This is a genomic window from Streptomyces sp. NPDC032198 (assembly GCF_040636975.1).
Classification (GTDB): Bacteria; Actinomycetota; Actinomycetes; order Streptomycetales; family Streptomycetaceae; genus Streptomyces.
This window is the reverse complement of record NZ_JBEZVL010000003.1, coordinates 401,715-459,385: the sequence shown is the minus strand read 5'-3', so window position 1 is coordinate 459,385 and position 57,671 is coordinate 401,715. Positions and strand designations below refer to the sequence as shown.

Here is a 57,671-nt window from a genome sequence, read left to right as displayed (position 1 = left end):
GCGGCTGATCGTGTGGGTGCGGTGCCCGAGATCGGTGCCGTCCTGCTCGCGTCCGCTGACGTAGACCGCTCCGTCGGGGCGCTCCGTGATGGTCATCTCCGACGGTTTCTGCCGGAACGTTCCGTCCTGCGCTATCGGGTACGAATCCTCGGCGCCGATCCGCCAGTTGTCGCCACCGTCGTCGCTGACGATCAGGGCCGCGTGGTTCGCGGTGACCCTACTGCCGTTCCACGTCTCGGTGTTGACGGTGAAGACGAGCCGCCCCGCGTGCCGGCCGCGGGTCAGCTGAAGGCCGTGCACGGGCCCGGTCGCGTACCAGGAGTTCCAGTCGGCGGGCAGGATCTGGTCGCTCAGGTCGCGGGGCGCCGACCAGCTGCGGCCGTCGTCGTCGCTGTACTGGAGGTGCGGGGTGCGGTCGCAGGGGACGGCGCAGTTCCCGCCGTCCGTGCGGCCCGTGTTGTACGTCTCCGCCAGGAGGATGCGGCCGGTCCTGCGGTCCACGATCGGCGCGGGGTTGCCGTGCGTGTCGCCCGCGCCTTCGTTGACGACCTGGAGCGGGCTCCAGGTGCGTCCGCCGTCGTCCGACCGCTTGACGACGATGTCTATGTCGCCCGCGTCACTGCAGTCGTTCGTCCGCCCCTCGGCGAAGGCGAGGAGAGTGCCCTTCACCGTCTTCACCACGGCGGGGATGCGGTAGCAGGCATATCCCGGGTCCTGCGAGGCCTTGAAGAGCACCTGCTGCTCGAACCCCGCCGCGCGGGCGTCCGGCGCCGCCTGCGCCGTGGGCCCGGGGAGCAGCGCCCCGACGGCGACGATGGTCAAGGCGGCCGTGGCGGTGCGGAGGGATCTGAGGCGTACACGGAGAGCTGATGGCATGGCGCGGTCCACCCTTCAAGGTGACTGGACATCCTGACATCCCACGTCCAACGTTCGCGCCTCAGACGCTACTTGTGCGGCTCGACACCCCACAAGAAGCGTGCGTGGCACGAATGGGTGCGGCCTGGTCAGGGTCAGGGAATCAGTACGACTTTCCCGAGGTTGCTCCGCGCCTCGATCACCGCATGGGCCTTCGCCGCGTCCTCCAGTGCGAACCGCGCGTGCACGGCGGGACGCAGATCGCCCGCCTGGAAGAGCCGCCACAGCTCGCGCCGCCACGTCTCGTACACCTCGGGCCTGCCGCGCGCGATGAGCGCCATCTGGAAGCCGATGACCGACCTGGCGCCCACCAGCAGGTCGTACGCCTCGACGGTGCCGCCCCCCGAGCTGTACGCGACCAGCCGCCCGTACGGCGCGAGTGCCCGCACGGCGGGCGTGAGCAGCTCGCCGCCGACCGCGTCGAGGACGTAGTCGACGGGCTCGCCCCACTTCTCCTCGTCGTACGTGATCACCTCGTCGGCGCCGAGCGAGCGCAGGAAATCGGCCTTGCCGGAATCCGCGCCGCCCGTCGACACGGCTCCCACGACCCGCGAGGCACCCCTGAGTCCGGCCAGTTGCAGGGCGAGATGGCCCACTCCGCTGGCCGCCGCCGTGACCAGCGCGGACTCGCCCGGCGCGGGGCGGGCGGCATCGAGCGCGCCGTACGCGACGAGCCCGCTGCGGACGAGCGCGACCGCGTCGACGGCACTCGCCCCGTCCGGCACGGGTGACGCCATCGCGGTGTTGAGGAGCGCGAACTCGGCGTAGCCGTGACCGAAACAGAGCCCCGTGACGCGGTCGCCCGGCGCGTACCCGCTCACGCCGTCGCCGGTGGACACCACCTCTCCGGCGATCTCCCCGCCGAGCGGGATCGGCTCGCGGGGCTCACGGACCTTGCGTACGACGGGCAGCGTGACCCCGGCCGCCGCGACGCGCACCAGGAGCTCACCGGGGCCGGGTGCGGGGACCGGCACGTCCTCGGCGAAGAGGACCTCCGGGCCGCCACTGTGTTCGTACCGAACGCGACGCATGAGCGACTCCAGACACAGGGGACCGTTGGGAGTTCCAACGGTACCCGTAGTTTCATTGGGAAGTCCAATGATTCTCGGATAGGCTCGTCCCATGCCCACCACCCCGCCCGCACCCAGTGGTATCCGCACCCTGCCCAGCTGGCTCCTCGGCCGCGCGGCGGCCCGTGGCCGCGGCCTCGTCGCCGAAGCCCTGGCGGGCGAGGACATGAAGATGTGGCACCACGTGGTGCTCTCCGCCGTCGCGGACCAGGCCCCCGTCGCGCAGGCCGCGCTCGGCCGCAGCATCTCGCTGGACCCCAAGGACCTGGTCGGCGTCATCAACGATCTTCAGGACGCGGGTCTTGTCCTGCGCTCGCCCGACCCCGCCGACCGCCGCAAGAACGCGATCACGATCACGGAGAACGGCGAGCGCACCCTCGACCGCTGTGCCGAGGTCGCGTGGCGCGCCAACAACGAACTCCTGGCGCCGCTCTCGGCCGCCGAACGCAAGCAGTTCCTGGCACTGCTCACCCGGATCTCGGGCACCGGGGCGTAGGGCCTCCCGCCCTGATCAGGGCGGGGGCGGGACCGGGACCCCGCCGGCGCAGGGGGCGCTCCCCGCCGGCCGGGGTCCCGCCGCCGTGCAGCGGGGAGCGGCCGGTCAGCCCTGGGAGGCCGCGGCCCGCACGGCGATCCGGTGCTCGCCCGCGTACACGTTCATGGAGGAGCCGCGCAGGAAGCCGACCAGCGTCAGACCGGTCTCGGCGGCCAGATCGACGGCCAGGGACGAGGGCGCGGAGACGGCGGCGAGCACCGGAATGCCCGCCATCACCGCCTTCTGCGCCAGCTCGAACGAGGCACGCCCCGACACCAGGAGCACCGCACGCGACAGCGGAAGGCGGCCGTCCTGAAGAGCGCGCCCGACGAGCTTGTCGACCGCGTTGTGCCGGCCCACGTCCTCCCGGATGTCGAGGAGTTCGCCGTCCTCGGAGAAGAGCGCCGCCGCGTGCAGGCCCCCGGTCCGGTCGAAGACCCGCTGCGCCGCGCGCAGCCGGTCGGGGAGGCCCGCGAGCAGCTCGGTCCCCAGCCGGACCGGGGGAGTGTCACCGCCGTCCGTGTCGTCGATGGCCCAGCGGGCCGTCGTACGGACGGCGTCCAGGCTCGCTTTGCCGCACAGGCCGCAGGACGAGGTGGTGTAGACGTTGCGTTCGAGATTGATGTCGGGCAGGACGAGCCCAGGAGCGGTCTTCACGTCCACCACGTTGTACGTGTTGGACCCGTCCGCCGTCGCGCCGGCGCAGTAGACGATCGACTGGAGATCGTCCGCGGAGCCGAGCACCCCCTCGCTCACGAGGAAGCCCGCCGCGAGCGCGAAGTCGTCGCCCGGCGTGCGCATGGTGATCGCGAGCGCCTTGCCGTTGAGCCGTATCTCCAGCGGCTCCTCGGCGACCAGGGTGTCGGGCCGCTCGCTGACGACACCGTCCCGGATGCGGAGGACGCGGCGGCGCTCCGTGACTCGTCCCATGTCGATCAGTCCCGGTTCTGTACGTGCTGGTAGCCGAAGCGGCCCTTGATGCAGAGGTTGCCGTGGGTCACCGGATTGTCGTGCGGTGAGGTGACCTTCACGATGTCATTGTCCTGCACGTGCAGGGTCAGATTGCAGCCGACTCCGCAGTAGGCGCACACCGTGGTCGTCGCGGTCTGCTTGTCCTCGTCCCAGGTCCCCGCCGCCCGCATGTCGAACTCGGACTTGAAGCTGAGGGCGCCGGTCGGACAGACCTCGATGCAGTTCCCGCAGTACACGCACGCGGAGTCGGTCAGCGGTCCGTCGTGCTCGACGGCGATCCGGGCGTCGAAGCCGCGGCCCGTCACGGAGATGGCGAAGGTGTTCTGCCACTGGTCGCCGCACGCGTCGACGCACTTGTAGCAGAGGATGCACTTGTCGTAGTCGCGCACGTAGAGGTCGTTGTCGACCTTTGGCTCCTCGTTCAGCCGGGCGGCGTCCGGACCGAAGCGGTCGGGCTTGGCGTCGTACTCCTTGAGCCAGCCCGCGACCTTCGGGGTGGTCGACATGTCGACGGACGAGGCGAGGAGTTCGAGCACCACCTTGCGGCTGTGCCGGGTGCGCTCGGTGTCGGTGAGCACGGTCATGCCGGGCTCCGCCTTGCGCGAGCAGGCCGGGGCGAGCGTGCGGGCCCCCTCGACCTCGACGACACACACCCGGCAGGCGTTCTTCGGGGTGAGGGTGTCGCCCTCACAGAGGGTCGGGACGTCCTTGCCCGCGGCCCGGCAGGCGTCCAGGAGGGTCGAGTCCTCGGGCACTCTGGCGCTCTGCCCGTCCAGCGTGAACTCGACGAGGCGGCGCGGGATTCCCAGCGGTACGGCGGTCACTTGTACGCCCCCAGGCGGTCGATGGCGGATTCCACGGCGTTCCACGCGGTCTGGCCGAGCCCGCAGATGGAGGCGTCCCGCATGGTCCGCCCCACCTCGCGCAACAGCGCGATGTCACCGGCTGCCTCGGCCCCGGTCCGCTCGACGATGCGGTGCAGGGCCTCCTCCTGCCGGACGGTGCCGACCCGGCAGGGCACGCACTGGCCGCAGGACTCGTCGCGGAAGAACTCGGCGATGCGCAGCAGGACGCGGGGGAGCGGCACGGTGTCGTCCAGGGCGAGCACGACGCCCGAGCCGAGCGTGGTGCCCGCCTCCCGCGTCCCCTCGAAGGTGAGCGGAATGTCCAGCTCATCGGGGCGTACGAAGCCTCCGGCCGCGCCGCCCAGGAGGACCGCGCGGAGATTGTCCGGCATCCCGGAGAGGGCGAGGAGCTCGCGGAGGGTGGCGCCGAAGGGGAGCTCGTAGATGCCGGGGCGTTCGACACTGCCCGAGACGCAGAAGAGCTTGGGCCCGGTGGACCTCTCCGTGCCGATGGCGGCGTAGGCCGGTGCGCCCATGGTGAGGATGGGGAGCACGTTGACGAGGGTCTCGACGTTGTTCTCGGCGGTGGGCTTCCCGAAGAGCCCCTTCTCCACGGGGAAGGGCGGCTTGGAGCGGGGCTCCCCCCTGTACCCCTCGATGGAGTTGAAGAGGGCGGTCTCCTCACCGCAGATGTAGGCGCCCGCGCCGCGCCGGATCTCGATGTCGAAGGCGTACCCCTGGCCGAGGATGTCGTCGCCGAGGAAGCCGCGTGCGCGTGCCTGCGTGATGGCGTGCTCAAGTCTTTGGAGCGCGCGTGGATACTCGCCGCGGAGATAGAGGTAGCCGAGGTGGGCGCCGGTCGCGTACCCCGCGATGGTCATGGCCTCGATGAGCGCGTACGGGTCGCCCTCCATGATCACCCGGTCCTTGAAGGTGCCGGGCTCGGATTCGTCGGCGTTGCAGACGAGGTAGTGGGGATGGTCCGGCTGCGAGGCGGTGGCCTGCCACTTCCTTCCCGTGGGGAAGGCGGCACCTCCCCTTCCCACCAGGCCCGAGTCGGTCACTTCGCGGATGACGGCGGCGGGGCCGATGGCGAAGGCGGTGCGGAGGGCTGTGTAGCCGCCGTGTACGCGGTAGTCGTCGAGGGAGGTGGGGTCGACGGTGCCGATCCTGCTGAGGAGCAGGAGGCCGTCCTGTCCTGCCTGGGGGACGGCGAGGGCCGCGGGGGGTTCTGCGGGGGCTTCCTCTGGGGCCAGGGCGGCTTGGGCGAGGGTGTCGGGGGCGGCGGGGGCGACGGTTGCGGTGACGTAGGTTCTCTCCCCGCTCCCGCCCCTACCCGGATCCCCCGGCTCCGCCGCCTGCAGTTGCCGTTGATCACCGGCTCCGCCGAGTTCGTCCTCAAACGCCGGACGGGCTGGAACTCCCGCCCGCACCACCAACGCCGCCGGCGCCCGCTCGCACAGCCCCAGGCAAGGGCTCTCCTCCACGGCCACCCCGGACGTGGGGCCGAGCCGCGCTTTGACCTCCCCGCACAGCTCCGCCCCACCCCCACAAGCCAGATCCGTACAAACCCGCACCACCGTCGCGGCACGTGGCCGCACCGCGAACATGGAGTAGAACGTGGCCACCCCGTACCCCTCCGCCGGCGGCACCATCAGCCGGCGGCAGAGGTAGTCGAGGCCCCCCTCGCTCACCCACCCCACGCGGTCGTTGAGCGCGTGCAACCCCGGCAACAGTTCGTGCCGCCGCTCCCGCGCCGCCCTGCCTCCCCGCGCCCAGCGCAGATCCGCGTCGCTGCGGTCGTCGGCGCCCTCCCACGCGGACTCGGGCGGCCCGAGCAGCGCGTCGACGGCCGCCCGCTCCTCGTCCGTCGGCTTGCTGTCACCGAAGTGCAGATCCATACGTCACCTCACCTCACGGGCGAACTGGCTCGGCCAGCTTGTCGATACGTATCGCCGACGCCTTGAACTCCGCCGTGCCCGCGATCGGGCAATTGGCCTCGATCGTGAGCTGGTTGGTGTCGACCTCGTCGGGAAAGTGCATGGTCATGAAGGCGAGACCGGGGCGCAGCCCCGTGTCCACCCAGACGGGCGCCGTCACCGTGCCGCGCCGCGAGGAGACACGGACCTCCTCACCGACCACGACCCCGTACCGCTCCGCGTCCTCCGGACACAGCTCGACGTACTCGCCGCGCCGCAGCGGGGATGCGTAACTCCCGCTCTGCACACCGGTGTTGTAGGAGTCGAGCCGCCGCCCGGTCGTCAGACGGATCGGGTACGTGTCGTCCGTCAGGTCCACCGGCGGGTCGTGCGCGACGAGCCCGAAGGGCGCCGGCGTGCCGCGCCGTTCGGGCTCGGCCTCCCACAACCGGCCGTGCAGGTACGTCGGTTCGACCCGGTCCTCCGAAGGGCAGGGCCACTGGATGCCCTGCAGGGACTCCAGGCGGTCGTACGTCATGCCCCAGTGGTCCGGCGACACCGACCGCAGCTCGTCCCAGACCGCCTGCGCGTCCGCGTACTTCCAGTCGTGGCCGAGCCGTTCGGCGAGGTCGCAGAGGATGTCGATGTCCTCGCGCGCTTCACCGGGCGGCTGTACGGCCTTGCGCACCCGCTGCACGCGCCGCTCGCTGTTGGTCGTCGTGCCTTCGGTCTCCGCCCAGCCCGCGGTCGCGGGCAGCACCACATCGGCCAGCTCGGCGGTCTTCGTGAGGAAGATGTCCTGGACGACGAAGAAGTCCAGGGCCCGCATCCGCCGCGTCGCCTGCTCGCTGTCCGCCTCCGACTGGGCGGGGTTCTCGCCGATGCAGTAGACAGCCTTGAGTTCGCCCTCCTCCATCGCCTCGAACATCTCCGTCAGATTCAGTCCGTAGCGCGGTTCGATGGCCGTGTCCCAGGCCGTTTCGAACTTCAGGCGTGTGTCCGGGTCGAGGAGGTCCTGGAAGCCGGGCAGTCGGTTGGGGATCGCGCCCATGTCGCCGCCGCCCTGCACGTTGTTCTGGCCGCGCAGAGGCTGGAGACCCGAGCCGTAGCGGCCCACGTGGCCGGTCAGGAGCGAGAGGTTGATCAGCGCGCGGACGTTGTCCGTGCCGTTGTGGTGCTCGGTGATGCCGAGCGTCCAGCACAGCTGGGCCCGCTCGGCACGGGCGTAGACGTGCGCCAGCTCCTTGATGGCGGCGGCCGGTACGCCCGTCACCTTCTCGGCGAGCGTGAGCGTCCACGGCTCGACCAGGGCCGCGTAATCCTCGAAGCCGGACGTGGCCCGCTCGATGAACGCCCGGTTGGCCAGACCCGCGTGGATGATCTCGCGGCCGATCGCGTGCGCCATCGGGATGTCCGTGCCGACGTTCAGGCCCAGCCAGCTCTCCGCCCACTCGGCGGTCTTGGTGCGGCGCGGGTCGACGGCGTACATGCGGGCGCCGTTCCTGATCCCCTTCAGGACGTGCTGGAAGAAGATCGGGTGCGCGAAGCGGGCGTTGGAACCCCACATCACGATCAGGTCGGTGTGTTCGACCTCTTCATAAGAAGACGTGCCGCCGCCCGAGCCGAAGGCCGCGGAGAGGCCCGCGACGCTCGGTGCGTGGCAGGTGCGGTTGCAGGAGTCGACGTTGTTCGTGCCCATCACCACACGGGCGAACTTCTGTGCCACGTAGTTCATTTCGTTGGTCGCGCGGGCGCAGGAGAACATCCCGAACGCGCCGCGCGCCGCCTGGAGTCCCGCCGCGGTCCTGGACAGTGCCTCGTCCCAGGTGGCCCGGCGGAACGGCTCGTCGCGCGAGTCGCGTACGAGGGGGTGGGTGAGCCGGGTGTACGTCGTGGGCACCCGGTCCCGTTTCCTGCTCATGCCGCGCTCCTGTCGTTCTCGCTCATGCCGCGCTCCTCATGCGGTCGGCCAGCAGGTCCGAGATGGCGTGGACCGTGCGGAGCGTCGGCACCGGGACCCCGGTGATCTCCGCGAGTTCCACGACGGCCGCGAGCAGCACGTCGAGTTCCAGCGGTTTGCCGCGCTCCAGGTCCTGGAGGGTGGAGGTGCGGTGGTCGCCGACGCGTTCGGCGCCCGCCAGGCGCCGCTCGACGGAGATGTCGGGGCGGCAGCCGAGTGCCGCCGCGACGGCGAGCGTCTCGGTCATCATGATCTCGATGACGCGGCGTGTGCCGCCGTGCAGGCACATCTCGCGCATGGTGGCGCGGGAGAGCGCGCTGATCGGGTTGAAGGAGATGTTGCCGAGCAGCTTGATCCAGATGTCGCCGCGCAGATCCGGTTCGACGGGACACTTCAGGCCGCCCGCCTGCATGGCCTCGCTGAAGGCGAGACAGCGCTCGGAGCGCGAGCGGTCGGGCTCCCCGACGGAGAACCGGGTGCCTTCCAAGTGCCGTACGATTCCCGGCCCTTCGAGCTCGGTCGCCGCGTACACCACGCATCCGATGGCCCGTTCGGGCGCGATCACCGCGCTGACCGCGCCGTCCGGGTCCACGCTGCTGACACGGTGGCCGTCGTGCGGGCCGCCGTGCCGGTGGAAGTACCACCAGGGGATGCCGTTCTGGGCGGCTATCACCGCCGTCTTGTCATGCAGGAGCGGCTCGATCAGCGGCCCGCACGCCGCGTACGAGTTCGCCTTCAGGCCCAGGAAGACGTAGTCGACGGGGCCGATGTCGGCCGGGTCGTCGGTGGCGTGGGCCCGCGCGGTGAAGTCGCCGCGCGGGCTGTGGACACGTACTCCGTGCTGCCTCATGGCCGCGAGATGCGGTCCACGGGCCACGAGATGGACGTCGGCACCGGCGCGGTGCAGCGCGGCTCCGACATAGGCGCCGATCGCACCGGCGCCGAGGACTGCGACTTTCACGGTGGCGCGCTCCGTTCGGTCGAGGGATCCGAAGAAGGCTCAGGGTCGACATCGCATTCCATGACTGTCGATGGAATATTGTCTACAGTATGGAAGTTGGCCCAGCAAGGGGTCGCGCGCCACATTGCATACCGTCGACGGAATCGGCTCCGCCTCTTCCCAACTCCCCTCCCGGCTTCCTACTGTTCGGGATCATGAGGCCCCCCGTAGCACCCCCGGGATGGAGCCGCTGGCTCGTACCGCCCGCCGCGCTGTCCGTCCATCTCTCCATCGGCCAGGCCTATGCCTGGAGCGTCTTCAAGCCCCCGCTGGAATCAGCGCTCCACCTCAGCGGCACGCAGAGCGCGCTCCCCTTCCAGCTCGGCATCGTCATGCTGGGCCTGTCGGCCGCCTTCGGCGGCACGCTCGTGGAGCGCAACGGTCCGCGCTGGGCGATGACGGTCGCCCTCGTCTGCTTCTCGTCCGGCTTCCTGATCGCGGCCCTCGGCGCGGCGATCAGCCAGTACTGGCTGATCGTCTTCGGCTACGGCTTCGTCGGCGGCATCGGTCTCGGCATCGGCTACATCTCGCCCGTGTCGACGCTGATCAAGTGGTTCCCGGACCGTCCGGGCATGGCGACCGGCATCGCGATCATGGGCTTCGGCGGCGGCGCCCTCATCGCGTCGCCGTGGTCCGCGCAGATGCTGGAGTCCTTCGGCTCGGACTCCGACGGCATCGCCCTCGCCTTCCTCGTGCACGGCCTGACGTACGCCGCCTTCATGTCGCTCGGCGTGTTCCTGGTGCGGGTGCCGCGCACGGAGGGGGCGCGCACGCCCGGCGCCCCCGGAACGCTCGACGGGCCGCAGGTGTCCGCGCGGGCCGCCGTGCGGACCCCCCAGTTCTGGTGCCTGTGGATCGTGCTCTGCATGAACGTGACCGCGGGCATCGGCATCCTGGAGAAGGCGGCGCCGATGATCACCGACTTCTTCTCCGACACCTCGACACCGGTCTCGGCCGCCGCCGCGGCGGGCTTCGTCGCCCTGCTCTCCGCCGCGAACATGGCCGGACGCATCGGCTGGTCGTCGGCGTCCGACCTGATCGGCCGCAAGAACGTCTACCGCGTCTACCTGGGCGTCGGCGCACTGATGTATCTGCTGATCGCCCAGTTCGGGGACGCCTCGAAGCCGCTCTTCGTCGTCTGCGCGCTGGTGATCCTCTCCTTCTACGGAGGCGGCTTCGCCACGATCCCCGCATACCTGAAGGACCTCTTCGGGGCCTACCAGGTCGGCGCGATCCACGGCCGGCTCCTCACCGCCTGGTCCACGGCGGGCGTGCTCGGCCCGCTGATCGTCAACTGGGTCGCCGACCGCCAGGAAGAGGCGGGCATGAGCGGGGCGGGGCTCTACGGCCTCTCCCTCACGATCATGATCGGACTGCTGATCGTCGGCTTCGTGGCGAACGAGTTCGTCCGGCCCGTCCACGCCCGCCACCACATCCCCGCCCCGAGGGAGGCCGCCCATGACGGCACCGACCAGCACGCCGCCCAGTAGTCCGCCCCGCCGCAGGGCGCTGATCGTCGGCGCCTGGCTCTGGGTGGGGGTTCCGCTCACATATGGGCTGTATGAACTCGTACACAAGGCCACCCAGCTCTTCACCGGGTGACACGATGATGAGAAGTGACCAAACCCGACGCCCGATTCCTGTTGCTTTACGCGTCCTGTTACCGGTGAGTCGCTGAGCAGACTGGACGGTCCCGCATCTCCGGCAACAAGGGGGACCCGTTCATGCACGGCTCACGCATCGCCGCCGTCGGCCACTACCAGCCCGCCCAGATCCTCACGAACGAGGACCTGGCGGGCATGGTCGACACCAGCGACGAGTGGATCCGCTCCCGCGTGGGCATCCGCACCCGCCACATCGCCGGACCCGACGAGCCGGTCGACGAGCTCGCCGCGCACGCGGGGGCCAAGGCCGTCGCGGCGGCGGGCCTGTCGCCCGACGCCATCGACCTCGTCCTGGTCGCCACCTCCACCGCGATCGACCGCTCGCCGAACATGGCGGCCCGGGTGGCGGCCCGCCTCGGCATCCCCTCGCCGGCCGCCATGGACATCAACGTGGTGTGCGCGGGCTTCACGCACGCGCTCGCCACCGCCGACCACGCCGTACGGGCCGGGGGTGCCACCCGTGCCCTGGTGATCGGCGCGGACAAGATGTCCGAGGTGGCCGACTGGACGGACCGCACCACCTGCGTCCTGGTCGGGGACGGCGCGGGCGCCGCGGTCGTCGAGGCGTGCGGTCCCGGGGAGGCGCCCGGCATCGGTCCCGTGCTCTGGGGCTCGGTGCCCGAGATGGGCAACGCCGTCCGTATCGAGGGCACGCCCCCGCGGTTCGCGCAGGAGGGCCAGAGCGTCTACCGCTGGGCGACGACGCAGCTGCCGCCGCTCGCCCGCAAGGCCTGTGAGCGGGCCGGGCTCACCCCGGAGGACCTGGCGGCGGTCGTCCTGCACCAGGCCAACCTGCGCATCATCGAGCCGCTCGCCGGGCGGATCGGCGCGGTCAACGCGGTCGTCGCGCGCGATGTCGTGCACTCCGGCAACACCTCGGCGGGCAGTATCCCGCTCGCCCTGTCCAAGCTGGTGGAGCGCGGCGAGATCGTCCACGGGGACCCGGTGCTGCTCTTCGGCTTCGGCGGGAACCTCTCGTACGCAGGTCAGGTCATCCGCTGTCCTTGACCGCGGGATCGCGCCCGCGAGCCGTGTGACCGGCTCAACTCCCCCTGGTGCTGGCCATTGTGCTCGGTAGACTGTAGACAAAAGGCAATCGTCGACGAGGGGACCGCGATGTTGTCCACAGGACTGCCGCAGGGGGCGGTGCCCAAGCTGGAACGCCCAGGTCCGCTCCGTGAGCGGGTCTACGAAGCGCTGCTCGAACTCATCACGACCCGTGCGCTCCAGCCGGGCCAACACCTCGTGGAGAGTGAACTCGCCGGGCACCTGGGGGTGTCGCGGCAGCCCGTGCGCGAGGCGCTGCAGCGGCTCAACACCGAGGGCTGGGTCGATCTGCGGCCCGCGCAGGGCGCGTTCGTGCACGAGCCCACCGAAGAGGAGGCGGACCAGCTGCTCACGGTCCGCACGCTCCTGGAGGCGGAGGCCGCCCGGCTCGCCGCGGCCAACACGGGCACCGCCGGGATCACCGCCCTGGAGGAGCTGTGCGCCAAGGGTGAACAGGCCGTCGCGGACGGCGAGGTGGATCTGGTGGTGACCACGAACGCCGCCTTCCACGCCAAGGTCATGGAGCTCGCCGGCAATGTCGTCCTCGCCGAGCTCGCCGGGCAGGTGGACCGCCGGGTGCGCTGGTACTACACGCCGGTGGCCCGTCAGCGCGGCAAGCAGTCCTGGATCGAGCATCGCGCGCTGATCGCGGCGATCGCCGAGCGCGACGAGAGCCGGGCCACGGAGATCATGCGCGCGCACACGGAGCACACGCGCGAGACGTACCACCGGCGCGAGCGCGACTGAAGGACGAGCGCACCCACCGGGCAGGCCCACGCGGACCGGCCGGCGCTTCGGCGCCGGTCCGCGTGGGCCTTTCTGTGTCTGGTCTGCGTCTGGTCTGCCCGCGCCCGGCCCGGCCGTGTCCGGGGCGCCCGCATCCCCCTTTGTCCTGTGACTGGAGAAAGTCGTGGGTAATTCGTGCGCAACTTCTTCCCACTCCCGGCAGGCGCTGCTACGTTCCCCTCGAAAGCCCGACGAGAAGAACGAAAGCCGGGCGTGACGACATGAGTTGCCCGATGAGGCGGGGAGGGGCGCGTGAGACGTATGACGGCTCGACCCGCCAATGCGCACCAGGCGCGACTGCTGCGACTGCTGCGTGACGGAGGGCCCAACTCCCGTGCCCAGCTGGGCGATCAGGTCGACCTCTCGCGGTCGAAGCTGGCCGTCGAGGTGGACCGGCTCCTGGAGACCGGACTCGTGGTCGCCGACGGACTCGCCGCCTCGCGCGGCGGCCGCCGCTCCCACAACATCCGCCTGGCCCCCGCCCTCCGGTTCCTCGGTGTGGACATCGGCGCGACCTCGGTCGACGTAGCGGTGACCAACGCCGAGCTGGAGGTCCTCGGCCACATCAACCAGCCCATGGACGTGCGCGAAGGGCCCGTCGCGGTCTTCGAGCAAGTCCTCGCCATGGCGGCCAAGTTGAAGGCCTCCGGGCTTGCGGAAGGGTTCGACGGCGCCGGGATCGGCGTCCCGGGCCCCGTCCGCTTCCCCGAAGGCGTCCCGGTCGCCCCGCCGATCATGCCGGGGTGGGACGGCTTTCCCGTACGGGAGGCCATCAGCCAGGATCTGGGCTGCCCCGTCATGGTCGACAACGACGTGAATCTGATGGCGATGGGGGAGCAGCACGCGGGCGTCGCACGCTCTGTGGGCGACTTCCTCTGCGTCAAGATCGGCACGGGCATCGGCTGCGGAATCGTCGTCGGCGGTGAGGTCTACCGAGGGGTGACCGGCAGCGCGGGCGACATCGGCCACATCCAGGTCGAACCGGACGGGCGGCCCTGCGCCTGCGGCAACAAGGGCTGCCTGGAGGCGTACTTCAGCGGCGCGGCACTGGCCCGCGACGCGGAGGACGCCGTCGGCCAAGGGCTCTCCCCGGAGCTCGCGACCCGCCTGGAAGCCGCCGGAAAGCTCAGCGCGGTCGACGTCTCCGCGGCGGCTGCCGCCGGTGACGCCACCGCACTCGACCTCATCCGCGCGGGCGGCAACCGCACCGGCCAGGTCATCGCGGGCCTGGTCAGCTTCTTCAACCCCGGCCTCGTCGTGATCGGCGGCGGTGTCACCGGCCTCGGCCACACGCTGCTCGCCGCCATCCGCACCCAGGTCTACCGCCAGTCGCTCCCCCTGGCGACCGGCAACCTCCCCATCGTCCTCGGCGAACTGGGGCCGACCGCCGGAGTCATCGGCGGCGCCCGGCTCATCAGCGACCACCTGTTCTCGCCGGCCTGACCGGCACGTACGACCTGTCCGACCCGTACGCACCGAACCGCACCCCACCTCACCCAGTACAGCGCGCTGCCTCGCCCTGCTCCGAAACAGGCTCCGCCCCCGCCCGAGGGGGCCACCTCCCTACCCCGCCCTGCCCTGCAACCGGCCGCACCCGCCGACCCGCCCAAGGGAACCGTCATGGCACCAGAACCACCGCTGCTCACCATGTCCGGCATCACCAAGTCGTTCCCCGGCGTCCGCGCCCTCGACGGCGTCGACCTCCAGGTCCAGGCCGGCGAAGTGCACTGCCTCCTCGGCCAGAACGGCGCCGGGAAGTCCACCCTCATCAAGGTCCTCGCCGGGGCCCACCAGCCCGACGACGGCGAGATCACCTGGCGCGGCGAGCGCACCTTGCTCAAGTCGCCCATCGCCGCGATGCGCCTCGGCATCGCCACCATCTACCAGGAGCTCGACCTGGTGGAGGGTCTGTCCGTCGCCGAGAACGTCCACCTCGGGCATGAGCCGACCGCAGCCGGCTTCGTGGTCAAGGGGCGCGAAGCCAAGACCTCAACTGCCGCCCTGCTAAGGCGACTTGGGCACGGTGAGATCGACCCCGGGACGCTCGTCGGCGATCTCTCCGCCGCCCAGCAGCAGATCGTGTCCATGGCCCGCGCGCTCTCCCACGAAGTACGTCTCATCGTCATGGACGAGCCCTCTGCCGCGCTCGACCCGGACGAGGTCGACAACCTCTTCCGCATCGTCGGCGACCTCACGGCGGACGGCGTCGCCGTCGTCTACATCTCCCACCGCCTGGAGGAGATCCGCCGCATCGGCGACCGCGTCACCGTCCTCAAGGACGGCCGCGCGGTGGCGGGCGGGCTCCCCGCGAAGGAGACGCCGACCCGCGAGGTCGTCGCCATGATGACGGGCCGCAACGTCGAATACGTCTTCCCCGACCGGCCCACCGAATCATCCGCCACCGACGCGGTGTTGACGGTGCGAGGCCTCGCCCGCGCGGGCGAGTTCGAACCCATCGACCTGGAACTGCGCCCCGGTGAGATCGTCGGACTCGCCGGGCTCGTCGGCTCCGGACGCTCCGAGATACTGGAGACGATCTACGGCGCCCGCAAGCCGACGGCCGGTCAAGTCACCGTCTCGGGGCGGGTGCTGAAGCCCGGAAGCGTGCGCGCCGCCGTCCGCGCGGGGCTCGGTCTCGCCCCCGAGGAGCGCAAGGCACAGGCCCTGCTGATGCTGGAGTCCGTCACCAACAACGTGTCGGTCTCCTCCATGTCCCGTTTCTCGCGCGGCGGTTGGCTCGACCGGGGCGCCGAGAGGAAGGCCGCGCAGACCGCCACCCGCGAGCTGTCCCTGCGGCCCGACAACCCCACCGCACCCGTGCGCACGCTCTCCGGCGGCAACCAGCAAAAAGCCGTCCTGGCCCGCTGGCTGCTCCGCGGCTGCCGCGTCCTGCTGCTCGACGAGCCCACCCGCGGCGTGGACATCGGCGCCCGCGCCGAGCTGTACGCCGTGATCCGCAGGCTCGCCGACGACGGCCTCGCCGTCCTGCTCGTCTCCAGCGAAGTGCCCGAAGTCCTCGGCCTCGCCGACCGTGTCCTGGTCCTCCGCGAGGGCCGCGTCGTCCATACGGCGCCCGCCCGTGACCTCGACGAACACCGCGTACTCGACCTCGTACTCGAAGGGAGCCCGGCGTCATGACGCAGCCCGCATCGCCGCCACGGCCCGCCGCATCGAAGAGTGAACCGGCGGACGGCTCAAGCCCGTTGCGGACGCTCACCGCGCATGCCGACGTGCGGACGCTGTCCCTGCTCGGCGTGCTCGCCGTGCTGGTCCTGATCGGCGGCATCACCCAGCCCGACTCGTTCCTCGACACCGACAACGTCCAGCTGATCCTCACCCAGGCGTCCGTCATCGGTGTCGTCACGGTCGGCATGACGTTCGTGATCATCTCCGGCGGCATCGACCTGTCGGTCGGCGCGATCGTCGCCCTCGCCTCCGTCTGGGCCACGACCGTCGCCACCCAGGAGTACGGCTTCGCGGGCATCCTCTTCACCGCGGTGATCGTCGGCATGGCCTGCGGCCTCGTCAACGGAGTGCTCATCGCCTACGGCAGGATGGTGCCGTTCATCGCGACGCTCGCGATGCTGGCGTCGGGCCGCGGCCTCGCCCTGCAGATCACCGACGGCAAGACCCAGATGGTCACCGTCGACAGCGTGCTGAAGCTCGGCGAGCGCGACTCCTACGTCCTCGGCGTACCGCCGCTCGTGCTGGTCTTCGCGGCCGTCACCGTCATCGGCTGGCTGCTCCTGAACCGCACCACCTTCGGGCGCCGCTCGGTCGCCGTCGGCGGCAACGCGGAAGCGGCGCGCCTCGCCGGCATCGACGTACGCAGGCAGCGCCTCTATCTCTATCTGCTCTCCGGGCTCTGCTGCGGCATCGCGGCCTTCCTGCTGATCATCCTCTCCGGGTCGGGCCAGAACACGAACGGCAACCTCTACGAGCTCGACGCCATCGCCGCCGCGATCATCGGCGGCACCCTGCTCAGCGGCGGCCGGGGCACCATCACCGGCTCCGTGCTCGGCGTACTGATCTTCATGACGATCCAGAACATCTTCGCCCTGAACAACCTCCAGAGCGACGTCCAGCAGATCGCCAAGGGGGCGATCATCGTCGCCGCGGTGCTGGTCCAGCGACGTACGGCCTCAACTCCCTGACCCGAAGGGTTCACCGCCATGCCAGAGAACACGAGCCGCAGAGGACTGCTCTTCGGAGCCGCCGCCCTGTCGACCGGCGCCCTCATCACGGGCTGCACCAGCAACGAGCCCAAGGACGAGGGGTCGGACACCAAGGACCAGCCGGTCGCCGACGACAAGGCGGGCAAGCAGGTCACCATCGGCTTCGCGGGCCCGCAGGCCGACCACGGCTGGCTCAACGCGATCAACGACAACGCCAAGGAGCGGGCGAAGAAGTACTCGGACGTCACGCTGGAGTCCACCGAGGGCTCGAACGACACCGCCGCCCAGATCGGCCAGGTCGAGACGCTGATCAACAAGAAGGTCGACGTCCTGGTGATCCTGCCGGCCGACGGCAAGGCGCTCACCCAGGTCGGCCTGAAGGCCATGAAGGCGGGCATCCCCGTCGTCAACCTCGACCGCGTCTTCGCCTCCCCGCAGGCCTACCGCTGCTGGGTCGGCGGCGACAACTACGGCATGGGCCTCAGCGCCGGGCACTACATAGGCGAGAAGCTCAAGGGCAAGAAGAACGCCAAGGTTATCGAGCTCGCGGGGCTCGACAACCTGGAGCTGACGAAGCAGCGCACGAAGGGCTTCGACGACGCCCTCAAGAACTACTCCAACATCGAGAAGGTGGCCCGGCAGGCCGCCGACTTCACGGTCGAGTCCGGACAGTCGAAGATGTCCCAGCTCCTCCAGGCGCAGAAGAACTTCGACGCCCTGTGGAACCACGACGACGACCAGGGCGTGGGCGCCCTGCGCGCCATCAAGCAGGCGGGCCGTGACGACTTCCTGATGGTCGGCGGCGCGGGCGCGCTCTCCGCGATGCAGGCCATCGAGTCCGACGACAGCGTGCTCAAGGCGACGGTCCTCTACCCGCCGACGATGGCGGCGTCCGCGATCGACCTGGCGCGCGCGCTCGGCCAGGGCAAGGGCGTCAGCGGGATGGCCGAGTTCGAGATCCCGGCCTTCATCACCCTCTACTCGGCCGTGGTCGACAAGGAGAACGTCGGCAAGTACATGTCCACCGGCTTCAAGTGATGCGCGCATCCGCACCCCCTACCGAGCATTTACCAGGAGGAGTACCGCATGCGTGAGACGGAACACGAGGCTGGGACAGGGAAGCGGCCGCTGGGGGTGGGCATGGTCGGATACGCCTTCATGGGCGCCGCCCACTCCCAGGGCTGGCGCACCGTCGGGCGCGTCTTCGACCTGCCGGTACGGCCGGTCCTCTCGGCGGTCTGCGGACGCGACGGCGCCGCCGCGCGCGCCGCGGCGGACCGGCTCGGGTGGGCCGCAGCCGAGACCGACTGGCGCGCCCTCCTGGCCCGTGACGACGTCGACCTCATCGACATCTGCACCCCCGGCGACAGCCATGCGGAGATCGCGATCGCCGCGCTCGACGCGGGCAAGCACGTGCTGTGCGAGAAGCCGCTCGCCAACACGGTCGAGGAGGCGGAGGCGATGGCCGACGCCGCCGAGCGGGCCCGCGCACGGGGGCAGGTGGCGATGGTCGGCTTCAACTACCGCCGTGTTCCGGCTCTCGCGCTCGCCCGTCAGATGGTCGCCGACGGCCGGCTCGGCACGCTGCGGCACGTCCGGCTCACGTACCTCCAGGACTGGCTGGTCGACCCCGGCTTCCCGCTCACCTGGCGGCTGCGCAAGGACCGCGCGGGTTCGGGGGCGCTCGGGGACCTGGGCGCGCACATCGTGGACCTCGCGCAGTACCTGGTGGGGGAGCCGGTGGCGGGCGTCTCGGCCCTGACGGAGACGTTCGTACGGGAGCGGCCGCTGCTCGACGGCGCGTCGAGCGGGCTTACCGCGGCGGGCGGCACCGCGCTCGGCCAGGTCACCGTGGACGACGCGGCGGTCTTCACCGGACGCTTCCCGTCGGGCGCCCTCGCCTCCTTCGAGGCGACGCGCTTCGCGGCGGGCCGCAAAAACGCGCTGAAGGTCGAACTCAACGGCTCGGAGGGCTCGTTGGCCTTCGACCTGGAGCGCCTGAACGAGCTCTCCTTCCACGATCACACGGAGCCCGCCGAGTCCTCGGGGTTCCGGCGCATCCTGGTGACCGAGCCCGGCCATCCGTACCTGGAGGCCTGGTGGCCGCCGGGGCACGGACTCGGGTACGAGCACACGTTCGTGCACCAGGCCCGCGACCTGCTGCACGCCATTGCCACAGGGGAGCAGCCCGAACCGTCCTTCGCCGCGGGCCTCTCGGTGCAGCGCGTGCTCGCCGCGGTGGAGGAGAGCGCGGCGAAGAACTCGGTCTACACCCTCATAGCTTCCACCCCCGTCACGGTCTGAGGAGGCCTGTTCATGCCCCGCGACTTCACGCTCTTCACCGGCCAGTGGGCCGATCTGCCGCTGGAAGAGGTGTGCCGCCTCGCCCGCGACTTCGGCTACGACGGCCTTGAACTCGCCTGCTGGGGCGACCACTTCGAGGTCGACAAGGCGCTGAGTGACAGTTCCTACCTGGACTCGCGCCGCCAGCTCCTCGACAAGTACGGCCTCAAGTGCTGGGCCATCTCCAACCATCTGGTCGGGCAGGCCGTCTGCGACGCGATCATCGACGAGCGGCATCAGGCGATCCTGCCCGCCCGCATCTGGGGCGACGGGGAAGCGGAGGGCGTCCGGCAGCGGGCCGCCCGCGAGATCGAGGACACGGCACGCGCGGCGGCGGCCTTCGGCGTGGACACCGTGGTCGGCTTCACGGGCTCGGCGATCTGGCATCTGGTGGCGATGTTCCCGCCCGCGCCGGAGTCGATGATCGAGCGCGGCTACGACGACTTCGCCGAGCGCTGGAACCCGATCCTCGACGTCTTCGACGTCCAGGGTGTGCGCTTCGCCCATGAGGTGCATCCCTCGGAGATCGCGTACGACTACTGGACGACCAAGCGCGCGCTGGAGGCGGTCGACCACCGCGCGGCCTTCGGCCTGAACTTCGACCCCTCGCACTTCGTGTGGCAGGACCTGGACCCGGTGGGTTTCCTCTACGACTTCCGGGACCGCATCTACCACGTCGACTGCAAGGAGGCGCGGCGCCGCCTGGACGGCCGCAACGGCCGTCTGGGCTCGCACCTGCCGTGGGGTGACCCGCGCCGCGGCTGGGACTTCGTGTCCGCCGGTCACGGTGACGTCCCGTGGGAGGACGTGTTCCGGATGCTGCGCTCGATCGCGTACGAGGGTCCGGTCTCCGTGGAGTGGGAGGACGCGGGGATGGACCGCCTCCAGGGGGCGCCGGAGGCGCTCAAGCACCTGAAGGCGTTCGACTTCGAGCCGCCGACGGCGTCCTTTGACGCGGCGTTCGGCGGGAACTGAGCCGCCACGGCCGGAGATCAGGCGGAGCCACTTTGTCCTGCCCAAGGAAAAAGCTGAACTTCATTGCTGTGCAAGGGCTTTCCGTCCCGGACAAACGTGGCTACCGTCCCTGATGTGTACAGGACATGAACCTTCCGGGGTGACGGCGCACCCCGGCGCCCAGCGCCCCCGCACCACACCCGCGTACGACCGTCCCCCTTCCGGAGGAACCCCGTGCACAGGAAACGCCTCAGGCTCCTTAAGACCCGCAGACTTCGTAAGACCCTCGCGCTCTTCACCGGCACCCTGCTGGCCGGCGCCACCCTCAGCCTCACCGCCCCCACCGCGAACGCCGCCGACCCCGAGGCCGTCCGCGCCGCCCAGGCTCAGGCGGACAAGGCGGCCACCGGCAAGGCCGCCGCGGCCGAGGACTTCCAGCAAGTCACCCTCGCCAAGGGCGAGACCGAGACGGGCGAGCCCATGACACTCGCCGTCCTGCCCGACCGCTCCGTCCTGCACACCTCCCGCGACGGCACGCTCCGCCTCACGGACGCCGCGGGCAACACCAAGATCGCGGGCAAGATACCGGTCTACTCGCACGACGAAGAGGGCCTCCAAGGCGTCGGCCTCGACCCGAAGTTCAGCGAGAACCGCGCGATCTACCTCTACTACGCGCCCCCGCTCGACACCCCGGCGGGCGACGCCCCGGAGACCGGCACGGCCGAGGACTTCAAGAAGTTCGACGGCGTCAACCGCCTCTCCCGCTTCGTCCTGAAGACCGACGGCACCCTCGACAACGCCAGCGAGAAGAAGGTCCTCGACGTCCCCGCGAGCCGCGGCATCTGCTGCCACGTCGGCGGCGACATCGACTTCGACAAGGAGGGCAACCTCTACCTCTCGACGGGCGACGACTCCAACCCCTTCGCCTCCGACGGCTTCTCGCCGCTCGACGAGCGCGCGGACCGCAACCCCGCCTTCGACGCCCGCCGCAGCGCCGGCAACAGCAACGACCTGCGCGGCAAGATCCTGCGCGTCAAGGTCGCCGACGACGGCTCGTACACCGTCCCGGAGGGCAACCTCTTCGCCCCGGGCACGGACAAGACCCGCCCCGAGATCTACGCGATGGGCTTCCGCAACCCCTTCCGCATGAGCGTCGACAAGCCCACCGGCACGGTGTACGTCGGCGACTACGGACCCGACGCGGGTGCCGCCGACCCCAAGCGCGGCCCCGCGGGCCAGGTCGAGTTCGCCCGCGTGACCAAGCCGGGCAACTTCGGCTGGCCGTACTGCACCGGCAAGAACGACGCGTACATCGACTACGACTTCGCGACGCAGACCTCGGGCGCCGCCTTCGACTGCGCCGCGCCGAAGAACGATTCCGTGCGCAACACCGGCCTGACCGATCTGCCGGCCGCGCAGGAAGCCTGGATCCCCTACGACGGCGGCTCAGTGCCCGAGTTCGGCTCCGGCTCCGAGTCCCCGATGGCAGGACCCGTCTACCGCTACGACGCGGCGAACACCTCCCCGGTGAAGTTCCCGGAGGCCTACGACGGCGACTTCTTCGCCGGAGAGTTCGGACGGCGCTGGATCAAGCGCATCGAGCAGGGCGCGGACGGCACGGTCTCGAAGATCAACCCGTTCCCCTGGACGGGTACGCAGATCATGGACATGGAGTTCGGCCCCGACGGCGCGCTGTACGTCCTGGACTACGGCACCGCCTGGTTCGGCGGAGACGAGAACTCCGGACTCTTCCGCATCGAGAACGCCACGGACGGCCACTCACCGGTCGCCGAGGCGAGCGCCTCCGTGACCAGCGGCCAGGCCCCGCTCAGGACCAAGTTCACCGCGAAGGCCACCGACGCCGACGGCGGCACGCTGACCTACGCGTGGGACTTCGGCGACGGCGGCAAGTCGACCCAGCAGAACCCCTCGTACACGTACAAGAAGAACGGCGTCTACACCGCGACCGTGACCGTCAAGGACTCCACCGGGCGCACCGGTTCGGCCAGCGCGCACATCACCGTCGGCAACACCGCGCCCAAGGTGACCCTGGAACTCCCCGGTGACGGGCAGATGTTCACCTTCGGCGACAAGGTGCCCTTCAAGGTGAAGGTGACCGACAAGGAAGACGGGCCGATCGACTGCACCAAGGTCAAGGTCACGCACATCCTCGGCCATGACAGCCACGGCCACCCGGTCACCTCGGCCAACGGCTGCGAAGGCACCATCCAGACGTCGGCGGACGGCGAGCACGACCCGAACGCCAACATCTTCGGGGTCTTCGACGCCGAGTACACCGACAAGGGCGCAGGCGGCCAGCCCGCGCTGACCACCCACGACCAGAACGTCGTCCAGCCCAAGCACCGCCAGGGCGAGCACTACAACGACTCCAAGGGCGTCTCCGTGGCGAACCACACCCCGGCGCACGGCGGAAAGACGGTCGGCGACATCAACAACGGCGACTGGATCTCCTTCAAGCCCTACATCCTGGGCAACGCCACCAAGCTGACCGCGCGCGTCGCGTCGGCCGGCGCGGGCGGCACGCTCGAGGTCCGCAGCGGGTCGGCCACCGGCAGGCTCCTGGGCAAGGCCAAGGTCGCACCCACCGGCGGGTGGGAGACGTACGCCGACGTGAGCACCACCATCACCAAGGCACCCACGAAGACGACGACGCTCTTCCTGGTCTTCAAGGGAACGGGCACCGGAGCCCTCTACGACGTCGACGACTTCACCTTCACCACGAGCTGAGGAAGGGGCCACCCCACCATGCGGGCATCCGCACGCATCACCCTTGCCACCGCTACGGCCGCCCTGCTCATCGGCTGCGTATCGGGCCCCGCGGCCTCCGAACCGGAGAGCAAGCAGGCGGGTGAGAAGGTCCTGGTCTTCTCCAAGACCGCGGGCTTCAGGCACGACTCCATCCCCGAAGGCATCGCGGCCATCAAGGAGCTCGGCGCGGCCAACGGGTTCACGGTCGACGCCACCGAGGACGCCAAGGCCTTCACGGCCAAGAACCTCGCGCGGTACGACGCCGTGATCTGGCTCTCCACGACCGGTGACGTCCTCGACGGCAAACAGCAGTCGGCGTTCGAGGGCTACATCAAGAAGGGCGGCGGGTACGTGGGCGTGCACGCCGCCGCCGACACCGAGTACGACTGGCCCTTCTACGGCGGACTCGCGGGCGCGTACTTCCAGTCGCACCCCGCGATCCAGCCCGCGAAGGTGCGGGTCGAGGACCACGGGCACCCGTCCACGGCACATCTGCCGGGGATCTGGGACCGGACCGACGAGTGGTACAACTACCGCTCCAACCCCCGGGACCGCGCCCACGTCCTCGCCTCGCTCGACGAGTCGTCGTACACCGGCGGCTCGATGTCGGGCGACCATCCCATCGCCTGGTGCCAGGACTACCAGGGAGGCCGCTCCTTCTACACGGGCAGTGGCCACACCAAGGAGTCGTTCGCCGATCCCGCGTATCGCACGCATCTGCTCGGCGGGATCCGCTGGGCGACGGGTGCGGTGCAGGCCGACTGCCGCCCGGAGAAGGGCTACACACCGCTCTTCGACGGTACGGCGAAGTCCCTGGAGGCCTGGAAGCAGGCGGGCCCCGGATCCTTCGAGCTGAACGAGGGCGACGGGACCCTGAAGACCGTCGGCGGCATGGGCATGCTCTGGTACGGGGCGAAGGAGCTCGGCTCCTACTCCCTCAAGCTGGACTGGCGCATGGACGGCGACGACAACTCGGGGATCTTCGTGGGCTTCCCGCCCTCCGACGACCCCTGGTCGGCCGTGAACAACGGCTATGAGATCCAGATCGACGCCACCGACGTCCCGGAGAAGACCACGGGCTCCGTCTACGGCTTCAAGTCCGCCGACCTGAAGAAGCGCGACAAGGCGCTGAATCCGGCAGGGGAGTGGAACACGTACGAGCTCCGGGTCGAGGGCGAACGCCTTCGGGTCTATCTCAACGGAGTGAAGATCAACGACTTCACCAACACGGATCCGGCGAGGAGCCTCAAGGACGGTCACATCGGCATCCAGAACCACGGTGCCGACGACCAGGTCTCCTTCCGCGACATCCGGGTGAAGGACCTGCCGGCCGACGCCGCCACCGGCGTGGGCCGCTAGACGGCGGCGGGCGGAGGACGCCGGACCTCCGCCCGCCGTCTCATCCCGTCCGCCGTCTCTCTTCTCCCTTCCCCCGCGCGTTCGCCGCGTGTACGACAGGAGGCAGCCGTGCCCAATCCTTCTCCTACTGGTTCTTCTGACACATCGGGTGGCGGCCTCACGGGGGTGTGGCTGATCGGGGCGCGTGGTTCGGTCGCCACGACGGCTGTCGCGGGGTGCGCGGCCGTGACGGCCGGACTGCACCCGCCGACCGGCATGGTCACGGAGACCCAACCGTTCACGGACAGCGGTCTGCCAACGTTGTCGTCGCTCGTCTTCGGCGGCCACGACACGGCGGAGTGCCCGCTGCCCAAACGCGCGGAACACCTGGCCGCCGGGGGCGTGCTCCCGCACGGCCTCCCGTCGGCGGTGACGGCGGAACTCGCCGCGGCGGACGCGGAGATCCGCATGGGCGGGCCGCGCCGCGGGGACTCCGACGGCCGGACGGACGAGGAACTCATCGAGTCCTTCGCCGCCGACCTCCGCGACTTCGTACGCCGCAGGGGGCTTGCCCGTGCGGTGGTGGTGAACGTCGCGTCGACGGAACCGGTGCCGATGGACGGCGAGGACAGGCTGCCCGCGAGCTCCCTCTACGCGGCGGCCGCGCTGAGGGCCGGCTGCCCGTACGTGAACTTCACCCCGTCCGCCGGTTTGCACCACCCGGCGCTCGCTGCTTCGGCCGCCTCGTCCGGGCTCCCGTTCGCGGGCCGGGACGGCAAGACGGGCCAGACGCTCCTGCGCTCCGTCCTCGGCCCGATGTTCGCCCAGCGCGCGCTGGCCGTCCGCGCCTGGTCCGGCACGAACCTCCTGGGCGGCGGCGACGGCGCGGCCCTCGCGGACCCGGCCGCCGCGGCGGCGAAGAACGCGGGCAAGGAACGGGTGCTTGCCGACACGTTGGGATCCGCCCCGGAGGGCGAGGTCCACATCGATGACGTCCCGTCGCTCGGCGACTGGAAGACCGCGTGGGACCACATCGCGTTCGACGGTTTCCTCGGCGCGCGGATGGTCCTGCAGACGACGTGGCAGGGCTGTGACTCGGCCCTTGCGGCCCCGCTGATCCTGGACCTGGCGAGGCTGGTGGCCCGCGCTCACGAACTCGGCCTCTTTGGCCCGCTGGGCGAGCTGGGCTTCTACTTCAAGGACCCGGACGACGGCTCGTCATCGGCCTTGGCCGAGCAGTACGAGGCACTGATGGGCTTCGCTTCCCGGCTGCGGGGGGCTTCGGTATGAGGGGGGCGGCGGGGGCGAGTGGGGCTTCCGAGGCGGCTGGGTTTGCGGCTGGTGAGGGGGAGGGCTCGCGGGGTGGCCGACTGGAAGGGGTGAGTGAGGCTGAGCGGGGGCTGCGTCTTGTCGGCGGTGGTGACGCTTCGTACGGCCGTGGGAGCGAGGCGGCGGGCGTCGGCCGTGCGGTCGCTCGCGGTGGGCTCCGCCTGGGCGCTGCTCGGGACTGGGCCGAACTCCTGCGCGTCTCGGCCCTGTTCACCGTTCCCGGCGACGCTCTAGCCGGTGCGGCGGCGACAGGGCTTCGCCCCAACCGTCACACTCTGCTCGCCATAGCCGCCTCGCTCTCCCTCTACGAAGCGGGCATGGCCCTCAACGACTGGGCGGACCGGGAGGAGGACGCCATCGAACGCCCCCACCGCCCACTGCCGTCCGGCCGCATCGCCCCGCCGGTGGCCCTGGGCGCGGCAGCGGCTCTGACGGCAGGAGGCCTCGCCCTGGCTGCCGGCGCGGGCCGCCCCGCCCTGACGGTGGCGAGCGGCCTGGCAGTCACGGTGTGGGGGTACGACCTGGGCCTGAAACACACCCCGGCAGGCCCGGCGGCCATGGCCACGGCCCGCGCCTTGGACTTGCTGCTGGGGGCGGCGGCTACTTCGGCGGGGGCCGCCTCGGTGGGGGCTGCCTCGGCTTCGGCGGGGGCGCCGACTGCTGGGCATCGGCGGCGTTTGGCGGGGGAGAGGTGCTCCAGGCCGTTGGCGAGGCTTGCGGCCAGGCTTTCCGGGCGGGGTCGCGGGCGTGGGCCTGGGCGTGGGCTTGAGCCTGGGCCTGGGCCTGGGTTCGGGGCTGGTTCCGATCCTGGCCTCGGTCGTGCTTCCGGCCCTGGCCAAGGTCTCGTTCACGCCCCCGATGCGGGTCTCGTCCCTGGCCCCGGTCCCGGCCTTCGCGCGGCGGTACCTGCCGCCCTTGTCCTGGGCGCCCACACCCTCGCGGTGACCGCGGTCTCGCGCCGTGAGGCACAGGGCGGCTCCACGGCGGCGCCCCTGGCCGCCCTCGCCGCGACAGCCGCGCTCGCGCAACTGCTGGCCCGAAGGGGTGGCGCTGCGGCGCGCGTGGACGGGGGCCGCGGCGACGGCGGCGGCACACGCAAGGGCACTGGCGCGGGCTCTGACATCGAAATCGGCGCTGTTACCGGCACCGACACCAGCTCCCTCATCGGCACCGACACCAGCACCGTCACCGGCACCGGCATAGGTGCCGCATCCGACACCGGCGTTGGCGCCTCCACGGCTACCAGCACCAGTACGCGCACCAACACCCGCCCCGTTGCCCGCCCACCCCAACTCCCGGTAGCCCGCGGCGAAGCAGCCACCCGCGGTCTGCCGGGCTTCACCCCGGGGGAGCTGACAGGGGCCCGCCTGGTGGGCCGGACGGCGGGCCGGGTCCGGCGTACCGGCGGTGTGCCGGGCGGCTCCGCCTCGGGGTGGTCCGGCAGTGCGTGGCGTACCGGAGCCCGCGGTGCTGTCCAGGCCGCGCTCGCCGCCACCTACGCGGCCACCGCCGCCCGGCCCCTTTTCCACGCGGCGCTCAACCCGTCCCCCCAGCTCACCCAGCGGGCAGTCGGCGGCGGCATCCGAGCCATGATCCCGCTCCAGGCCGCACTCTCCGCCCGCACGGGCGCCCTGGGCCCCGCCCTGCTGACCGCGGCCCTGGCCCCGGCGGCCCGCAAGTTCGGCCGGAAGGTGAGCGTCACGTGACGGGCACGACGGGCACGACGGGCACGACGGGGACGACAGACGGGCCGAACACCCCACAGCCGCAAGCGCGTGCGCAAGCGCAGGCGCAGTCGACCGCACGGAGCGCAAGCCCCACCGCCCGGGGGGCTTCGTCCCCGTTCCGCTTCGGGTACGGCACCAACGGCCTGACCGACCTCCGGCTCGACGACGCCCTGGGGCTCCTCGCCGACCTCGGCTACGCGGGCGTCGGACTCACCCTCGACCACATGCACCTCGACCCCCTCGCCCCGAACCTCGCCGCCCGCACCCGGCACGTGGCCCGCAGGCTGGAGCGCCTCGGTCTGACGGTGACGATCGAGACCGGCGCCCGCTATGTGCTCGACCCGCGCCGCAAGCACGGCCCGTCGCTCCTCGACCCCGACCCGGACGCGCGCGCCGCCCGTGTCCGCCTGCTGATCAGGGCCGTCCAGGTCGCCTCCGACCTGGGCGCCCACGCCGTGCACTGCTTCAGCGGGATCACCCCCGAAGGCACCTCCGACGAAACCGCCTGGCAGCGGCTCGCCGAAGCCCTCGGCCCCGTACTGGACGCCTCGTTCGGCGCCGCCGTGCCCCTGGCCATCGAACCCGAGCCCGGCCACCTCCTCTCCACCCTCGCCGACTTCCACCGGCTCCGTCACCTACTGGGTGACCCGCAGCCCCTGGGCCTCACCCTCGACATCGGCCACTGCCAGTGCCTCGAACCGCAGTCTCCCGCCGACTGCGTACGCGATGCCGCCCCCTGGCTGCGGCACGTGCAGATCGAGGACATGCGCCGCGGCGTCCACGAACACCTCCCGTTCGGTGACGGAGAGATCGACTTCCCGCCCGTCCTCGAAGCCCTGGCCTCCACCGGCTACCAAGGCCTCACCGTCGTCGAACTGCCCCGCCACTCCCACGCGGGACCCCAACTCGCCGCCCAGTCCATCGAGTTCCTGCACAAGGCGGCGATTGAAGCAATCCCCGCACCCCCAGCCCCGGCCCCACCCTCAGCCCCCCTTCCCGCCAGAGGAGGAACCCCGTGACCGAAGCCCCCGTCATCGACGACCTCCGCACCCGCCTCGAAGCCACCCTCGGCGGGGCCGCCCGCGCCTGGCTCGACCAGGCCACCGCAGAGGCCGCCGCCCACCCCGGGCGACCGGAGCAAAAGGGCACCCCCGTCTGGGAGTTGCGCTTCGCCGAAGCCGGCCGACGCTGTGGCCAGGACAACGCCGACGCCGCCCGCGTACTCCTCCTGCACGCGGCCGAAGCGGATCCGGCCACCCTCGCCCGCGTCTACGCACAAGGCTCCGCGGCCGAGCGCCGCGCCGTCCTGCACGCCCTGCCTCACCTGGTCCAGGGCCCGCAGGCGCTGCCCCTGGTCGAGGACGCCCTGCGTACCAACGACACCCGGCTCGTCGCCGCCGCCGTCGGCCCGTACGCCGCCCGGTACCTCGCCCCGCACGACTGGCGCCACGCGGTGCTCAAGTGCCTGTTCACCGGCGTCCCCGTGGAGGCCGTCGCCGAACTGGAACGCCGTGCCGGTGCCGACGCCGAGCTCGCCCGCATGCTCGGCGACTACGCGGGCGAACGCACCGCGGCCGGGCGCCCCGTCCCCAGCGATCTGCACCGCGTCCTGGCCCTGACCGCCCCTACGGCCCCCGCGGCCGCAGAGGCGCCCTCGGCCCCCGCGACCCCTTCCACCGGCGAGGAGCAGGAGTCCTGATGCGCATTTTCGACCCCCACATCCACATGACGTCCCGTACGACCGACGACTACCAGGCCATGTACGCCGCAGGCGTCCGTGCCGTCGTCGAGCCCGCGTTCTGGCTGGGTCAGCCCCGTACCTCACCCGCCTCCTTCTTCGACTACTTCGACTCCCTCCTGGGCTGGGAGCCCTTCCGCGCTGCCCAGTACGGCATCGCCCACCACTGCACGATCGCTCTCAACCCCAAAGAGGCGAACGACCCTCGCTGCACTCCGGTCCTGGACGAGCTGCCCCGGTATCTCATGAAGGACAACGTCGTCGCCGTCGGTGAGATCGGCTACGACTCCATGACCCCGGCCGAGGACGCCGCGCTCACCGCCCAGCTCCAGCTCGCCGCCGACCATGAGCTGCCCGCGCTCGTCCACACCCCGCACCGCGACAAGCTCGCCGGCCTGCGCCGCACCATCGACGTCATCCGGGAGTCCGCGCTGCCCCTGGACCGCGTCCTCATCGACCACCTCAACGAGACCACGGTCAAGGAGGCCAAGGACAGCGGCTGCTGGCTCGGGTTCTCCGTCTATCCCGACACCAAGATGGACGAGGACCGGATGGTGGCCATCCTGCGTGACCACGGGCCCGAGCGGGTCCTGGTCAACTCGGCCGCCGACTGGGGCAAGAGCGACCCCCTGAAGACCCGCAAGGTCGCCGACGCCATGCTCAAGGACGGGTTCAGCGAGGACGACGTCGACCTGGTGCTGTGGCGCAACCCGGTCGCCTTCTACGGACTCAGCGGCCGCCTCGCCCTCGACGTCACGGACACCGAAGCCACCCACGAGGGCAACTCCATCCTCCGCGGCGGGGCGTGAGCCATGCGCTTCAGGCACCCCGACGGCAGCGTCGTCCACCTCGCGTACTGCACCAACGTCCACCCCGCCGAAACCCTCGACGGCGTCCTCGCGCAACTCCGCGACCACTGCGAACCCGTCCGCAAACGGCTTGGCAGGGACCGTCTGGGCATCGGCCTGTGGCTCGCCAAGGATGCCGCGCACGCCCTGGTCACCGACCCGGCCGCGCTGCGCGGCCTGCGCACGGAACTCGACCGGCGCGGCCTCGAGGTCGTCACCCTCAACGGCTTTCCGTACGAAGGCTTCGGCGCCGAAGAGGTCAAGTACCGCGTCTACAAGCCGGACTGGACCGACCCCGAGCGCCTCTCCCACACGACCGACCTGGCCCGGCTGCTGGCCGCCCTGCTCCCGGACGACGTCACCGAAGGCACCATCTCCACCCTTCCCCTCGCCTGGCGCACCCCCTTCGACGCCACCCGCGCCGAGGCTGCCCGCGCCGCCCTGACCGCGCTCGCCCAACGCCTGGACGCCCTCGCGGAGCTGACCGGCAAGTCGATCCGCATCGGCCTCGAACCGGAACCGGGCTGCACCGTGGAGACCACGGGCGACGCGATCGCCCCCCTCACCGCGATCGGCCACGACCGCATCGGTGTCTGCGTCGACACCTGTCATCTCGCCACCTCCTTCGAGGACCCGCAGACCGCCCTCGATGCCCTCGCCGCCGCGGGCATCCCCGTCGTCAAGTCCCAGCTCTCCGCCGCCCTGCACGCCGAACACCCCCATCTCCCCGGAGTCCGCGAGGCCCTCGCCGCCTTCGACGAACCCCGCTTCCTGCACCAGACCCGCACCCGCACCGCGGCCGGACTGCGCGGCACCGACGACCTCGGCGAATCCCTCGCCGGCGACGCCCTGCCCGAGAGCGCACCCTGGCGCGCCCACTTCCACGTCCCCCTGCACGCCGCTCCCGCGCCGCCCCTCACCTCCACCCTCCCCGTACTCAAGGACACCCTCGCCCACCTGGTCGGCGGGCCCGCACCCCGCACCCGTCACCTCGAGGTCGAGACCTACACCTGGCAGGCGCTGCCGCCCGCCCTGCGTCCCCGCTCCCGCCCCCAGCTCGCCGACGGAATCGCGGCCGAACTCACCCTCGCCCGCGATCTCCTGACGGACCTCGGCCTGAAGGAACTGCCATGACCGCACCCGAATCTGGCCCCACTCCTCTCCTCGTCCTGGACGTCGTCGGCCTCACCCCCCGTCTCCTCGACCACATGCCGCACCTCAAGTCCCTGGGTCAGTCCGGCTCCCGGGCGCCCCTGGGCACGGTCCTGCCCGCTGTCACCTGCGCGGCCCAGTCCACCTTCCTCACCGGCACCACCCCCGCCGAGCACGGCATCGTCGGCAACGGCTGGTACTTCCGCGAGCTCGGCGACGTACTCCTGTGGCGCCAGCACAACGGCCTCGTCGCCGGCGACAAGCTGTGGGACGCGGCCCGTCGCGCGCACCCCGGCTACACCGTCGCCAACATCTGCTGGTGGTACGCCATGGGCGCCGACACCGACATCACCATCACCCCCCGTCCCGTCTACTACGCCGACGGCCGCAAGGAACCCGACTGCTACACCCGGCCCCCGGACCTGCACGACGAACTCACCGAGAAGCTCGGTACGTTCCCCCTCTTCCACTTCTGGGGCCCCGGCGCCGACATCGTCTCCAGCCGCTGGATCGTGGACGCCACGCGCCACATCATCAGCACCCGCCACCCCGACCTGGCCCTGTGCTACCTCCCTCACCTCGACTACGACCTGCAGCGCTTCGGCCCCGACGACCCGCGCTCCCACCAGGCCGCCGCCGAACTCGACCAGGCCATCGCCCCCCTCCTCGACGAGGCGAAGGCCGAGGGCCGCACCGTCGTCGCCCTGTCCGAGTACGGCATCACCCGCGTCGACCGCCCCATCGACATCAACCGCGCCCTGCGCCGCGCGGGCCTGCTCGAAGTGCACACCCAGGACGGCATGGAGTACCTCGACCCGATGACGTCGCGCGCCTTCGCCGTCGCGGACCACCAGATCGCCCACATCTACGTGCGCAGGCCCGAGGACCTCGAAGTCACCCGCCAGGCGCTCGCCGACGTGCCCGGCATCGAGCAACTCCTCGACGACGAAGGCAAGAAGGCCCACCACCTGGACCACCCGCGCTCCGGCGAACTCGTCGCCGTCGCGGAGCCGGACGCCTGGTTCACGTACTACTACTGGCTCGACGACGACCGCGCGCCCGACTTCGCGCAGCTCGTCGAGATCCACCGCAAACCCGGCTACGACCCCGTCGAGCTCTTCATGGACCCCCTGGACCCCTATGTGAAGGTCAAGGCGGCCAAGGCCCTGGCCCGCAAGAAGCTCGGCATGCGCTACCGCATGGCGGTCGTGCCCCTCGACCCGTCACCTATTCGCGGCAGCCACGGCCGCCTCCCCACGAGCGACGACGACGGTCCGCTCATCATCAGCTCCACCCCCCATGCACTTCCCGACAGGATCGCGGCCACCGCCGTGAAATCCCTCCTGCTCGACCTGGCCGGCCTGGGCTGAGGCACACCTCGCCCCACCAAAAGCCCGACCAGGAGCAGTTACACAGAGTGAAGCACGCATCACTGACAACACGCCAGTGGCGTCCGCCCGCACGTCGAAAAGCCCACGTCAAAAGCCCACGTCCAAGAGCCCAGGAGAGCACCCGTGACCGACTTCCACGACACTCCCGCCGACGAGGCCCTCAGACAGCGTCTCGGCATCAACCGCCGCCGCTTCCTCAGCACCTGCACCGCCGTCGGTGCGGGCGCGATCGCCGCGCCCGTGTTCGGCGCGGCACCGTCCTTCGCCCAGCCCCAGCCGAAGGGCGGCCACGGCCACGGCAACGAACTGGTGCCCGCGAAGAAGCGCGGGATCATCCTCTACACGGTGCGTGACGCGACCGGCCGTGACCCGCTCGCCAGCACCCTGCCCTCCGGTTTCCGCGAGGTGTTCAAGGAGCTGGCCCGCTACGGCTACCAGCAGGTCGAGTTCGCGGGCTACGGCCAGCACGCCAACGCCCCCGGCGGCGCCGGCCTGGAGTCCGTCGAGGGCGCCAAGCTGCTGCGCTCCTGGCTCGACGAGTACGGCCTGCGCGCCCAGGGCAACCACGGCTTCATACCGGGGTCATGGCCGCTCTCGCAGCCCGATCTCGACACGTTCAAGAAGCACCTGGAGATCGCCAACATCCTCGGCATGGACCACATGGGCACCGGTGGGGACCCCACCAACAGCTCGTACAAGGCCGACTGGGACGTCGCCGCCGACAAGTGGAACGCCATGGGCGCCATCGCGCGCAAGGCCGGCATCAAGCTCTACACCCACAACCACGACGCGGCGTACGGCTTCCTGCTCGACGGCGGCCCGCTCGACGCGCAGGGCCGCCCGACCCGCAGCTCCGGCATCCGCAAGCTGGAGTACTTCCTCAAGTCCACCGACCCGCGGTCGGTCTGGCTGGAGATGGACATCTACTGGGCGCACGTCGCGCAGTACAAGTTCCACACGTACACCGCGCACGACGGCTCCCAGCGGAAGAAGGTCTTCGACCCGGCCGCGCTGGTCAGCCGCAACAACAAGCGCTACCCGCTGTTCCACGCCAAGGACGGCACCCGCAACGAGACCAGCGGTGAGGGCTACGACATGGTGGCTTTCGGTGAGGGCGTCATCGACTACCGCACCTTCTTCAGCCGGGTCGGCGAGAAGAACTACCACAACCCCATGGTCGAGCAGGACAACGCGCCCAGCGGCACCGACCTCGGCCAGTCCCTGAAGCTCGCGAAGGTCGGCTACGACAACCTGGCGGCCCTCCGCAAGAAGCGCTGACACAGCCGGGAGAAGAGACTCGGGAAGCACCCGCACGAACCGCACACACAGCTCTCGCCGCGCGGAAGCCGCGCGGCGAGAGCTGTGTGTGCGTCACGGGGGTCAGGCGGGCGCAGGAGCCCGCTCCCGTCCCGGCTGGCGGAGGAGCAGTGCGACGGCCGCGGCCAGCATCGAGATGCCGCCCGCGAGCGCGTACGCGCCGTTGTAGCCCCACGCGGCCACCACCATCGAGCCGAGCCCGCCGCCGAACAGGCCGCTGATCAGCTTGCCGCTGTAGACGAGCCCGTAGTTGGTGGCGTTGTAGTTCTCGCCGAAGTAGTCCGGGGTCAGTGCCGCGAACATCGGGTAGAACGCACCGCCGCCGAATCCGGAGAGGAACGCGAAGACCAGGAACAGCCATTCGCTGTGGATGTCGCCCGCCCAGATCACACCGAACTGGGAGAGCCCGAGGACCAGGATCACGAACACCAGGGTCGCCTTGCGGCCCCAGATGTCGGAGAGCCAGCCGACCACCCCGCGTCCGATGCCGTTGATGACGGCCATGAGCCCCATCGACGTCGCGGCGACCAGCGGCCCGAAGCCCACCTCCTTGGCGAAGTCCACCTGGAAGGAGATCCCGAAGATGGACACGCCCGCCGTCATGACGAGGGTGAACCACATCAGGGGCAGCATGCCCGTCCTGATGGCTTCCTTCGGCGTGTACTGACGTACCGCGGGCGGATTCTTGGCGAGGCTGGCCGCGTCCTTGGAGGCGCCCGACTTCGCCAGCGGGTCGACTTCGGAGGGCCACCAGTTCTTCGGCGGGTCCTTGAAGAAGAAGGCACAGGCCAGCACGACGACCAGGATGTACGCGCCGATCAGGTCGAGGACGCGGTGGTAATTGCCCGTGTCGAAGGCGTAGTTGAAGATGAAGATGAACGGCAGCGAGCCGTAGGCGAATCCGCCGTTGACGAACCCCGTCTTGGCGCCGCGGCGTTCCGGAAACCACTTGGCGACCATGTTGATGCAGGTCGCGTAGACGAAGCCGGAGCCCACGCCGCCGATGACGCCGAACCCGATGATCGCGAGCCATACGTTGTTCAGGTGCGAGAGGGCGAGGAATCCGATCAGGCACATGAACGACCCGATGAACATGGCGTTGCGCGCCGTGAGGATGCCTCGTTCGCGCATCCATCCGGCCGGGAACGCTATGCCCGCCTGGAAGAAGACCCAGACACTCAGAATCCAGAAGGTGTTGGACTGCGTCCAGCCGTGGGCGTGGGACAGGGTGTCCTCCGCCGAGCCGAACGCGTACTCGAAGACGCTGATGGCCATCATCGCGACCCACGGCAGGTACACCATGATCTTGCGGGAGTGGCCGAGGATGTCCCGGTCCGTCTCGCCCACGCGATAGACGCGGCCGTGCTCGTCGGTGATCTCGCGATACGGGGTGCCGGCCGGCACCTTGTTGCTTGCGGCGATGGGCTCCGCCGTCATCAGGCCATCTCCTCACCGAGGGGTTGCGGATTGGGTTTGATGCCTTTGTCCTTGGGCCTTCCCGGCTGGGAAAGGAAGAGCGCGATGAATCCCGCGAACAGGGAAATCGAGCCGGCCAGCGTAAAGGCGCCGGTGTGTCCCCAGTTGTGCACCACGATGGCGCCCATACCGGAGCCGAGAAGCCCGGAGACCAGCTTGGAGCTGTAGACCAGGCCGTAATTGGACGCGTTGTTGTTCTCGCCGAAGTAGTCCGCCGTCATCGCCGCGAACATCGGGAAGATGGCGCCTCCTCCGAATCCGGAAATGCTGGAGAAGATCAGGAAAAGCGGGAGGTTCTTGATGTCCGCGGCCCACAGGATTCCGTACTGGGAAAGGCCGAGGACGATACAGACGAAGATCAGGCAGCGTTTGCGTCCGTAGAGGTCCGAGAGCCAGCCGATGACACCTCGGCCCGTGCCGTTGACGATGGCCTTCAAGGACATCGCGGTGGCGACGATTCCACCGGCGAATCCGGCTTCCTTCCCGATGTCCACCTGGAAGGCGATGCCGAAGATGTTCACGCCCGATGTGCACAGCAGGCAGAACCACATCAGCGCGACCCGCCCGGTCTGCCACGCCTCCTTCGGCGTGTACTGGTGCACGGCCGGCGGGTTCATCGCCAGCGCGCGCCTGGCCCGTGGGTCGCTGGGCGGCCGCAGCGGGTCCACGTCGGCCGGCCACCAGTTCTTCGGCGGGTCCCGGAAGAAGTAACCGGCCACGGCGACCATCGCCGCCAGGAGGAGGCCGACGCTCACGAGCACCCAGCGGAAGTTCGTCAGATCCATGAAGCCGGTGAAGATGAACACGAACGGCACCGAACCGTAGGCGAATCCGCCGTTGACGAATCCGGTTTTTCCGCCCTTCCGTTCGGGATACCACTTGCCGACCATGTTCACGCAGGTCGCATACACCATTCCGGCGCCCATACCGCTGAACATGCCGAAGCCGATGAAGGCGACGACGACATGAGGTGCGAACGCCAGTGACAGATATCCCAGCAGGGTGCCGACAGCGCCGCACATCATCGCCCAGCGTGCCGGAAGCTTCCCGCTCTCACGGAGTTTGCCCGCCGGGAAGGCCACGGCGGCCTGGAAGAAGACCCAGACCCCCAGCATCCAGAAAATGGCGGTGTCGCCCCAGGCGTGCGCCTCGCGCAGGGTGTCCTCGGCCGACGCGAACGCGTACTCCGCCGAACTGATTCCCATCATGCCGACCCACGGCAGGATGACCATCCACTTGCGCTTGCGGCCCATGATGTCGACGTCGGTCTCGCCGACCCGGAACATCCGGCCGTTGGAGTCCGTCACCTCCCTGTACGGGACGGCTGTGGGTATGTCTGTTGTCGTCATGTCGCTCTAGCACCCCTCGCGTCGAAAAGATCCTGGCCAGCGCCCCCTGTCCAATTCCTTTCGTGTGCGCACGGGTCCCGGGGCCGGCCGACGCGCACCGCCGGCCGGCCCCCTCACCGGTCACCTCATGGACCGCCCCCCAACAGGCCGGCCGCCCGGGCCCACCGGTACTTCGCGCCGAGCGCGGCCACCGGCTTCTCCGTCGTGTACGGGTACGCCACGACGCCTCGCTCGAAGAGGTACTGGCAGGCCTCCTCGACCTCGACGTCGCCCGCGAGGGATGCCACGACGGGCTTCTCGATGCCTCGCTCACGGAACTCCGCGATCACGCGGGCCGTCAGTTCGGCGAAGACCATGGGCGGGGTGACGATGGTGTGCCAGTAGCCCAGGACGAGCGCGTGGATGCGCGGATCCTCCAGGCCCAGCCTGATGGTCGCTTCGTACGTCGACGGGGGCTCGCCCCCGGTGATGTCGACGGGGTTGCCCGCCGCCCCGAAGGGCGGGATGAACGCCCGGAAGGACGCGTCCAGGTCGTCGGGGATCTCCATGAGCCGCAGCCCGTTGTCGGTCACCGCGTCGGAGAGCAGCACACCGGAGCCGCCCGCACCCGTGATGATCACGATGTTGTCGCCCTGCGGGGTGGGAAGCACCGGCAACGCGCGCGCGTACTCCAGCATCTCGTTGAGGCCGGGGGCCCTGATGACGCCCGCCTGCCTGAGGATGTCGTCGTACACGGCGTCGTCGCCCGCCAGGGCGCCCGTGTGCGATCCGGCGGCCTTCGCCCCCGCGGCCGTACGTCCGGCCTTCAGGACCACGACGGGCTTCTTCGGGACGGTCGCTTTCGCGGCCTCCACGAAGGCGCGGCCGTCCTTGAGGTCCTCCAGGTGCATGGCGATGCACTTGGTGTGGGGATCCTCGCCGAACCACGTAAGCAGGTCGTCCTCGTCCAGGTCGGACTTGTTGCCGAGCCCGACGATCGCCGAAACGCCCGTCTTCGTAGTGCGCGCGAAACCCAGGATGGCCATCCCGATGCCACCGGACTGGCTCGTCAGCGCGACCCCGCCCTTGACGTCGTACGGCGTGCAGAACGTCGCGCACAGGTTCTGCCACGTCGAGTAGTAGCCGTAGATGTTCGGGCCGAGCAGGCGCACACCGAGCCGCTCGCCGATCTCCACGATCTCGTCCTGAAGGGCCTGTTCACCGGTCTCGGCGAACCCGGAGGGGATCAGGACCGCGTTGGGGATGCCCTTGCGGCCCACCTCCTCCAAGGCCGACGCCACGAACTTGGCGGGGATCGCGAAGACCGCCACATCCACCTCACCGGGAACGTCCGTGACACTCTTGTACGCCTTGCGGCCCAAGATGTCATCGGCCTTGGGGTTCACCGGATGGATCTCTCCGGAGAAGCCGCCGTCGATGAGGTTGCGCATCACGGAGTTGCCGATCTTGCCCTGCTCGTTGGAGGCGCCGATCACGGCGACGGAGCGGGGCTCCATCAGCCGCCGCATCGACGTGAGCATCTCCTCGCGCGTGTACCGGCGACGCTGCTTCGGAGCCCCTTCGGAGAGGATGACGCGGATGTCGGCGGCGATCGCGCCCTCCGGAGTGGCGATCACCGGGTTGAGGTCCACCTCGGCGATCTCCGGGAAGTCGGTGACCAGTTGGGACACCCGGCGTATCTGCTCGGCCACCGCCCACCGGTCCACCGCGGGCGCGCCCCGTACGCCGCGCAGGATCTCGGCGGCGCGGATCGAGTCGAGCATCGATGCGGCCTCGTCCGCGTCGACCGGCGCGAGGCGGAAGGTGACGTCCTTGAGGACCTCGACGAGTACGCCGCCAAGACCGAAGGCGACGACCTTCCCGAACGTCGGGTCGGTCACCGCCCCGACGATCACTTCCTGGCCGGAGGGCAGCAGCTCCTGCACCTGCACACCCTCGATACGTGCCTCCGGAGCGTACGCACGCGCGTTCTTGACGATCTCGCAGAAGGCGGCCCGCACGTCGGCGGCGCCCCGCACCCCGACGATGACACCGCCCGCGTCGGTCTTGTGCAGGATGTCGGGGGAGACGATCTTCATGACGACGGGACCCTCGAAGCGGGCCGCGTGCGCCACCGCCTCGTCCACGTCCGTCGCCAGCTCCTCGCCCGGCACGGCGATCCCGTACGCGTCCGCGAGGATCTTTCCCTCCGGCGCCGTCAGGGACGTCCGCCCCTCCGCGCGTACCGAGTCGAGGAGCGCCCGCACCGTCAGTGCGCGGTCTTCGGCCATCAATCAGATCACTCCGTTCGACTTGAGCAGACGCAGTTCCTCGTCACCGAGGCCGAGCTCACCGACGAAGACCTCCGCGTTGTGCTCGCCCAGGAGCGGCGAACTGACCACGTTCACGGGGGAGTCCGACAGCTTCAGCGGGGAGCCGACCGTGGTGAAGGAGCCGCGCTGCGGATGCGCGACCTCGACGACCATCTCGTTCGCGGCCAGCGAGGCGTCCTCGATGATCTCCTTGGTGGAGAGGATCGGGCCGCACGGGATGTTGTGGGCGTTGAGCCGCTCCAGGACCTCCCACTTGGGGAGCGTGGAGGACCATTCCTCGATCAGCTGGAACATCTTGCCGAGCTTGGGGAGCCGCGACTCCGGAGTGGCCCACTCGGGGTCCTCAGCGAGCTCGGGACGCCCGATGAGCTCGGTGAGCGGCTGCCAGCCGACGGGCTGCACGATGACGTACACGTAGTCGTTCGGTCCGCCCGGCGCGCACTTGACGGCCCAGCCGGGCTGTCCGCCGCCGCTCGCGTTGCCCGAGCGCGGCACCTCGTCACCGAAGTCCTCGTTCGGGTACTCGGCGAGCGGTCCGTGCGCCAGGCGTTGCTGGTCGCGCAGCTTGACCCGGCACAGGTTGAGCACCGCGTGCTGCATGGCCACGTTCACGCGCTGTCCGCGACCGGTGTTCTCCCTCTGGAAGAGGGCGGCCAGAATGCCGGCGACGGCATGGATGCCGGTCCCGGAGTCGCCGATCTGGGCACCCGTGGCGAGTGGCGGACCGTCCTCGAAGCCGGTGGTCGACATGGAGCCGCCCATGGCCTGCGCCACCACTTCGTAGGCCTTGAAGTTGGTGTAGGGGCCCTCTCCGAAGCCCTTGATCGAGGCGTAGACGATGCGTGGGTTGATCTCCTGGATGCGCTCCCAGGTGAACCCCATCCGGTCCACGGCGCCGGGCCCGAAGTTCTCGACCATCACGTCGGAGCGCCGGATCAGCTCCGTGAGGAGCTCCTTGCCGCGCTCGGTCTTGGTGTTGAGGGTGATGCTCCGCTTGTTGCAGTTGAGCATCGTGAAGTAGAGCGAGTCGACGTCCGGGAGATCGCGCAGCTGCTTGCGCGTGATGTCCCCGGAGGGCGCCTCCAGCTTCACCACGTCAGCGCCGAGCCACGCGAGGAGCTGCGTGGCGGAGGGCCCGGACTGGACGTGTGTCATGTCGAGGACGCGTACGCCCTCAAGAGCCTTGGTCGTCATCGCGCGGGCTCCTCACTTGTACATGGTCTGGTTCATGGTTCCGGGGGCGTACGCGTCCGGGTCGACCCATACGTTGATCAGCGAGGGCTTGCCGGACTCGCGCGCCCGCTGCAGCGCCGGGCCGATGTCGGCGGGGTCGCGGACCTCTTCGCCGTAGCCGCCCAGCATCTGGGCGAACTTGTCGTAGTGGACGTCGCCGAGGGTGTTGCCGATGCGCTCGCGCTCCTCGCCGTATTTGGCCTTCTGGCCGTAACGGATCTGGTTCATCGAGGAGTTGTTGCCGACGATCCCGACGAAGGGCAGGTTGTAGCGGACGAGCGTCTCGAAGTCCCACCCGGTCAGCGAGAAGGCGCCGTCTCCGAAGAGGGCCACCACCTCCTTGTCGGGCCGTGCCTGCTTGGCGGCGAGCACGAAGGGGATGCCGACGCCGAGCGTGCCGAGCGGTCCCGGGTCCATCCAGTGGCCGGGCGACTTGGGCTGCACGACCTGCCCGGAGAAGGTGACGATGTCGCCGCCGTCCCCGATGTAGATGGAGTCTTCGGTAAGGAAGTCGTTGATTTCGCTGACGAGGCGGTAGGGGTGGATCGGTGAGGCGTCGGACTTGAGGCTGGGCAGCCGCTTCTCGATGGCCGTCTGTTCGGCGGCGCGCAGTTCGTCGAGCCACTCCTTGCGCTTGGAAGCGCCTCCATTGAGACGTCCGGAGGCGGCCTCGGTGACCGACTTCAGGATGAGGCCGGCGTCCCCGACGATGCCCAGGTCGATGTCCCTGTTCTTGCCGACGGTGCGGTAGTCGAGGTCGATCTGCACGACCGTCGCGTCCGGGGAGAGCCGCTTCCCGTAGCCCATGCGGAAGTCGAAGGGCGTCCCCACGATGACGATGAGGTCGGCGTTGGAGAACGCGTACCGCCGCGAGAGCTGGAAGTGGTGCGGGTCGCCGGGCGGCAGGGTGCCGCGTCCCGCGCCGTTCATGTAGGCGGGCACGTTCAGGGTCCGCACGAGTTCGATGGCGGACGCCGTTCCCCGTGTCGTCCACACCTGGCTGCCCAGCAGGATCGCGGGCTTCTCGGCGTGCACGAGCAGGTCGGCGAGCTTCTCGATGGCCTCGGGGTCGCCCACCGAGCGGGTGGAGGCGCGGTACTGCCCTGCCTGCGGCACCCGGGCCTTCTCCACCGGCACCTTGGCGTCGAGCACATCGCGGGGTATCTCCAGGAAGGACGGTCCGGGAGCGCCGTGGTAGCACTCACGGAAGGCCATCGACACCATGTCGGCCGCCCGCGCGGTGTCCGGCACGGTCGCGGCGAACTTGGTGATCGGCGTCATCATGTCGACGTGCGGAAGGTCCTGGAGCGACCCCATCTTGTGCTGGGTGTGCGCTCCCTGGCCGCCGATCAGCAGCATCGGGGACTCCGCGCGGAAGGCGTTCGCGACGCCCGTGACGGCGTCCGTGGTTCCGGGTCCTGCCGTCACCACGGCGCATCCCGGCTTTCCGGTGAGGCGTGCGTAGCCGTCGGCCGCGTGGGCGGCGACCTGCTCGTGGCGTACGTCGACGACATCGATCCCCTCGTCGACGCAGCCGTCGTAGATGTCGATGATGTGGCCGCCGCACAAGGTGTAGATGACCTCCACACCCTCTGCTTTGAGTGCCTTGGCGACCAGATGCCCACCGGAGATGTGGGTTTGGTTCGTGTCGCTGCTGCCGTCGGGCATGGCGAAGTCCTGTCCCTTCGTAGGGGAGTTGGAGCGCTCACACGCTGCTCATAGGTGCTCTCGCGGTAGATTGCATACAGTCGACGAATACTGTATGAAGCTTGTTATCCCGCATCCGGTGGGTGGTGTCCAGGGGGCGTGCGTCACTTTTCGGGGGCCCGGGGGTCGCTCCCCGGATCGACACAGCGGTGAGGAGCCGGAATGGACCTGTTCGAGCACCAGGCAAGGGAACTCTTCGCGGAATACGGCATCTTGGTGCCGCAGGCGGAGGTCGCCGACACGGCGAAGGACGCACGCGCGAGCGCCGAGCGCCTGGGCGGCCGCGTCGTCGTCAAGGCGCAAGTGAAGACCGGCGGACGCGGCAAGGCGGGCGGTGTGAAGGTCGCGGCGGACCCGGCCGCGGCCGAGATCACGGCACGCCAGATCCTCGGCATGGACATCAAGGGCCACACCGTGCACAAGGTGATGCTGGCCCAGCCCGTCGAGATCGACAGCGAGTTCTACGTCTCGTACGTACTGGACCGCGCGGCAGGACGCTTCCTCGCGATCGCGTCCGCAGAAGGCGGCATGGAGATCGAGGAGGTGGCGGCGAGCCGCCCGGAGGCCGTCGCGCGCGTGGAGATCGACCCGGCGGCGGGAGTGGACGCGGAGAAGGCGGCGGAGATCGCCGAGGCGGCGGGACTATCCGAAGCCACCGCCGACGTACTGGTCAGGCTGTGGCAGGTGCTGATCGGCGAGGACGCGCTCCTCGTCGAGGTGAACCCCCTCGTCCGCACCGCCCAGGGAGAGATCCTCGCCCTCGACGGCAAGGTCACGCTGGACGACAACGCCCGCTTCCGTCAGGCACGCTGGGGCGCCGACGACTCCGCGCACGACGACCCGCTGGAGTCGGCGGCCGCGTCCAAGGGCCTCAACTACGTCAAGCTCGACGGAGAGGTCGGCATCATCGGCAACGGCGCGGGCCTCGTCATGTCCACCCTCGACGTCGTCGCGGGCTGCGGGGCGCGCCCCGCGAACTTCCTCGACATCGGAGGGGGCGCCTCCGCCCAGATCATGGCCGACGGCCTCTCCGTCATCCTCTCCGACCCCGCCGTGAAGTCCGTCTTCGTCAACGTCTTCGGCGGCATCACGGCCTGCGACGCCGTCGCCGACGGCATCGTCCAGGCCCTGGAATCCGTCCAGTTGACCAAGCCGCTCGTCGTCCGCCTCGACGGCAACAACGCCGTACGGGGCCGCGCCATCCTCGACGAACGCGCTCACCCTCTGGTCCAGCAGGCCACCACCATGGACGGCGCCGCACGCCGCGCAGCCGAACTCGCCGGTCACACCAACGCAGCCTAAGGAGCCGGGACATGGCGATCTACCTCACCAAGGAGAGCAAGGTCCTCGTCCAGGGCATGACCGGCGCCGAGGGCATGAGACACACCCGCCGCATGCTCGCGGCCGGCACGAACGTCGTCGGCGGCGTCAACCCGCGCAAGGCGGGCCGCATCATCGACTTCGACGACCGCGCCGTACCCGTCTTCGGCTCGGTCCGTGACGGCATGAAGGCCACCGGCGCCGACGTCACCGTCGTCTTCGTGCCGCCCGCCTTCTCCAAGGCGGCGGTCACCGAGGCCGCCGACGCCGGGATCGGTCTCGCCGTGGTCATCACGGAGGGCATCCCCGTGCACGACGCCGTCGCCTTCCACGCCTACGCCAAGAAGCGCGGCACCCGCGTCATCGGCCCCAACTGCCCGGGGCTGATCACCCCCGGGCAGGCCAACGCGGGCATCATCCCCGCCGACATCACCAAACCCGGACGCGTCGGCCTGGTGTCGAAGTCCGGAACGCTCACCTACCAACTCATGTACGAACTGCGCGACATCGGATTCTCCACCTGCGTCGGCATCGGCGGCGACCCCGTGGTCGGCACCACACACATCGACTGCCTCGCCGCCTTCGAGGACGACCCCGAGACCGAACTCATCGTCCTCATCGGGGAGATCGGAGGCGACGCGGAGGAACGCGCCGCCGCCTACATCCAACAGGCCGTCACCAAGCCCGTCGTCGCCTACATCGCCGGATTCACCGCACCCGAGGGCAAGACCATGGGGCACGCGGGAGCCATCGTCTCGGGCTCCTCCGGCACCGCACGCGCGAAGCAGGAGGCGCTCGAAGCCGCCGGGGTACGGGTCGGCGCCACACCGACCGAAACCGCCCGCCTCGTTCTCAACCAGCTCGGGGCGTGATGTCACTCATAGGTGACAGGGCCTTACTGCACTACCGTCCCCCAGCACACACCCGGACCGCGAAACGAGCGGCCCCGCACGAGCCATGTACCTCCCGCCCCGACTGTGCACCGTGAGCGGAGACACCCGAATGGCATCCACCCTCTCCCACCCCCTCGTCCTCAAAGCCGGTACGGCCTGGACCGACGCCTGGCGGCGCTGCCTGGCCGTCGCCCCCGAGGCCTTCCGCGACGACCGCGTACTGAACCTCTGGAACGGCACCTGGCAGGCGGACGGCCGCGCCCTGCCCGCCACCTCACCCGTCGACGGCAGCCCCATCGCCGGCCCGCCGCGCCTCGACGCCGCCACCGCCCACCAGGCCGTACGCGCCTCACTCGACCAGCACCGGGCCTGGCGCCACGTCCCGCTGGACGAACGGCGCGCCCGCGTCGCCGCCACCCTCGACGCCCTCACCGAGCACCGCGAACTGCTCGCGCTCCTCCTCGTCTGGGAGATCGGCAAACCCTGGCGGCTCGCCCAGGCCGACGTCGACCGCGCCATCGACGGCGTGCGCTGGTACGTCGACGGCATCGAGCCGATGATCGAGGGCCGGACCCCGCTGGACGGCCCGGTGTCCAACATCGCGAGCTGGAACTACCCGATGAGCGTGCTCGTTCACGCAGTGTTGGTCCAGGCACTCGCGGGCAACGCGGTCATCGCCAAGACCCCGACCGATGGCGGCGTCGCCTGTCTCACCCTGGCCTGCGCGCTGGCAGCCCGCGAAGGGATCCCCGTCACCCTCGTGAGCGGCAGCGGGGGAGAACTGTCCGAAGCGCTGGTGCGCGCACCGGAGATCGGCTGCGTCTCCTTCGTCGGCGGACGTGACACGGGTGCCGCCGTCGCCACCGCTGTCGCGGACCTCGGCAAGCGGCACATCCTCGAACAGGAAGGGCTGAACACCTGGGGCATCTGGAACTACAGCGACTGGGACACGCTCGGCGCCGTCATCCCCAAGCTCTTCGACTACGGCAAGCAGCGCTGCACCGCGTATCCGCGTTTCGTCGTCCAGCGGGGCCTCTTCGACGAGTTCCTCGCCGCCTACCTGCCGGCCGTGCGCACCCTCCGCGTCGGTCACCCGCTGGCGGTCGGGCACGCCGAAGACCCGTTCCCGCAACTGGACTTCGGCCCGCTGATCAACGCGGCCAAGGCCAAGGAGCTGCGCGATCAGGTGACGGAAGCGATCGACCGCGGTGCCGTGCCGCTGTACCGCGGGGCGCCGGTGGCGGACCGCTTCCTGCCGGGCCAGGACACGGACGCGTACGTCCACCCCGTCACGCTCCTCAACCCGCCCCCGTCATCGCCGCTGCACCACGCGGAGCCGTTCGGCCCGGTCGACACCATCGTCCTGGTCGACACGGAGGCGGAGCTGCTCGCCGCCATGAACGCGTCGAACGGAGCGCTGGTCGCCACCCTGTCGACCGACGACACCGCGACGTACGAACGCCTCGCACCGCAGATCCGCGCGTTCAAGACCGGCCACGGGAAGCCTCGCTCGCGCGGTGACCGGGACGAGCTGTTCGGCGGATTCGGCGCGTCCTGGCGCGGCGCGTTCGTCGGCGGCGAGCTGCTGGTCCGTGCGGTCACCCACGGTCCGACGATGGAGCGTCCGCCGGGCAACTTCCCGAGCTACCACCTGATGGCGTGATTCCCGGGCCGGCAGGGATCGGAGCGCGGTCTAACCGATGCCCTGCCGGTCGGGCCGCAGGGCGAACGCGCGGTCCGCGGCCTCCGGGACCGTGCGTTCCACCTCTCGCGCGAGCAGTTCGCGGTGGCGCAGGAGGGGCTCCCTGCGCTCCTCGGGCGCGAGCCGCAGCAGGTCGTCCAGGCCTGCCAGCATGCGCCGGACGACCTGCGGACTGCCGACCGCGCACCCCCGGATCTCGGCGAACCCCAGATCCACCAGCGCGGTCCAGTCCGGCACGGGCTGCACCATCCGCACCGCCCCGCGCCGGTCACGGTGGCGCAGGGCACCCAGCGGATAGGCGGCCACCGACGCCAGGAACTGGATGATGCGGTCCAGGGCCTGGACGGCGGTGGTCGGATCGTTCACCGCGGGGGAGAGGGCCCGCAGCGCGATGTCGGCGAGCTGGCGCAGACCGAAACCGAGGTCCTGGTGGAAGGTGCGCTCCACACCCACCGACACCGTGTACCGCAGCGCGCGCCGGGGCGGCGCCGCCCCGCCGTGGACGGTGAACACCGGCGTGCCCGGCACCATGAAGTCGCCGATGCGGGGCAGCAGCCGCAGCACCACACCGTGGCGCCTGGCCGCACGCACGACGCGGGCGATGTGCACGTCCCGCAGCACTCCGGCACGCCCGTGGTGAATGATCCGGGCGGTGGCGGGGCCGAGGCGTTCGTCGTCCACCGCTCCCTCGGTCGGATGCTTCACGGCCATCCGGAACGACTCCCGGGCGATCCGGTCGATGACGAAACCGATCCGCATCATGCGGAGGGTTCCGTTCACGTACGCGACGAAGAGCAGCAGGCTCAGGAAGACCATCGCCATCGCCAGGAGCGATTCGATCAGCGGCACGCTCGTCAGGCGCCGCGGATCGCTCTCGCTGTCGAAGGACGTGAGCGTCATCAGCGAGAACAGGAACGTCGCCAGGAAGACGGTGAGCGTGATCTTGGTGATCCGTGACCTGATGTACAGCCGGACCACCCGCGGGCTGAACTGCCCGCTGGCCATCTGCACGGCCACCAGCGAGATGCTGAAGACGACACCGATGAAGGTCATCATCGCCGAGCCGATGGTGCTGATCACCGCCTTCGCGTCCTCGGCGATCTTCATCAGATTCTCGACGGTGTCGTAGTCCCCGGCGTCCCGTGCCGCCGCCACGAGCCGGCTGTCCAGCTCCGCCGCGACCAGCCACAGCACCATGGATCCGATCAGACCGGCGGTCGGCGCGAACCACATGGTGTCCCGCAGATGCTCGCGCAACGGGGACAGCAGCCGAGGCCGCCGCACCTTCACGTCACCGAGCACTCCCGTAATCAACCCGTCACTCATGGTGAGACTGTAGATGCGGCGGTGCGGGCCGCCGGGCATCCGCCCGGCGGCGTACGGAAACGCAGGTGAAAGGCACTCCGAAAGCTTGGTATTGTTGTCCATGTCGCCGCGGGGAACAGCCCGCGAACGACAGACACCTTGTCCGGGTGGCGGAATGGCAGACGCGCTAGCTTGAGGTGCTAGTGCCCTTTATCGGGCGTGGGGGTTCAAGTCCCCCCTCGGACACCAGCCAGAACCCCACGGTCTCTCGGAGACCGTGGGGTTTTGTCATGCCTCGAGCTGGAAGCGGTCGTCCCAGCGTGGCTTCAGTTGGTCCGTCTTTCGGCCGACCAGGAATTCGGGGCGGGTCGGGTTGGGCGGGGCGTTGTCGACGGAGTTGTACGACACCATCAGCAGCGCCCGGCGGTCGGGCGAGGCGTTGTCCGACGACGAGTGCACGATGTTCGGATGGAACGCCTGGATCGCGCCCGCCGGGCCGGTCGCCCGCGTACTGCCGAGGGAGCCGACCAGCTCGTGGGCACGGCCGGGGTCCATGGTGTGCTCGGGATCCGCCGCGAAGTTCCTGCGCCAGTCGCTCTTGTCGCCCGGGGTGACCTTGCCGGGGCCGAGGTACCCCAGACGGTGGGATCCGGGGACGAGGAGCAGCGGACCGTTGCTCTCGTGGACGTCGTCCAGCGGCACGGCCAGCGTGACGGCCGCGGGGCGCGGCAGGCCGTCCTCCGCGTTCCAGAAGGCGAAATCCTGGTGCCAGGGCCAGGCCTGGCCCTCGCGGGCCTGCTTCAGGTTGACCTTGAACTGGTAGACGTACACCGGCGTTCCGGTCAGGGCCTCGGCCAGCGCGAGGAGATAGGGGTGGCGCACGAGCGAGGCGTACACCTCGTCGAACTCGTGGCAGCCGTGCACCGCGCGGACCGCCGTGCTGCCCCTCTCGTGGACCACCTCCGGCCCGCCTCGGCGGCAGACGTCGTCCAGGCTCATGCGGAGCAGGTTCACCGCGGGGGCGGTGAACCGGAACGGAGAACTGCACCAGCCGTTCTCCTCGTACTCCGCGATCAGGTCCGCCAGATGTCCGTCGTCAGTGTCGATCACGAATCCAGCCTCACCGGTTGTTGGGACAGGTCCGACCGCTCCCCGATCCACTCGGCCATCGCGGAGATCGTCGGCCGGGAGATGAACGTCTCCAGGTCCGCGTACGCCCCGAAGCGCTCGTTGATCCGGGAGATCAGCACCGCGGCCAGCAGGGAAGTGCCTCCCAGCCGGAAGAAGTTGTCGTCGGCCGCGATGTCCTTCGCGTCCAGCACGTGCTCCCACAGGAGGGTGAGATCCTGCCGGACTCCGGCTTCGGTCGGGTGTACCCCGTCCTCGGCCGGGCGGGCGCCGCTGCCCGTGACCGTCAGCTCGCGCGTGGCGAGGGCCTGGCGGTCGAGCTTGCCGCTGGGTGTCAGGGGCAGCCGGTCCACCGGGACGAACGCCACCGGCAGCATGTACTCGGGCAGAGTCTCCGCGAGCCGGGTCCGCAGATCCTCGGGCAGCGGCGCCTCAGCGACCACGTAGGCGACAAGGCGCTTGCCCGCCGTGCGGCTCTCGTTCACCACGACCGCGGCGTCGGCCGCCTCCGGCAGTGCCCTGACCGCCGACTCGATCTCACCGAGCTCCACGCGGTAACCGCGGATCTTCACCTGCCCGTCCTCGCGGCCGAGGAAGTGGATCAGCCCCTGCGCGTCGATCCGGCCGACGTCCCCGGTCCGGTACACCCGCGATCCCGGCGGCCCCAGCGGATCGGGCGTGAAACGTTCCGCGGAGAGGCCGGGCCGGTTGAGGTAACCACGGGCGAGCACCGGACCGCCGATGACGATCTCACCGGTGTCCCCGGCCGTGACCGGGCTGCCGTGTTCGTCCAGGACCCGCACGCGCGCGGCGGCGATGGACCGGCCGATGGGGGCGCGTTCCGGCCAGGACGCGGGATCGCCGGACAGCCGTACGGCCGTCACGTTGTGCGTCTCCGACGGCCCGTACTGGTTGTGCAGCTCGACACCCGGGAGGGCGCCGAAGAATTGCCGTACGGCGGGAGTGATGTAGAGCTGTTCGCCCCCGCACACGACCTCCCGGAGCGTGTCCGGGTGGCGGCCCACGTCCTGGGCCGTGTGGGCGAGGGACTGCAGGGCCACGAACGGCATGAACACGCGGTGCAGCCGCTGTTCGTCGAGGAAGCGCAGGAGCCGGTGGGAGTCCCGGCGTATCTCCTCGTCGATCAGCACGAGGCAGCCGCCGGTGCCCCAGGTGCTGAACATCTCCTCGAAGTGGACGTCGAAGCTCGCCGCCGCGAACTGGAGGGTCCGGGATCCGATCCCGCAGGCGAAGGTCTCCCGCTGCCAGCTGATGAGATTGCGCAGCGGCCCGTGCGGCATGGCGACGCCCTTGGGCGTGCCCGTGGATCCCGACGTGTAGATGACGTAAGCGAGGTCGTCAGTGGTGGTGTGGGGGGTGGTGAGGGGCGTGGGGGGTTCCTGCTGGGGCGGATCGGCGGGTATGGCGTCGTCGAGCAGGACGATCCTCGTCCCGGCGGGGGCGGGCGGCACCCCCGTGGGGGTGCGGTGCGTGAGCAGTACGCGCATCCCGCTGTCCCGCATCATGAAGTCCAGCCGCGCCTCCGGATAGGCGTGGTCCAGCGGCATGTACGCGGCACCGGCCCGCAGCGTGGCCAGGATGGCGATCGGGAGCCGGAACGACCGGTCGGTGCGGATGCCGACGACCGTGCCCGCGACGGAGAGGTCGCGCAAGTGCGCGGCCAACGCGTCTGCCGCGCACCCGAGTTGCTCGTACGAGAGGCTGCGCCCCCGGTGTTCCACCGCGGGCAGCTCGGGCGACGTGCGCCGCGTGTCGTCGAAGTACTGGAGCACTGTCCCCGGCGATGCGGGTGGTGTTCTCGGGCGGGGTGGCGTGGTGCCGGCTTCGTCAGGCATGGGGGGCGTCCGCCTCCTGAAGTGTCTTCTCCAATTCCGCCGCCAGTGCGGCCACGAACGGCTCGTCCAGCACGGAGTAGTGGTCACCGGCGATCACGCGTGGCGGGGAGAGGGCCGGGCACAGCGCCGCCCAGGCCGCGCCTGCCGCCGCCCGCATCCGCGGGTCGCTCTCCTGCGCCTGCAAGAGGGTCGTGGGACCGGTGTACGGCGTCGGCCGGTACCGCAGAGCCGCGCGGGTGTGGGCGTCAACCGGAGCCGATCCGGTGGTGGCCGGGAGCTGGTCGGCGAGGTAGCTGTCGACGAGGACCAGCATGGCGACCCGCTCCCCGAGCCGGGTCAGCCGCTGGGCCATCTCGAAGGCGACGAGACCGCCCATCGACCAGCCCATCAGGAGGTACGGGCCGTGCGGCCGGACGGCTCGGACGGCGGCGAGGTGGCGCTCGGCCAGAGCCTCGACGTCGACCTCCGTATCGACCCCCTGATCGGTCTCTTCGTCGGCCTCCGGCCGCCGTTGCGCGGCGTACAGCGGGCGCCGCAGCACGGATCCTCCGGCGAGGTTCCGGAAGCCGATGGCGTCCGCGCCTCCGGGGACGCAGAACAGCGGGGTCCCTTCGCCTCGGCTCTGGAGCGTGACGAGAGCGGGGGGAGGGCTCGCTTCTTCCGTACCTCGGAGCAGTGCGGCCAGCGCCCTGGGCGTCGCGGGGTCGACCGGTGATCCGTCGGCAGCCGCTGCCTCCTCGAACAGCACCGATACCGGAAGCTCGGCGGAGAACGCCGCGTTGATCTTCGCGATCAGCCGCACCGCCAGGATCGAGTGGCCCCCGAGATCGAAGAAGACGTCGTCCACGCCGACCGAGGGGATCTTGAGCAGCTCTCCGAATATGGCCGCGACTCCCGCCTCCAAAGCGTCGACGGGCGCGGCGGGCGCGGCGGACGGAGCGTCTGTCCGCGCGCGAGCGTCGCGGATGTCTCCCGGGGTGTCGGCCGTCAGCAGTGCGTCGCGGTCGATCTTGCCGTTCGCGGTGAGGGGCAGCCGGTCGAGCCAGATGTACGCGGCCGGGACCATGGCGGCCGGCAGGCGCTCGGCGAGGTGGCCGCGCAGTTCCGACGGCGCGACCGTCCCTTCGGTGGAGGCCGAGAGAAACGCGGTGAGCCGCCCGCCGCCCGCGCCGCCACGGTAGTCCGGGATGTCCGTGCCGTCCGGCCTGAGCACCACGGCCGCCTCGCGGACGGATGCGTGTGCGAGCAGCGCCCGCTCCACCTCGGCGGGCTCCACGCGGACGCCGCGGACCTTGATCTGCTCGTCCCGGCGGCCGAGACAGTGCAGCGTTCCGTCGGGGCCGTAGTAGCCGATGTCACCGGTCCGGTAGAGGCGTTGGCCGGGCACCTCGGAGAAGGGGTGCGGCACGAAGCGGTCCGCCGTCCCCGCCGGATCGGCGACGTAGCCGCGCGCCAGGCCGATGCCGCCCACGCAGATCTCGCCGAGCGCGCCGACTGGGACCGGCGCCAGATGGCTGTCCAGGACGTATACGTCGGCGCCGTCCACGGGCCTGCCGATGGGCACGTCACCCACCGGCGGATCTTCGGCGGTGATCTCGTGGACGGTGCATCCCACCGCGGCTTCCGTGGGGCCGTACTCGTTGAAGATCCGCGTGGTCGTCGCAGGCCGGCGCCACGGTGCGACGTGCTCCCAGGACAGGTTCTCGCCGCCCAGTACGAGTGAGTGCGCGACCTGGTCCGTGCCGTCGGGGCCGAGCGCGTGGTTGATCACGCCCAGATGCGACGGCGTCATCTTGAGCAGGTCGAGGCCGGTCCTGCGGCCCAGCTCGGCGGTGAGGCCGAAGACGTTGCGCCAGGCCGGGTCCACGTGCACCGTATGCCCGCTGACCAGGGGCACGAACAGGCTGGTCACCGTCAGGTCGAACGCCACGGACGAGTGCACCATGGCCCCCGCGCCACCGTCGTGCACGTAGGTCCGGGCCGCCCAGAGCACGTAGTTGGCCAAGGCCTGGTGGGGCAGCGCCACGCCCTTGGGCACGCCGGTGGAGCCGCTGGTGAACAGGATGTAGGCGAGGTTCTCCGGAGTCACCTCGGCCTGTGGGGCGACCGGTTGTGCCGTCGCCGTCGCCGTCGCCGTCGCCGTCGTCGGCAGGTTGTCGACGTTCAGACAGTGGATGCCGCCGAAGCGGCTCCCGCTGTCCTGCGGGGTGTCCGGACCGGTGAGGATCAGGGAGCAGCCCGAGCGCGACAGCATGTCCGTGGTCCTGGCCCGGGGCAGTTCCGGATCGAGCGGCAGATACGCGCCGCCCGCCTTGAGTACACCCATCATCGCCACCAGGACGTGACGGGTGTGCCCGATGGAGATCGCCACCGGCTGATCGGGCATGACGCCGTGCTGCCGCAGCACCTGAGCCAGCTGGTCGGCCTGATCGTCCAGTTGTCGGTAGGTCAGCCGGGCCGTGGGGTCCACCACCGCGATGCTGTCCGGCGACCGCCGTGCCTGGCGCTCGAAGATCTGGTGCAGGCATGAGGGCGGCTGTCGGGTGTCACGGCCGTGGTCGGCCGCGGCCCGCACGAGCGCGTGGCTCTGCTCGTCGAGTACGCCGATGGTGTCGAGCGGGGCCGTCGGCTCGGCGACGACACCTTCCAGCAGGGTCAGATACTGGCCGGCGAGGCTCCGTACGTAGTCTTCGGTGAACTCGCCCTGGCGGTACCGCCACACCAGCCGCAGCGAGTCGTCGCCCGCGATGCTCTCGAGCTTCACCGCACACGGCTCGGCCTCGACGTCGTCCCAGGCCGGAGTGAAGGAGACGCCGTCGGCATGCTCGGTGCGTACCTCTTCCTTCGCCTCGAACGCGACCGCCCAGCCCGTCGGTTCGGTGGCGTACGAAGCCGGTACGCGCTCGGCGGCCTGCTCGGAGTCCGACCAGTCGCGCTGGACCTGGGCCAGCACACCGGCGAACGTGGTGGCCGCGTCCGGCCCGTCCGGACCGTCCCGCCCTGTGCGGATCGGCGTCCAGTGGGTGAAGTGGCCCGCACAGTCGCGCAGTTCGTCGTAAGGGCGTCCTGGCAGGGCGGCCGATACGGTGGCGTCCGACCGGTCCGTGATCCTGTGCAGGAGGGCAAACAGGCAGGCGAGCAGCACGACTTCAGTGGTGGTGCCGTACTGCTTCGCGCACGCCCGGACGGCCTGCGCCAGCACGGGCGGTACCGGGCGGTCGAGGCGTACGACGGCGGGGTCGTCAACTGCCCCCGGTGCCTGAGGGCGACGGAGGGGCAGGTCCAGCGAGGCGTCGTGGAGTGCGTCGACGTTGAGTTCGTGGTGATCGTCACCGTCGTGGGCGTCGTTCACCGCCTGAGCGGCGTCGAGTTGGTGCTGCCAGTGTGCGTACTGGATGTATTGCAGGGGTGCGGTATCCGGTGAACAGCCGTCGTACGCGCGGGCGAGCTCGGCCGCGAGGCGGCGCACGGTCAGGCTGTCGGCGGACAGCCCCGAGGTCGTGATCAGCAGGGCGTGGCGCTGATCGGAGAGCCTGACCAGCCGTGCGCGCAGGGGTGCGGCACCGTCGATGCCCGTCGGCCGAAGCCGCTCGGCCCGTACGGCGGCTTCCAGGTGCCCGGGGATCTCGCCGCCGGGAAGAGCCCGCAGATCCTGCGCCGACCACTCGACGCCCCCGTCGTCCGCACCGGCCTCCGCGCCAGGATCCGCGCCGCCCTTCGCGCTGCCCTCCGCGCCAAGCTCCGCGACGGCGGTATTCGCCCCCGGCACACGGCGGTACCGCGCCCGCAGAGCGCCATGCCGCCCGGTGACCGTACGCAGGGCGTCGGCCAGCCGCCGCGGGTCGACGGCGCCGTCGACGTACAGAAGTGCTTGGGCCCAGGAGGGGGAGGCGGAGCCGTACGCCTGCCAGATGCGCTGCTGCTGGAACGAGAGCCGGTAGCCCTCGACCCGGTTGGCCGCCCCGCCCCGCTTCCCGTCCTCGACGGCCTCCTGCCCCCTCATACGAACCCCCTCATACGAGTCCCCCCATGCGGATCCCCTTCATCCGGACCCCCTCATGCGAACGGCACCAAGTCGCCCATGGCCACCAGTAGTTCGCGTGGCCCTCGGAAGGGGTTTCGGGCATGCGCGACCAGGATGTTGTCGAGCACCAGGACGTCGCCCCTCTCCCAGGGGAAGCTGACCTCGAGCTCCGCGTACACCCGGCAGATCTCGGCCATCGCCTCGTCCGGGATCGCGGATCCGTCGCCGAAGTGGCAGTGCCGAGGCAGCGTGTCCGGCGTGTGCGTGGCCTCCAGGGCGGCCCGGGTCGCGGGGTCGAGGCAGGCCGGGTGCCAGTGCTGGGCCTGGTTGATCCAGGACCACACGCCGGTTCTCGGATGCCGGACGGCGGCCGGCCGTACCGCCTCGGTGCGCAGCCGGTCACCGTCCCAGGTGGCGCGCAACCCCTGCCGTTCGCAGCGCGCCTCGGCCTCTCGGCGGTCGTCGGTGCGCAGCACGTCACGCCAGTCGAGGCCGAGGCCCGTCCCGTAGTTCCGTACGTACATCACGCCCTTGGCGAGGAACTCGGCCCGCAAGTCCGCGTCGAGCTGCCGGAAGACCCGTCGGCTGTCGACGACCGGGGTCTCGCCTCCGGAGGCGGCGGGCCGCGCGCAGCAGAACATGATGCGCGAGGGACCCGCGTCGTTGAAGGAGTTCTCGGTGTGCCACAGCAGCTTCTCCTCCGCCGGGAAGAACACCGGGGAGGAGATGCTGCCGCTGAGCGAGGCACGGGGGTGCTCGCCGTTGTCGCGGTACACCTGGTCGATGAGCGCGTCGGCGAGGCGTTCCAGGTCATGGGTGGTGGTGACCGAGAAGCCGCGCAGCAGTACGGCGCCGTGCTCGTCGAGGGCTTCGTCCAGCCAGGCTCTTGCTTGTCCGGCCCAGGCCGCGACGTCGACGCCGGGGGCGGCCGGCCGGATGAGCAGGGGCGGTTCGCCCGGGGCGGCGAGCGGTGCGTGGCTGACGAGCGAGTCCGGGGTGAAGGCGACCTGGGCGGGCACGGCTTGCCGCAGACCCTCGGGGCCCGGCAGCCCCCCGCGCGGTGGATTCGTCACGCCGGTTCCTCCTGGTGCAGCGCGCGGCCGAGGCGGTCCGCGGCCAGCAGATACAGGGCTTCGACGTCCTGGCCGGTGATCGCGGAGAACTGATGGGCGGTCTCGAAGGCAGGGTGGCGCACGAGCTTCTCGCGGTAGTCGGGCAGTGCGGCGCCCGACTGGAGCATCTGGAGCCACTGGCGGGTGCCGGGGTAGGGGCTGTTGACGTTGAGGGCGACGCAGCCGTCGGGGATGCAGCCGTCCTGGTGCAGTTCGGCGATGAGGTCGAGGGTGAGCAGCCGCTGCTCGGTGGTCTCCCCGAGGCCGAACTGCAGGGACGTGCCGACCCGGACCCCGGCCTCGCGGCACCAGTGGGCCACGTTCCGGAAGCGCTCGGTCCAGTCGGTCTCGGAGACCAGCAGGAGCTGGCGGACCTTCTGGACGCGTGCGGCGTCGGGTTCGGCCGATTCGACGCCGAAGTACACATAGGTGCAGCCGGCTCCCGCCATGCGCAGCAGGAGGTCGCGGTCGACGTCGTTGACGGTGGTCTGGCAGCCCCATTCGAAGGTGCCGTGCTCGGCCCTGAGGTCTTCGAGGAGGGGCAGGAACTCGGTCAGCCAGCGCGGGTTCTGGGTGAAGGTGCTGTCGTCGAAGAACACCGCCTCGAAGCCCTGGTCGATGCGCAGCCGGATCTCTCCGATGACGTGCTGCGGGGACCGCTGGCGGATCTTCGGCTGCTCGTAGAGGAACGCGTCCGCGGACTCGTGGCAGAAGGAGCACGCGTATTTGCACCCCAGGCAGGCCATGATCTGTGCGGTCGGACGATGGGCGAAGACGGGGAAGCGGTTCTCGTGCGTCAGCCGGGTCACGTCGATGTACGGGAGCCGGTCGCCGTCGATCGGCACGCCGCTGAGCGGCATCGACTCGATGCGCCCCGCGTTCCGGTCGTACGTGAACAGGCTGCCCACGCCCGGGAGCCCGGCGAAGCGGTCCTGCTCGGCGATGATGCGCTTCTTGACGGTCTCGGCGTCGGCGGGCAGACACTCCGCCACCACCTTGAGCACCTCGGGCAGCGCGAACGCGGAGTCCCCCGCGAACACGACGTCCATGAGCTCTCGTTCGTCGGGGCGGGCGAACGTCTGCAGCGCGGTGAGCCTGCCGAGTTCCTCCGCGCCGATCCGGAAGTCGCCGTGGGTCTCCTGCCTGCGGCCGCTCATGCCGGCCACGCGGTGCGAGGCCGCCCGGTAGGCGTCCGGGTTGACGGCGTCCTCGTGCTGGCCGCCGAGCAGGACGATGGCCTGCGGGCACTCCTTCTTGACCGTGGCCGCGATGCGCAGGGCGAAGTGGTGGCCCTCGGAGAGGTTGCTGATGCCGACCACCATCGGGTGGTGCTCGCGCAGACAGGCGACGAGGTCCGCCTCGAAGGCGGGGGAGTAGGCAGGGGGGTTGAGGACGGCCACGACGTCGGGCACCCGTGGGCCGGGGAACTCGTCGATGCGCAGCATCCGGTCCAGGACACAGGTCGCGTAGAGCAGCGGAGTGGGCATGCCGGGGAACGCGCCGGTCGCGCCCTCCTCGATGTGCGGGGCGCTGACGAAGAGAACCGGGAAGTACTTGACGCGCCGTCGTTCCCCGTCCCGGCGCGGGTCTTCGGGCCCGGCTTCGGGTGGGCCGAGGCGGGCGTCGACCTCGTGTTCCACCGCGGCCTCGCGGTGCAGGGCCTCCTGCGAGACGGTGCGGGGATCCTCGCCGTCGCCGGGGCACCAGCGCCAGCGCTTCTCCTCGTCGTACAGCTCACGGTCTATTCGCTCGGACCGTGCCTGGCGCACGCGGTTCGCCAGGGCCTCCGGGACGGCGAGCGGTGTGGGGTCCATGAGCGTCACCCGTCCGTCAACCGGGCTGTGTACGCGGCGACTTCGGGGTCCGCGAGGAGGCGGGTCCGGTCCGTGGTGAACCGGGTGACCGTGCCGCGCGGGTCGGCGCCACTGGTGCCGATGCCACCGGTGGCGGACAGGACGGTCGTAGCGGGTGGTGTGTCCCGCGGTGGTGCCGCGTCCGTCCAGGCCGATGCGGCGAGGTAGGCGAGGTAGTGCGAGAACCGGTCGGAGAGCTGCTGTTGCACCGCGGGGGCGACGCCGAGGGCCCGGCAAGCGGCGGCCACCGCCGTCCCATAGGCCGCTTCGAGTGCCTCGGCGAGCGGCAGTACGTCCGCTCCGGTCGCGAGGGGCCCGTCGTCGCACGGCCGGGCCGCCGCGAGTGCGGTGTCGAGGTCCTGCGGGGAGAGCTGGGCGGCGAGGGTGTGCACGGCGGTGCGGTAGTCCTCGCCCAGGGTCCGGCTGTCGACCAGGACCGGGTCGAAGGTGATCAGGGCGGGCTCGCCGAGGCCCAACCTCCATAAGCGCGCGGCAAGTTCGCGTGCGAGGCCGCTCCCGGCGCAGTGTCCGAGCACGGCCCGCACCGGCTGGCCGCGCTCCTTGATCTCCTCCAGCCAGGGCGTCACGTACGCGTCCGCCCCGTGCC

General features: G+C 70.4%; 44 protein-coding genes, 1 tRNA gene and 1 pseudogene (2 of these 46 cut by a window edge). 27 read left to right on the top strand and 19 right to left on the bottom strand.

All coding sequences use genetic code 11. The features are described from left to right. Positions 1-876: the 5' end (the start) of a sialidase family protein gene (locus AB0E78_RS10090; protein ID WP_361830168.1), read on the bottom strand. 1,023 nt of this gene lie to the left of the window's left edge; 876 of the gene's 1,899 nt are visible here — the first part of the coding sequence; the start codon lies at positions 874-876; its stop codon lies off the left edge, out of view. Between the two features lie 134 nt (positions 877-1,010). After that, on the bottom strand, positions 1,011-1,946 hold the full coding sequence (locus AB0E78_RS10085) for a zinc-binding dehydrogenase (protein WP_361830166.1): 936 nt from the start codon (positions 1,944-1,946) through the stop codon (positions 1,011-1,013). A gap of 91 nt (positions 1,947-2,037) precedes the next feature. Here AB0E78_RS10085 and AB0E78_RS10080 point away from each other — a divergent pair, with 91 nt between their 5' ends. Further along, positions 2,038-2,481, top strand: coding sequence for a MarR family winged helix-turn-helix transcriptional regulator (locus AB0E78_RS10080; RefSeq protein WP_361830165.1), 444 nt, complete (start codon positions 2,038-2,040; stop codon positions 2,479-2,481). A gap of 105 nt (positions 2,482-2,586) precedes the next feature. Here the strand turns inward: AB0E78_RS10080 and fdhD are convergent, their stop codons facing one another. From fdhD to AB0E78_RS10055, 5 genes are read right to left on the bottom strand one after another with little or no spacing between them, the layout of a single operon-like run. Next, positions 2,587-3,450, bottom strand: coding sequence for a formate dehydrogenase accessory sulfurtransferase FdhD (gene fdhD, locus AB0E78_RS10075; protein ID WP_361830163.1), 864 nt, complete (start codon positions 3,448-3,450; stop codon positions 2,587-2,589). A gap of 5 nt (positions 3,451-3,455) precedes the next feature. After that, positions 3,456-4,316 carry a 2Fe-2S iron-sulfur cluster-binding protein gene (locus AB0E78_RS10070; RefSeq protein ID WP_361830161.1) on the bottom strand — a complete coding sequence of 287 codons (861 nt, stop codon included), beginning with the start codon at positions 4,314-4,316 and terminating at the stop codon, positions 3,456-3,458. Further along, entirely contained in the window at positions 4,313-6,238 is a 1,926-nt protein-coding gene (locus tag AB0E78_RS10065) for an NADH-ubiquinone oxidoreductase-F iron-sulfur binding region domain-containing protein (RefSeq protein ID WP_361830160.1), read from the bottom strand. The genes AB0E78_RS10070 and AB0E78_RS10065 overlap by 4 nt, the downstream gene beginning before the upstream one ends. Positions 6,239-6,251: 13 nt before the next feature. Further along, entirely contained in the window at positions 6,252-8,177 is a 1,926-nt protein-coding gene (locus tag AB0E78_RS10060; RefSeq protein WP_361830158.1) for a molybdopterin-dependent oxidoreductase, read from the bottom strand. Positions 8,178-8,199: 22 nt separating this feature from the next. After that, positions 8,200-9,177, bottom strand: a complete 978-nt coding sequence (locus tag AB0E78_RS10055; protein ID WP_361830157.1) for a 2-dehydropantoate 2-reductase — start codon at positions 9,175-9,177, stop codon at positions 8,200-8,202. A 194-nt stretch (positions 9,178-9,371) separates the two neighbouring features. Between AB0E78_RS10055 and AB0E78_RS10050 the strand changes: the two genes are divergently transcribed. The 22 genes and pseudogenes from AB0E78_RS10050 to AB0E78_RS09945 all read left to right on the top strand — a co-directional run bounded on the left by AB0E78_RS10050 (position 9,372) and on the right by AB0E78_RS09945 (position 33,755). Next, entirely contained in the window at positions 9,372-10,706 is a 1,335-nt protein-coding gene (locus AB0E78_RS10050; RefSeq protein WP_361830155.1) for an OFA family MFS transporter, read from the top strand. Next, entirely contained in the window at positions 10,675-10,818 is a 144-nt protein-coding gene (locus tag AB0E78_RS10045) for a hypothetical protein (RefSeq protein WP_361830153.1), read from the top strand. The genes AB0E78_RS10050 and AB0E78_RS10045 overlap by 32 nt, the downstream gene beginning before the upstream one ends. A gap of 122 nt (positions 10,819-10,940) precedes the next feature. Continuing rightward, positions 10,941-11,888: a beta-ketoacyl-ACP synthase III gene (locus tag AB0E78_RS10040; protein ID WP_361830151.1), complete on the top strand. Its 948-nt coding sequence runs from the start codon at positions 10,941-10,943 to the stop codon at positions 11,886-11,888. A gap of 108 nt (positions 11,889-11,996) precedes the next feature. Beyond that, a complete protein-coding gene (locus tag AB0E78_RS10035) occupies positions 11,997-12,674 on the top strand; it encodes a GntR family transcriptional regulator (RefSeq protein ID WP_361830149.1) in 678 nt (225 codons plus the stop codon). Between the two features lie 300 nt (positions 12,675-12,974). Beyond that, positions 12,975-14,156: an ROK family transcriptional regulator gene (locus AB0E78_RS10030; protein WP_361830147.1), complete on the top strand. Its 1,182-nt coding sequence runs from the start codon at positions 12,975-12,977 to the stop codon at positions 14,154-14,156. A gap of 177 nt (positions 14,157-14,333) precedes the next feature. Then, positions 14,334-15,851, top strand: a complete 1,518-nt coding sequence (locus tag AB0E78_RS10025; protein WP_361830145.1) for a sugar ABC transporter ATP-binding protein — start codon at positions 14,334-14,336, stop codon at positions 15,849-15,851. After that, the gene (locus AB0E78_RS10020; protein WP_361830143.1) at positions 15,848-16,867 is read left to right on the top strand and encodes an ABC transporter permease; all 1,020 of its coding nucleotides are present in this window, start codon (positions 15,848-15,850) and stop codon (positions 16,865-16,867) included. Before AB0E78_RS10025 ends, AB0E78_RS10020 begins: the two co-directional genes overlap by 4 nt. A gap of 18 nt (positions 16,868-16,885) precedes the next feature. After that, positions 16,886-17,926 carry a substrate-binding domain-containing protein gene (locus AB0E78_RS10015; RefSeq protein ID WP_361830141.1) on the top strand — a complete coding sequence of 347 codons (1,041 nt, stop codon included), beginning with the start codon at positions 16,886-16,888 and terminating at the stop codon, positions 17,924-17,926. A 48-nt stretch (positions 17,927-17,974) separates the two neighbouring features. Beyond that, positions 17,975-19,192 carry a Gfo/Idh/MocA family oxidoreductase gene (locus tag AB0E78_RS10010; protein ID WP_361830139.1) on the top strand — a complete coding sequence of 406 codons (1,218 nt, stop codon included), beginning with the start codon at positions 17,975-17,977 and terminating at the stop codon, positions 19,190-19,192. Positions 19,193-19,204: 12 nt separating this feature from the next. Beyond that, positions 19,205-20,206 (top strand): sugar phosphate isomerase/epimerase family protein, encoded by a 1,002-nt coding sequence (locus AB0E78_RS10005; RefSeq protein ID WP_361830137.1) that lies wholly within the window; start codon positions 19,205-19,207, stop codon positions 20,204-20,206. 213 nt (positions 20,207-20,419) lie between these two features. Next, on the top strand, positions 20,420-22,933 hold the full coding sequence (locus AB0E78_RS10000; protein WP_361830135.1) for a PQQ-dependent sugar dehydrogenase: 2,514 nt from the start codon (positions 20,420-20,422) through the stop codon (positions 22,931-22,933). Positions 22,934-22,951: 18 nt separating this feature from the next. Then, positions 22,952-24,313 (top strand): ThuA domain-containing protein, encoded by a 1,362-nt coding sequence (locus AB0E78_RS09995; protein ID WP_361830133.1) that lies wholly within the window; start codon positions 22,952-22,954, stop codon positions 24,311-24,313. A 108-nt stretch (positions 24,314-24,421) separates the two neighbouring features. Continuing rightward, positions 24,422-25,582 carry an inositol-3-phosphate synthase gene (locus AB0E78_RS09990; protein WP_361830131.1) on the top strand — a complete coding sequence of 387 codons (1,161 nt, stop codon included), beginning with the start codon at positions 24,422-24,424 and terminating at the stop codon, positions 25,580-25,582. 212 nt (positions 25,583-25,794) lie between these two features. After that, positions 25,795-26,226 (top strand): annotated as a pseudogene (locus tag AB0E78_RS09985) (UbiA family prenyltransferase); the annotation flags it as partial. A gap of 160 nt (positions 26,227-26,386) precedes the next feature. After that, positions 26,387-26,566, top strand: a complete 180-nt coding sequence (locus tag AB0E78_RS09980; RefSeq protein ID WP_361830481.1) for a hypothetical protein — start codon at positions 26,387-26,389, stop codon at positions 26,564-26,566. Beyond that, positions 26,563-27,327, top strand: coding sequence for a hypothetical protein (locus AB0E78_RS09975; protein WP_361830479.1), 765 nt, complete (start codon positions 26,563-26,565; stop codon positions 27,325-27,327). The genes AB0E78_RS09980 and AB0E78_RS09975 overlap by 4 nt, the downstream gene beginning before the upstream one ends. A 164-nt stretch (positions 27,328-27,491) precedes the next feature. Further along, positions 27,492-28,367, top strand: coding sequence for a sugar phosphate isomerase/epimerase family protein (locus AB0E78_RS09970; RefSeq protein WP_361830453.1), 876 nt, complete (start codon positions 27,492-27,494; stop codon positions 28,365-28,367). Next, positions 28,364-29,047: an EboA domain-containing protein gene (locus AB0E78_RS09965; protein ID WP_361830129.1), complete on the top strand. Its 684-nt coding sequence runs from the start codon at positions 28,364-28,366 to the stop codon at positions 29,045-29,047. Before AB0E78_RS09970 ends, AB0E78_RS09965 begins: the two co-directional genes overlap by 4 nt. After that, positions 29,047-29,895, top strand: a complete 849-nt coding sequence (locus AB0E78_RS09960; protein ID WP_361830127.1) for a TatD family hydrolase — start codon at positions 29,047-29,049, stop codon at positions 29,893-29,895. The genes AB0E78_RS09965 and AB0E78_RS09960 overlap by 1 nt, the downstream gene beginning before the upstream one ends. Before the next feature lie 3 nt (positions 29,896-29,898). Further along, positions 29,899-31,068 carry a metabolite traffic protein EboE gene (eboE, locus tag AB0E78_RS09955; protein ID WP_361830125.1) on the top strand — a complete coding sequence of 390 codons (1,170 nt, stop codon included), beginning with the start codon at positions 29,899-29,901 and terminating at the stop codon, positions 31,066-31,068. Further along, complete coding sequence (locus AB0E78_RS09950; protein ID WP_361830123.1) at positions 31,065-32,456, top strand: nucleotide pyrophosphatase/phosphodiesterase family protein; 1,392 nt, start codon at positions 31,065-31,067, stop codon at positions 32,454-32,456. The genes eboE and AB0E78_RS09950 overlap by 4 nt, the downstream gene beginning before the upstream one ends. Before the next feature lie 144 nt (positions 32,457-32,600). After that, positions 32,601-33,755: a sugar phosphate isomerase/epimerase family protein gene (locus tag AB0E78_RS09945; RefSeq protein ID WP_361830121.1), complete on the top strand. Its 1,155-nt coding sequence runs from the start codon at positions 32,601-32,603 to the stop codon at positions 33,753-33,755. Positions 33,756-33,857: 102 nt separating this feature from the next. On the opposite strand, the gene AB0E78_RS09940 is transcribed toward AB0E78_RS09945, so the two are convergent. From AB0E78_RS09940 to AB0E78_RS09920, 5 genes are all read right to left on the bottom strand, one after another. Further along, positions 33,858-35,231 carry an OFA family MFS transporter gene (locus tag AB0E78_RS09940; protein ID WP_361830119.1) on the bottom strand — a complete coding sequence of 458 codons (1,374 nt, stop codon included), beginning with the start codon at positions 35,229-35,231 and terminating at the stop codon, positions 33,858-33,860. Then, positions 35,231-36,619, bottom strand: a complete 1,389-nt coding sequence (locus AB0E78_RS09935; protein ID WP_361830118.1) for an OFA family MFS transporter — start codon at positions 36,617-36,619, stop codon at positions 35,231-35,233. The genes AB0E78_RS09940 and AB0E78_RS09935 overlap by 1 nt, the downstream gene beginning before the upstream one ends. A 125-nt stretch (positions 36,620-36,744) precedes the next feature. After that, the gene (locus tag AB0E78_RS09930) at positions 36,745-38,889 is read right to left on the bottom strand and encodes an acetate--CoA ligase family protein (protein ID WP_361830117.1); all 2,145 of its coding nucleotides are present in this window, start codon (positions 38,887-38,889) and stop codon (positions 36,745-36,747) included. A gap of 3 nt (positions 38,890-38,892) precedes the next feature. Next, entirely contained in the window at positions 38,893-40,125 is a 1,233-nt protein-coding gene (gene frc, locus AB0E78_RS09925) for a formyl-CoA transferase (protein WP_361830115.1), read from the bottom strand. A gap of 12 nt (positions 40,126-40,137) precedes the next feature. Beyond that, entirely contained in the window at positions 40,138-41,832 is a 1,695-nt protein-coding gene (locus AB0E78_RS09920) for a thiamine pyrophosphate-binding protein (RefSeq protein ID WP_361830114.1), read from the bottom strand. A 201-nt stretch (positions 41,833-42,033) separates the two neighbouring features. Here AB0E78_RS09920 and sucC point away from each other — a divergent pair, with 201 nt between their 5' ends. The 3 genes from sucC (at position 42,034) to AB0E78_RS09905 (ending at position 45,747) form a co-directional block, all read left to right on the top strand. Continuing rightward, a complete protein-coding gene (sucC, locus tag AB0E78_RS09915; protein ID WP_361830112.1) occupies positions 42,034-43,173 on the top strand; it encodes an ADP-forming succinate--CoA ligase subunit beta in 1,140 nt (379 codons plus the stop codon). Between the two features lie 11 nt (positions 43,174-43,184). Next, positions 43,185-44,063, top strand: a complete 879-nt coding sequence (gene sucD / locus AB0E78_RS09910; protein ID WP_361830111.1) for a succinate--CoA ligase subunit alpha — start codon at positions 43,185-43,187, stop codon at positions 44,061-44,063. Positions 44,064-44,193: 130 nt separating this feature from the next. Further along, complete coding sequence (locus AB0E78_RS09905; RefSeq protein ID WP_361830109.1) at positions 44,194-45,747, top strand: aldehyde dehydrogenase family protein; 1,554 nt, start codon at positions 44,194-44,196, stop codon at positions 45,745-45,747. Between the two features lie 30 nt (positions 45,748-45,777). Here the strand turns inward: AB0E78_RS09905 and AB0E78_RS09900 are convergent, their stop codons facing one another. Next, complete coding sequence (locus tag AB0E78_RS09900) at positions 45,778-47,112, bottom strand: DUF2254 domain-containing protein (protein WP_361830107.1); 1,335 nt, start codon at positions 47,110-47,112, stop codon at positions 45,778-45,780. A gap of 140 nt (positions 47,113-47,252) precedes the next feature. Here AB0E78_RS09900 and AB0E78_RS09895 point away from each other — a divergent pair. Further along, positions 47,253-47,340 (top strand) — tRNA-Leu (locus AB0E78_RS09895). 39 nt (positions 47,341-47,379) lie between these two features. Here the strand turns inward: AB0E78_RS09895 and AB0E78_RS09890 are convergent. The 6 genes in view from AB0E78_RS09890 to AB0E78_RS09865 are tightly spaced (at most 53 nt apart) and all read right to left on the bottom strand, a layout consistent with a single transcriptional unit that may run on beyond the window. Further along, the gene (locus tag AB0E78_RS09890; protein ID WP_361830105.1) at positions 47,380-48,201 is read right to left on the bottom strand and encodes a phytanoyl-CoA dioxygenase family protein; all 822 of its coding nucleotides are present in this window, start codon (positions 48,199-48,201) and stop codon (positions 47,380-47,382) included. Continuing rightward, the gene (locus AB0E78_RS09885; protein WP_361830103.1) at positions 48,198-50,075 is read right to left on the bottom strand and encodes a non-ribosomal peptide synthetase; all 1,878 of its coding nucleotides are present in this window, start codon (positions 50,073-50,075) and stop codon (positions 48,198-48,200) included. Before AB0E78_RS09885 ends, AB0E78_RS09890 begins: the two co-directional genes overlap by 4 nt. After that, positions 50,068-54,078, bottom strand: a complete 4,011-nt coding sequence (locus AB0E78_RS09880) for an amino acid adenylation domain-containing protein (RefSeq protein ID WP_361830101.1) — start codon at positions 54,076-54,078, stop codon at positions 50,068-50,070. Before AB0E78_RS09880 ends, AB0E78_RS09885 begins: the two co-directional genes overlap by 8 nt. 53 nt (positions 54,079-54,131) lie before the next feature. Further along, positions 54,132-55,172, bottom strand: coding sequence for a TauD/TfdA family dioxygenase (locus AB0E78_RS09875; protein ID WP_361830099.1), 1,041 nt, complete (start codon positions 55,170-55,172; stop codon positions 54,132-54,134). Beyond that, positions 55,169-57,025, bottom strand: a complete 1,857-nt coding sequence (locus AB0E78_RS09870; protein ID WP_361830098.1) for a B12-binding domain-containing radical SAM protein — start codon at positions 57,023-57,025, stop codon at positions 55,169-55,171. The genes AB0E78_RS09875 and AB0E78_RS09870 overlap by 4 nt, the downstream gene beginning before the upstream one ends. Before the next feature lie 5 nt (positions 57,026-57,030). Continuing rightward, positions 57,031-57,671: the 3' portion of a hypothetical protein gene (locus AB0E78_RS09865; protein ID WP_361830096.1), read on the bottom strand. It continues 172 nt past the right edge of the window; 641 of the gene's 813 nt are visible here — the last part of the coding sequence; its start codon lies beyond the right edge, outside the window; its stop codon occupies positions 57,031-57,033.

Bases quoted from the DNA above. Each gene is read 5' to 3' on its own strand.
- AB0E78_RS10005 (WP_361830137.1), top strand. From the start codon at position 19,205: ATGCCCCGCGACTTCACGCTCTTCACCGGCCAGTGGGCCGATCTGCCG.
- AB0E78_RS09885 (WP_361830103.1), bottom strand. From the start codon at position 50,075: ATGCCTGACGAAGCCGGCACCACGCCACCCCGCCCGAGAACACCACCC.
- AB0E78_RS09870 (WP_361830098.1), bottom strand. From the start codon at position 57,025: ATGGACCCCACACCGCTCGCCGTCCCGGAGGCCCTGGCGAACCGCGTG.
- AB0E78_RS10035 (WP_361830149.1), top strand. From the start codon at position 11,997: ATGTTGTCCACAGGACTGCCGCAGGGGGCGGTGCCCAAGCTGGAACGC.
- AB0E78_RS09950 (WP_361830123.1), top strand. From the start codon at position 31,065: ATGACCGCACCCGAATCTGGCCCCACTCCTCTCCTCGTCCTGGACGTC.
- AB0E78_RS10085 (WP_361830166.1), bottom strand. From the start codon at position 1,946: ATGCGTCGCGTTCGGTACGAACACAGTGGCGGCCCGGAGGTCCTCTTC.
- AB0E78_RS09935 (WP_361830118.1), bottom strand. From the start codon at position 36,619: ATGACGACAACAGACATACCCACAGCCGTCCCGTACAGGGAGGTGACG.
- AB0E78_RS10050 (WP_361830155.1), top strand. From the start codon at position 9,372: ATGAGGCCCCCCGTAGCACCCCCGGGATGGAGCCGCTGGCTCGTACCG.
- AB0E78_RS10030 (WP_361830147.1), top strand. From the start codon at position 12,975: ATGACGGCTCGACCCGCCAATGCGCACCAGGCGCGACTGCTGCGACTG.
- AB0E78_RS09930 (WP_361830117.1), bottom strand. From the start codon at position 38,889: ATGGCCGAAGACCGCGCACTGACGGTGCGGGCGCTCCTCGACTCGGTA.
- AB0E78_RS09900 (WP_361830107.1), bottom strand. From the start codon at position 47,112: ATGAGTGACGGGTTGATTACGGGAGTGCTCGGTGACGTGAAGGTGCGG.
- AB0E78_RS09905 (WP_361830109.1), top strand. From the start codon at position 44,194: ATGGCATCCACCCTCTCCCACCCCCTCGTCCTCAAAGCCGGTACGGCC.
- AB0E78_RS09995 (WP_361830133.1), top strand. From the start codon at position 22,952: ATGCGGGCATCCGCACGCATCACCCTTGCCACCGCTACGGCCGCCCTG.
- AB0E78_RS10015 (WP_361830141.1), top strand. From the start codon at position 16,886: ATGCCAGAGAACACGAGCCGCAGAGGACTGCTCTTCGGAGCCGCCGCC.
- AB0E78_RS10010 (WP_361830139.1), top strand. From the start codon at position 17,975: ATGCGTGAGACGGAACACGAGGCTGGGACAGGGAAGCGGCCGCTGGGG.
- sucC (WP_361830112.1), top strand. From the start codon at position 42,034: ATGGACCTGTTCGAGCACCAGGCAAGGGAACTCTTCGCGGAATACGGC.
- frc (WP_361830115.1), bottom strand. From the start codon at position 40,125: ATGACGACCAAGGCTCTTGAGGGCGTACGCGTCCTCGACATGACACAC.
- AB0E78_RS10040 (WP_361830151.1), top strand. From the start codon at position 10,941: ATGCACGGCTCACGCATCGCCGCCGTCGGCCACTACCAGCCCGCCCAG.
- AB0E78_RS10025 (WP_361830145.1), top strand. From the start codon at position 14,334: ATGGCACCAGAACCACCGCTGCTCACCATGTCCGGCATCACCAAGTCG.
- sucD (WP_361830111.1), top strand. From the start codon at position 43,185: ATGGCGATCTACCTCACCAAGGAGAGCAAGGTCCTCGTCCAGGGCATG.
- AB0E78_RS10080 (WP_361830165.1), top strand. From the start codon at position 2,038: ATGCCCACCACCCCGCCCGCACCCAGTGGTATCCGCACCCTGCCCAGC.
- eboE (WP_361830125.1), top strand. From the start codon at position 29,899: ATGCGCTTCAGGCACCCCGACGGCAGCGTCGTCCACCTCGCGTACTGC.
- AB0E78_RS10060 (WP_361830158.1), bottom strand. From the start codon at position 8,177: ATGAGCAGGAAACGGGACCGGGTGCCCACGACGTACACCCGGCTCACC.
- AB0E78_RS09880 (WP_361830101.1), bottom strand. From the start codon at position 54,078: ATGAGGGGGCAGGAGGCCGTCGAGGACGGGAAGCGGGGCGGGGCGGCC.
- AB0E78_RS10045 (WP_361830153.1), top strand. From the start codon at position 10,675: ATGACGGCACCGACCAGCACGCCGCCCAGTAGTCCGCCCCGCCGCAGG.
- AB0E78_RS10065 (WP_361830160.1), bottom strand. From the start codon at position 6,238: ATGGATCTGCACTTCGGTGACAGCAAGCCGACGGACGAGGAGCGGGCG.
- fdhD (WP_361830163.1), bottom strand. From the start codon at position 3,450: ATGGGACGAGTCACGGAGCGCCGCCGCGTCCTCCGCATCCGGGACGGT.
- AB0E78_RS09960 (WP_361830127.1), top strand. From the start codon at position 29,047: ATGCGCATTTTCGACCCCCACATCCACATGACGTCCCGTACGACCGAC.
- AB0E78_RS09940 (WP_361830119.1), bottom strand. From the start codon at position 35,231: ATGACGGCGGAGCCCATCGCCGCAAGCAACAAGGTGCCGGCCGGCACC.
- AB0E78_RS10020 (WP_361830143.1), top strand. From the start codon at position 15,848: ATGACGCAGCCCGCATCGCCGCCACGGCCCGCCGCATCGAAGAGTGAA.
- AB0E78_RS09920 (WP_361830114.1), bottom strand. From the start codon at position 41,832: ATGCCCGACGGCAGCAGCGACACGAACCAAACCCACATCTCCGGTGGG.